We start from the raw sequence: 57,671 nt of genomic DNA, 5'->3' as shown, positions 1-57,671 counted from the left end.
CGGCGAGGTCCGACTCGGCCGCGACGGCGTCGGCGGCCAGGACGGCGAGGTCGACGGGCGAGGCGGCGGGCAGGTCGTCGGGCGAGGCGGCGAGGCGGGCCGAGAGCAGCAGCTCCTCCACGATCTCGCCGAGCCGGCGGGTCGAGGCGACCAGCCGGACGAGGTCGCGCTCGTCGATCCCCGGGTCCGGGTCCTTCTCGGAGGCCCACGAGAAGCCGTCGGCCGAGGCACCGGCGGCGCGGCGCGCCAGGAGCTGGGCGCGGGTGTGCACCTGCGCGATCGGGGTGCGCAGCTCGTGGCTGGCATCGGCGACGAACCGGCGCTGCCGGGCCAGCGCGTCCACCAGCGGGGCCACCGCGTGCCGGCCGACGAGCACGCCGGTGAGGACCGCGGCCAGCAGGCCGGCCAGCGCGGCCAGGGCGAACGCGAACAGCAGGTGGCGGCGGTCGGAGAGCTGGAAGCGGGCGTCGAAGACCACCTGCACGACGCGGTCGCCGCGGCGTTCGGTGTGCACGTAGTACCGGGTGCCGTCGCGGGTGAGGCGGGAGTCGTGCGGCCGGCCGGTGGCGGCGACCAGCTCGGCGTCGACGACCACGGGCAGGCCGGGCGGGGGCGGGGTGTTGGCGCCGCGGAAGGCGCCGCGCTCGTACCAGAACACCCAGCTGCACGCGGGCGGGCCGGGGACGGTGCCGTTGGCGGCGCCCCAGGCGAGCTCGCGCCGGATCTGGGCCTCCTGGCTGCGCACCAGCACCGCGTAGGAGATCCCGCCGGCCAGGGCCAGCAGCGCGGTGATGGCCAGGCCCACCCCGAGGCCGAGACGCAGCCGGGCCCGGCGGACGAGCACCTCTTCGACGGGGATCACAGTGCGCCGAGGCGGTAGCCGAGGCCGTGCACGGTGCGCACGACGGGGCGGCCCAGCTTGCGGCGCAGGTAGTAGACGTACGTGTCGACGATCGACGCGGCCGCCGCCTCGTCGAAGACCCGCCGGCGCAGCTCCGAGCGGGAGTGCACGGCGCTCGGCCGCGCCGCCAGCACCCGCAGCAGCTCGAACTCGCGCGTGGACAGGGCGACCCGCGTGCCGTCGGGCAGCAGGGCGTCGCGGGCCACGAGGTCGAGCCGGCCGCCGCCCAGGCGCAGCGACTCGGCCGGCGCCGGGGTGCGCCGGACCAGGGCGCGGATGCGGGCGCTGAGCTCGTCGAGGTCGAACGGCTTGGCGAGGTAGTCGTCGGCGCCCGCGTCGAGCCCGGCGATACGGTCGCCGACGGTGCCGAGCGCGGTGAGCATGAGCGCGCGGGCCGGCACCGAGCGGGACCGCAGCCGGGCGACCAGGTCCAGCCCGTCGAGGGCAGGCAGCAGCCGGTCGATGACCATGACGTCGTAGGGCCGGGTCAGGCCTAAGTGGAGCCCGCGCTGGCCGTCATGCGCCCGGTCGACGACGTAGCCCTCGTCGACCAGCGTCTCGCTCACCATCTCACTGAGCTCCTCGTCGTCCTCGACGACGAGGAGCCGCGGGGGCTCCGCAGCACGCACACGATGACAATGCACCCTCAACGGGCAACCGGGAAGTGATGGGCGTCTCTTTCCGGAAGGCTTGCGGAAACGGCGGCGCGGCGGTCGAGCCAGGCCAGCACCGGGGTGGTCATGATCGTGGTGACGAGCGCGACGAGCACCAGCACGGTGAACAGCGCCGGGCCGACGATGCCGGCCTCCAGGCCCACGTTGAGCGCGATGAGCTGCATGAGGCCGCGGGCGTTCATGAGCGCGCCGACGCGCAGCGCCACGGCGTTGGGCTCGCCGCGCAGGCGGGCCGCGGCCCAGCACGCGCCGAACTTGCCGGCGACGGACAGCACCACGCAGGCGATCGCGAACAGCAGCACCGCCGGGTTGCTGAGCAGGCCGAACTCGGTGCGCAGGCCGGAGAAGGTGAAGAACAGCGGCAGGAAGACGATCGCGGCGACCGGGGTGAGCGTGTCGACGACCTTGTCGGTCTTCGGCGTGCGGGGCATCACGACGCCGGCGGCGAACGCCCCGAACACCGCGTACAGCCCGATCTTGTCGGTGTACCAGGCCACCGCGAACAGCAGCGCCACGGTGCCGAGCAGCCGGCCCCGGTCGCCGACGCGGTCGCTGGCCATGAGCGCGCCGGCCGCGCGGCGGCCGCCGAACCACAGCACAAGGGCGAAGACGACCGCGCCGCCGGCGGTGACGATCGCCGGCCGGGCCTCGCCGGACGCGACGGCGAGCACGACCGCGAGCATGATCCACGCGGCCATGTCGTCGAGGGCGCCGCTGGCCATCGACAGGGAGCCGTACCGGGTGCCCTCGATCCCGCGCTCGGTGATGATCCGGGCCAGCATCGGGAACGCGGTGATCGCCAGGGCCACGCCGACGAAGGCCGCGGTGACGCCGAGCGGCGTGCCCTCCTTCTGCACCGGGGCGAGCCCGTCGGTGAACACGACGAGCAGCACGCCCAGCGCCAGCGGCACGGCGACGCCGGCGACCGATACCGCGCCGGCCGTCCCGGCGATGCGGGTGGCGCGGTGGCCGGCGAAGGCGTACCCGGCCTGGAACATGAACAGCACGAGGCCGATCTGGCCCACGACGTACAGCACCGGCAGCAGCGGCGCCGGGAAGAGCCAGTGCTCCACGCCCGGCAGCAGCAGGCCCAGCAGCGACGGGCCCAGCAGGACGCCGGCCAGCATCTCGCTGACCACGGCCGGCTGGCCGGCCTTGCCCAGCAGCCAGGACACGCCCTTGCAGAAGAGCAGGATCACGGCGACGGCAACGAAGAACGCGGGGGCGAGCTCGGTGGGCTTCACGGCCGGACCTCCTGGAAGTAGTTGGCGCACAGCCGCTGCCGGCGGGCGTCGAGAACCATGTACGTTCCACAGACCAACTGGGTGAGCGAGCGTCCGGCGCCGGCCCAGCGGTCGCGCGACGCGTGCGCCGCGAGCCGGAGCCGGCCGGGCGCACGGGCCCCGGCGGGCGTGAGGTAGGCGGGGCCGCGGCTCGGCAGCGAGCGGGTGTGGGCGGCGCCCGAGCTCAGGGAGTACCGCCGCAGCACCTCCCGCGTGGCCGCGCGCAGCATGACGGGGGCGGCGCCGCGGGCCGGGCAGGCGCGGTTGGCCACGACGCCGTACGGGATGTAGTGCGCGTCCCGCCTCGGCACGCGCAGCCACCGGTCGGGGTCGAAGGCGTCGTCGGCGGCCGGGCCGGTGCGCTGGTACGCGAGGTAGTTGAACAGCAGGACGGAGCCGGCCGGCAGGGTCACCCGCTCGTCGACGACGATCGGGGCCGAGGTGATGCGGTGCGCGACGCCGAACAGCGGGTGCACGCGCAGGGTCTCGTCGATCGACCGGTCCAGCTCGTCGTCGTCGTCGACGTCGGGGCGGTGCGGGTGCTGGGCGATGCTGAGCAGCACGTGCGCCATCGCCTCGGACATCTGCACGACGGCGGTGTTGAAGAACGCGCCCTGCACGTACCAGGCCGTCTCCCGCGCGCTGAACCCGGCCGGCAGCACCACCGGGCAGGTGCCGTCCTCGATGCGGCCGAGCAGGTAGCGGGTGAGCCGGTCGCGGCGGTCCATGTGCCGCAGCGAGGTGCCCTTGAGCGCGGTCACCACGTCGTCGGCGTTGGCCACGATGAGCTCGCGGGCCGCGGGCGGGCAGGGCTCGGCGAAGACCAGCTCGTAGTACACCTCGGCCCAGATCGGCATCATGAGGTCGCGCAGCCGCACGTGCGCGGTGCGGCCGGGCGGCAGCGCGTCGAGCCGGCGCCGTGTGGCCGCCGTGGCCAGCTCGTCGGAGCGGGCGTGCGGCACGGCGAGGACCTGGCGGGTGGCCCGGGCGACCTGGCGGTACCGCTCCCCCGGCTCGAGGTGCTCCTGGTGCATCTGCGGCCCGGGGGCGAGCCAGTACCAGAACAGGTCGGAGAGCCCGGCGCCGCGGCTGCGCCCGTCGGCCGCCGCGTCGGCGTAGACGCGCTCGAACTGCTCGGCCCCGACCAGCGGGCCCGGCACCGGGATGCCCTCCTCGCCGTTGACCCGCCGGAAGATCCACTCGCGCACGCCGACGACGACGGCGGGCAGCCACCGCGGCGCCGTCCACAGCAGACCGGCGGCGAGCCCGAGCAGCGCCCAGATCATCGGGCGGCCACCAGATCGGGCGTGAGTTCGCCCGGCGTCCGGGCGCCCACGAGCGCGAGGACCCGGTCGACGTCCTCGAACAGATGCGACAGCAGCGTCTGTACCCCCTGGGCCCCGCCGGCCGCGAGCCCCCACAGCACCGGCCGCCCGACGAGCACGGCGTCGGCGCCGAGCGCGAGGGCGGCCACCACGTCGGCCCCGCGCCGGACCCCGCCGTCGACGAGCACCGGCAGCCGGCCCCCGACCGCCTGCACGACCGCGGGCAGCGCCTCGATGCTCGCGATCGCCCCGTCGAGCTGGCGGCCGCCGTGGTTGGACACCACCAGCCCGGCGACGCCGTGCTCGACGGCGAGCCCGGCGTCGGCCGGGTGCAGCACGCCCTTGAGCACTATCGGCAGCCCGGTGATGCCGCGCAGCCAGGCGATGTCGTCCCAGCCGAGCGTGGCGTCCATCGCGATGGTGCGCACCGCGCCGGTCGCGTCGCGCAGGTTCTCGCAGGCCAGGCCGGGCGGCAGGTCGTGGAAGCCGTGCCGGTGGTCGCGCTCGCGGCGGCCGAACACCGGCGAGTCCGCGCTCACCACGAGGGCCCGGCAATCGGCCGCCTCGACCCGGCGCACGAGCGCGGCGGTGAACTCGCGGTCGGGCTGGAGGTACAACTGGAACCACCACGGCCCCCCGGCGGCCGCGATCGCCTCGACGGGCGCGGTGGCGGCCATGCTGACGACCAGCACCGTGCCGGCCTCGGCCGCCCCGCGGGCCGTAGCGAGCTCGCCGTCGGGGTGGGCGAGGCGGTGGAACGCGGTCGGGGCGACGAGGACGGGCGCGGCCAGCCCGGTGCCGAGCAATGTGGTGCGCAGGTCCCGGGGCCCGGTCGCGCGCAGCACCCGCGGGACGAGCCGGATGCGCTCGAACGCGGCCTCGTTGCCGCGCAGGGTCCGCTCGTCGCCGGCGCCGCCCTCGAAGAAGTCCCAGTGCGCGGGCTCGAGCCGGTCCCGCGCCCGGGCCCGCAGCTCAGCGAGCATCGAGCTGCCGGGCGACGAACTCCGCGAGGGGCCGCACGTGTACGTCGGGCCGGTCCCACCGGTTCTCGAGGTTCTCGGCGAGGTGGTGCTCGGCGACGACCTCGCCGGCGCGGTGCACGCGCACGACCGGGTGCAGGTAGGCGGCGTCGTGCGCCCGCCCGACGGTGTCCTGGGCGATGCGGCTGACGGTGATGTCGAACGGGTCGACCTTGTCGTGGTCGGGGCCGTACTCCAGCGTCACCACGAACGCCAGCGGCAGCTCGCCGAGCCCGCCGTCGCTCACGTAGGCGACGGGAACCTCCTCCAGGTAGGAGCCGTCGGGCAGTACCACGTCGCCGAGGAAGCCGAACTGCTGCCACAGCCCGGAGGTGCGGTTGACCCGGGCGACGATCGCGTCGGTGATCGCCTCCGGGGTGGCCTTCAGCGGCGTCGCCGGCCACGGGGTGTCGTGGTGGCGCGACTCGAGGATGCGGTGCAGGGCACGCACGCCGTAGCGGAAGCCGTGGATGAAGCCGTTCGTGGACTTCTTGAAGTCGCGCGGCTGGGTGATCGTGCCGGCGAAGTACAGGCCGGGCACGTTCACCGACTCGAACGCCGAGGTCTGCGCCGGGAACCGGTCCTTGATGACGAGCTCCGGGCGGGCCGAGTCGTCGAAGATGGAGGCGTCGAAGCGGAAGCCCGTGCACGCGAGGACCCGGTCGTAGCGCAGCTCCTTCTCCACCTCGTCGGCCCGGGAGAAGCTGAACGTGACCTTGAAGCCGTCGCCGTCGCGCTCGATGCGGCGAACCTGGCCGTCGAGGACCGCGTTGGAGGACTTCAGCTGGTACGTGTCGAGGAAGTTGTTGTTCACCGCGCGCAGGTGCCCGACGTAGTGGGTGCGCCAGGCCATGTGCACCGAGCTCGGCCCGGCCAGGTGGATGACGGTGGTCGTCTCCATGAGCGCGTCGGCGGTCTCGAACCCCGAGTTGCCCTTGCCGATGACGAGCACCCGCTGGTCCAGGTAGTCGTTCGGGTCGACGGACATGTCCGCGTAGTGCTCGGCGAGCTCGAAGCCCGGGATCGGCGGCTCGTAGGCCCTGGACACGCCGGTGGCGACGACCACCCGGCGGGCGGTGTGACCGTCCACCGTGAACACGCCGTCGGCGAAGGCGATGCGCTCGACCCGGGTGTTGTACCGGACCTTCAGCCGGAGGCGCTCGGCGAAGTCGGCCAGGTAGCGCAGGTAGTCGTCGGCCTGGGGGAAGTACCGCGGCGTGTAGCGCGTGAAGAGCAGCTCCGGGTCGTCGCTCAGCAGCGAGTTCCAGTCGACGCGCAGGTTCAGCTCCGGGTCGTCGGTGCCGGTGCGCGGCTTGTTGATCGAGATCAGCTGCCGGTGCCGGGGGAAGCGGGCGAAGAACGCGCCCGGCCGCTCGGCCCCCTCCAGCACGAGGTAGTCGCGGCGGCCTTCGGCCTGCAGCAGCGCGGCGAGCTGCAGCCCGGCCGGGCCGGCCCCGATGATCAGGTAGTCCAGCGTCACGTCGGTCACCTTTCGAGCTCTTCGACGGCGTCGGCGGCGCGCCGCACGTCGTCCTCCAACGGCCGGTCGGGGTCGATCGGGGGCACCGCGGCCGTGAGGGCGTCGAGCACCTCGCGGCTGCCGGGCGCGGTCGGGGGGCGGGCCCCCACGTACACGGCCTGCCGCAGCCCTACCGCGAGCGACCCGACGATGAGGCGCAGCAGCCGTGCCTGGTCCAGGGCGCGCAGCGCGGCCTGGTTGCCCAGCGGGATGACGTCCTGGTTGTGCAGGTTCGTGGGCAGGCTCTGCATGCTGGCGGGCATGGCGTCGCGGCGGATCTCGGCGATGAGCGCGGTCGCGGCGAGCTGCACGCCCTGCAGGCCGTGCTGCTGCCCGGGCCCGGCCGCGAGCATCGGCGGCAGGCCGTTGTTGCGGTGCGGGTCGACGAGCAGGTCGAGCTGGCGCTCGGCGAGGTTGCCGACCTGGGCGACGACCATCGACAGCACGTCGGCGGCGAACGCGGCCGGCTGGCCGAAGAAGTTCCCGCCGTGCACGACGGCGTCGTCGCCGGGGAAGAACAGCGGGTTGTCGCTGACCCCGCCGAGGTCGGCCGCGACGACCCCGTCGGCGTAGCGCAGGGCGTCCTCGGCCGCGCCGAGCAGCTGCGGCGAGCACCGCAGGCTGTAGGGCTCCTGCAGCGGGCGCTTGCCCGACGGGGTGAGGCCCGCGGTGAACCCGCGCATCGCGGCGCCGACGGCGATCGCGCCCGGGTGGCCGAAGGCCCGCAGCAGCCGCTCGTCGAGGAACTGCGGGTCGCTGCCGAGCAGGTCGGCGAGCAGGCCGGTGAGCCGCTGGACGGCCCGGTGCGCGGCCCGGGTGCACGCCAGCGCGAGGGCCGCGGCGGCCGTGGTGAGCGAGGTGCCGTTGACGAGCGCGAGCGCGTCGCGGCCGTCGAGCGGCAGCGGCTCCAGGCCGGCGCTGCGCAGCGCCTCGGCCGCCGGCATCCGCTCGCCGAGAAGGTAGGCGTGGCCGCGGCCGCGCAGGGCCTGGGCGGCCGCGCCGAGCGGGATCAGGTCGCCGCTGGCCCCGACCGAGCCATAGCGGGGCATCGCCGGGACGAACGTCGTGCCGAGCATGGCCACGAGGGCGTCGATGACGTGGGGCGAGACCCCGGACGCGCCGCGGGCGAGGGACCACGCCCGCATCAGCAGCGTGGCCCGCGCGACGTGCGGGTCGATGTCGGGGCCGTGCCCGGCGCCCAGGTGGGCGAGGGTGTTGTCGGCCTGGTCGCGCAGGTCGGCGCGGCCCGCGTAGCCGACGAGGGCGCCGAAGCCGGTGGTGCTGCCATACACCGCGCGGTCGTCGCCGAGCACCTTGGACAGGAAGGCGCGCGCCGCCCCGACCCGGTCGCGGACCGCCGCCCCGGCCGTGACCCGGATCGGGTCGCGGGCGGCGAGCAGGTCCGCGATCCGCAGCGGCGCCGCGAGGTCAACCTCTGGCGTCATGGGAGGCGACGCTAGAGACCGATTCTCAGAACGTTCTGAAATCGGCTCGTTACGGTGCGCCGCATGACGCTGGACTACCTCATCATCGGAGCCGGCCCGGCCGGGCTGCAGCTGGCCGCTCTGCTGGAGCGCGACGGCCGCGACTACCTGGTGCTCGAGGCCGGCCCGGCGCCGGGCACGTTCTTCGCCACCTATCCGCGGCACCGGACGCTGATCTCGATCAACAAGGTCTGGACCGGGTCGGAGGACCCGGAGTTCAACCTCCGGGCCGACTGGAACTCGCTGCTGAGCGACGACCCGTCGTTGTTGTTCAAACACTACAGCCGGCGGTACTTCCCACCGGCCGACGACTTCGTGCGCTACCTGGCCGACTTCGCCGGGCGCCTGGCCCTGAAGGTGCGCTACGACACCCGGGTTTCACGCATCGCCTTCCACGATGGCGTGTTCGTCGCCGGCGACCTCACCGCCCGCCGGGTCGTCGTCGCCACCGGGGTGTCGCGGCTGTACGTGCCGCCGATCCCGGGGGCGGAGCTGGCGGAGCGCTACGACACCGTCAGCGTGAACCCGGACGACTTCACCAACCAGCGGGTCCTCATCATCGGCAAGGGCAACTCGGCCTTCGAGACCGCCGACGCCCTCGTCGGGACGGCCGCCGTCATCCACGTCGCCGGCCCGCACTCGGTGAAGCTCGCCTGGCAGACCCACTACGTCGGGCACCTGCGGGCGGTGAACAACAACTTCCTCGACACGTACCAGCTCAAGAGCCAGAACGCGGTGCTGGACGGCACCGTCGAGCGCATCGAGCGCCGCGCCGACGGCGGGCTGAGCATCGACTTCCGCTACGCGCGCACCGTGGAGAAGCTGCGCCGGCTGGAGTACGACCGGATCATCCTCGCCACCGGGTTCCGCTTCGACGCCTCGATCTTCGACGACTCGGCCCGGCCCGCGCTCGTCATCGACGACCGCTTCCCGGCGCAGACCTCCGCCTTCGAGTCGGTGAACGTGCCGGGGCTCTACTTCGCCGGCACCCTCACCCAGCAGCGCGACTTCAAGAAGGCGACGAACGGGTTCATCCACGGCTTCCGCTACGGCGTGCGCGCCCTGCACCGCATCCTGGGCGTGCGCCACCACGACACCCCGTGGCCGTCCACAGTGGTCGACGCCGCGCCCGACGCCATCGCCGACGCCATCATCGCCCGCGTCAACCGCACCTCGGCGCTGTGGCAGCAGTTCGGGGTCCTCGCCGACGTGGTCCTCGCCGACGGCACGTACCTGGAGGAGGTGCCCGTCGCCTTCCTGCGCGACGGCGGCCTCGGCGACGTTCCGCTCGCGTTCGTGACGACGCTGGAGTACGGCCCGGACCACGACACCGTCGACCCCTTCGACATCACGGTGCCGCGCATCGCCGAGAACGACGCGGCCGCCGCGCACGACGCCAGCTACCTGCACCCCGTGGTGCGGGTGTACCGCGGCGCCGCCGTCGTCGCCGAACACCACCTCGCCGAGAACCTCGAGAACGACTGGGACCTGCCCGAGGTACACCAGCAGCCTCTGTCGTCGTTCATCAAGGAAGTCCTCGCCGATGCCGGATGAGGGCGTCTGGCCCCAGCCCGTCCTCGATCTGCTGGCCACCGGCGACGACCGGCCCGTCTTCGAGGACGGCCCGCTCGTCGTGACCGCTTCCGCGATGGCGGGGCAGGTCCGGCGGATCACGGCCGGGCTCCGGGCCCTCGGGGCGGGACCGGGCACCCCGGTGGTGCTCTCACTCGGCGTTTCGTCTTTTGCGTTCGCCGCCACCCTGGCCGCGTTCACCGTCGGCGCCACGGTATCGGCCCGGCCGTTCACCGACGGCGAGCTCGTCGTCGACGAGGCCCGGCTCCGGTCCCTGTCGGCCTTCGCGGACGACGGGCGCCCCCTGCGCGCCGCGGGCCGCCCGGCCGACGTCGCCCGGCTGATCTGGACCAGCGGCAGCACGGGCCGGCCCAAGGGCTGCGCGCAGACGTACGCGGCGATGAGCGCCGCCTGGGCGCCGTACCCTTCGCGCTGGCCGCCGGCGATCGCCGAGCTGGCCGCGCGGCTGCAGCGCTACCTCGTGTTCGGCTCCCTGGCCAGCCAGGTGATGCTGGAGTACGGCATCCTGACCCTGGCCGCCGGCGGCACCCTGGTCGCGGCCCGGCCGTCGAGCCTCCCGGACATGATCGAGCGACACGGCGCCACGGGCAGCGTCATCACCGTCGGCAAGCTGCACCAGCTGGTCAGGTCCCGGCCCGCCGGCCTCGGCACCCTGCGGGCGCTGATGGTCTCGGGCTCGCCGCTGGAGCCGGCCCGGCTGGCCGAGGCGCTGTCGGTCCTCGGGCCGGTCGTCTTCCACGGGTACGGCCAGACCGAGACGGGCATGATCGCCATGGCCACCCCGGCCGAGATGCTCGCCGACCCTACGGTGCTCGCCTCCGTGGGCCGCCCCCCGGCCGGGCACTCGCTCGACGTCCGCGACGGGGAGCTTTACGTGCGCACGCCCTCGCAGGCGTCGTTCTACTGGGACGATCCGGCGGAGACCGCGGACGTGTTCCGCGACGGCTGGGTGCGCACCCGGGACCTGGCGTCGGTGGACCCACGCGGCTACCTGCACCTGTCGGGCCGCGCGCGCGACGTGGTGATCGTGAACGCGGAGCTGGTGTACGCGGGCCCGATCGAGCGCGTGCTGGGCGCGGACCCGTCGGTGGCGGAGGCGTACGTGGTGGCGCGCCCGTCGTTCGAGACGGGGGAGGCGGTGCACGCCTTCATCGTCCCGGCGAACGGCCACACCCCGGACATCGCCCGCTTGCGCGCGTCGGTCGCCGCGACGCTGGGCGACGCCGCCGTGCCCGCGGTGATCGAGCTGATCTCGGAGGTCCCGCTGGCCCCGAGCGGCAAGCCGGACAAACGGGGGCTGTTCCTTTAGCTGGCTCGCAGTGGGGGGCGCCCCGCTCAGGATCTGCGCCGGCGCGTGTCGTGCACCTGACAGGTCTTGTGGGTATTACGCCATAGTCGCCCCCGCGCGCGGGGTGGACGCTCCCCGGTAGTGGCCCACGTCCGGTGCCACCGACCGGAAGGCACTCCGATGATCCGCATCACAGGAGCTGCGAGATTCACGCCTGTATTTACATCGATGCGCTGGCGGTCCGATGACCTCGACGCCACGCCGGCTACGGATGCCGCCGGTTGGGCCCGGTGTGGTCGATGAGCGACCTCGGACCGGCGGTCCTGGTCATCGGATCCCGCGGGGATGACCGGTGCGTGGATGGGACTGTCCTGGCGCCTGGGGTCCATCTGCTGTGGAGCATCGAGCCCGGGCTCGGTTTCCCGGTCGGCGGGTACGACGTGGCCCGGCGGGCGCACCAGGCGCCGGAGTGGTTGGCGCTGTCGTTCGAGCAGGCCGGCCGGCCGGAGTCGGGGCTGACCTGGTCCTGGGGGTCGTTCACCCTCGCGGTCTCGGCCGGGCCGATCAGGCTGGATCCGGCCGCCTGCCGCCCGGTGGTCGGCCTCGCGTTGCCCGGTGCCCGTACCCTCACCGTCGGATGCCAGGAGTCCGCGGTGGCGGTACGTGCCTCCGGCACCGGTACGCCGCCGGTGATCGAGGTGACCGGACCGGCTGCCGGACCGGATGCCGTGCTGGCCCGGCGAACCGCCGACGCGACCGCCACCGGCTGGTCGGTTGAGCTGTGGGCCACGGGTATCACCGCCGCCCGGATCAGTGGCGAGGACCTCGTCGTGTGCACGTTGGACTTTGGGCTGGCCGGTCCGTGGGAGGGCTGGCGCCCGTTGACCAGCAGTCCGATCCTGCTGCCGCTGGTACCACCGGGCAGCCGCAACCAGCTCGACCTGGTCGACGACCGGGCGGCGACGGTGACCCGGGCCAGGTCCCGGCTTCCCGGCGGCCTGCCGACCGGGGTCGCTGATCAACTGGCCGCCGACTTCGCCGAGCTGCCCCGGGCCGCCGTGGAGTTGCTGCTGCGCGAGGGTCCCGGCGCCCGGCTGCCGGCTACGGCCGCGTCGACGACCCCGGCCGCGTCGTCGACAGCGGCTGGGGCGGCGCCACGGCTCGGGCTTGCGGTCACGACGGTGCTCGCGCTGGCCGCTCTCGACCCGGACGTGTCCCGGATGCTGGGTCTGACCTTTCGCGACCCCGACGTGATCGGCCGCTGGGACTACCGGGTGGTGGCGCACTACGGCCCGGTACCCGGTCCGGGGGTTGTCACCCGGTTCGACACCGTGCTTCCAGGGACGATCGGTGGTGGGGTGCTGCGGGCCGGTGAGCTGACCGTGGCGGGCAGCGGCGGGCTGGAGGTGCTGGCCGCGCCGGACGGATCGCAGGGTGCCGTGCTGCGCGTACAGCGGCCACTGTCGGGTGCCCCGGCCGGGTTGATCCTGCCGGCGGGGACCAGGTCGGTCCGGCTGCGCCTGGCGGCGCCGGCGGGTGCGGACGGGATCGTCTTCACCGCCGCGCGGGGCAACCTGCCCGTCGCCTCGGTCACCGGCGACGCGGGCCGGCTGGTTGCGATCGAGGATGCCGGCGGATTCGACATCGTGACGTGGACCGAGGGACCGCTGGAGCTGGTCGAGGTGGAGGTGTCCGACACCGCCGGGCCGGTCGGCGATCAGGCGGGGTACGCGTGGAACGTGTCCGCCGCCGACCGCACACCGGCCGGTGCCCTGTCCGTTGTGGACATGGGCGCCGATGCCGACGTGGCCCGGCCGGGCCCGGACGGCCGGTTGCCGGCCTCGGCCGGGGTCATCGGCCTTGACTGGCAGGTGGCCGGCGACATCCGGGACGCTGGGCTGCCGGTGCGGGCGCAGGTGGCCCTCTCGCCGCGTGGTGACTCGGATGCGCCGGCCGCGCACGGCCCGTTCACCGTGGTCGGAGCGGACCGGCCGCCGCTGGCCGTGGCCCGCGACCGCGACGCGACGGGCCCGTGGCCGGGTCCCGCCGTGCCACAGCGGTGGACCCACACGGTCGAGAACCCGGGCTGGTACGCGGTACGGGTCCGGGGCATCGACGCGTTCGGCCGACTCGGACCGTGGACCAGCGAACGTACCGTGCAGGTCGACCACGCGCCGACGCCCGGCGCGCCCGACGCGATGACCGCCCGCTACCTCGACCCGGCCGACCCGACCCTGTCCGAGGCTGATCGGGCCCTGTGCGGCGCCACGGCGGGCGTGCTGGCCGGCTGGACCTGGCCGGCCGGGCGGCGGCTGGCCGCCCCGGCGGTCGAGGCCACCGGCGAGTTCCGCGTCTACCTACGCCGCGATGACCCGAACGTGCTTTCCGGCACCGTCATCGAGGCCACCCGCGACGGTGACCGCAGCCACCTGGGTACCGACCTGGACTGGCCGGGCCCGGCTGACGCCCTCACCGGCCAGCTCCTGCGGCTGGGTCCGGTCTCCTACCCGATCCTCGGCCACGGCAGCGGTACCGGCATCAGCGTCGATGTCGCCCACCTGGCCGCGCCGCTGTCGCGCCCGGGTACCGGCCCGTGCAGCATCACCCTGTCCCCGGCCGTGGGGCGGTATGTGGGCTTCGGCCGGCCGGCCGATTTCGACCTGCGCGCCGCCATCGTCCCCGCCCAGCTGCCGGTACCGGTCACCGCGACGCTCACCGCGGTCGTGGCGTCGGCCGACGGGGCCGAGGTGACCCTGTCCGAACCGGTTGACCTGGCGACCAGCGGGCCCGCGACGCCGGACCTGACCGTGACCCCGGTCGCGGGACTGCTCGTATCGCACGGGGTCGCCTACCCGGTGCTCACCCAGAACCACGGGTCCGCGGTCGTGGGCATCGGCGTGGCCGCGCGGTACGACGGCGGCGTCACACTGCCGGCTGTCGGGGACCGGTGCACGGTGTGGGCCGGCGCCCGGTACCAGCTGCGGCTGCCCGGGGCGACGCTGGTACCCGGAGCCGGCGAGGCATTCGCGGTCGGCTTCGCAGGCGTTGCCGCGTCCGACGGCGACCCGGCGGTGGCCGACGACCCGCGCTGGGCGGCGCCCTGGCGCGGTGGGCTGGGCGGGCGGCCGGGCCGGGAAGGGCCGACCGGGCGGGCCGACCGGCTGGCGGTCCCGCACCGGGTACCCCCACCGGCGTTGCCGGTGACCCGGCCGCCGGACATCGACGGCGACCTGCCCGCGGTGCAGGCCGAGCCGGCGGACTGGTACGGGCGGGCCCGCTGGGCGGTACCGCTGGCCGCGGTCGGTGGCGTGGTCGGGTACCGGGTGCTGCGGACCAGCACCGCCGCGCTGTTCGCCTACGACCTGTCGCTGCGCCGCACCGGCCGCGGGCCGTACGCCGACGGCCCGTTCCCCGACGACGCCGGGTCGCTGCCGTGGCTGGCGCAGGAGCATCCGTCCGTGACCCTCGCCGATCTGACCGCCGATCCGGCCACGCTGCCGGCGGATGTCGCCGCCGAGGTGGCGGCCGCGTGGCGGGACTGGTCGGCCTGGTACTACCCGCGGTTGAGCAACCGGGCCGTGATGGACCTGGCCGACCTGGACACGCACCGGGAGCCGTTCCAGCCGGCGCACCCGGGAACCGTACCCGGCCCGTCCTATGTGGACACGATCGACGGCCGCGGGGCCGGCCGGTTCCTGTACCGGATCCGCACCGTCGACGCCTCCGGCACCGCCGGTCCGTGGAGCGCCACGCTGCCGATCGTCGAGCTGCGCGACGTCACCGCACCCAAGCCGCCGACACTGCTGTCGATACTCGGCGAGCGGGATGCCGTGTCCCTGGCCTGGCGCCGCGGCACCGAGCCGGACCTGGCCGGATACCGGATCTGGCGCGCGGCCCACGCGGCCGAGCTGACCGACGTGCGGCGGCTGCCGCCCTATGTCGAGGTGGCGGCCAATGGCGCCGACGCCCCGGGCGACCAGGAACTGTGGACAGGCTGGACCGACGACGGGTTGGCGCCGCTGAGCCGGTGGTACTACCGGGTCGCCGCCGTGGACCGGGCCGGCAACGTGTCGGCACCGACGGCCGTGGTGTCGGCAAAGCCGATCCACACCGAACCACCGGAGCCGCCGGCCTGGATCCAGGCGGTACGCGACGGAGCCACGGTCCTGCTGGGCTGGACCGTCGAGCAGGACGGCGTGGTCTGCATGGTGGAACGGCAGCGCGGCACGGAGCGGATCTTCACCTCGCGCAGCGGCTGGCTGCCCCCCACCGCGGGGCCGCGCGAATTCGGCTGGACCGACGAGGACCCGGGATCGGGGGCCGCCACCTACCGGATCCGGGCCCGTGACATCACCGGCAACGAGCAGCGGTACCGGTGGAACCCGGTCACCGTACCGACCGTGGAGGAGGGCCCGTGATCAGCTCTGCCGGTATCGTCCCGCCCCTGATCCTTCCGATACCCGGCGAGTACGACTCGCTCCGGACGGAGGTGGTAGTGACCGCAGCCACCGACCCCGACGCCGTTGACGTCGCGGCTCGGCCTGGCGAGGTGTTCCAGACGCCGCCCGAGGGCCCGCCATCCACATTGGACACCATCATCACCCCAGAGGCGGCGACGGTGTCGTACCTACCCGCTATGCAACTCCTGGTCCAGGACGGCTGGCCGCAGGTCGTCGGCCCGTTCGATCAGGACGCCTGGGTGGTGGGCGCGCTCCATGGAAAGTCGCCGTTGGCGGACATGTTGCCGCCGGGCTCGCCGGTGCCGGTCTACTGGGTACTCGAAGGTGTCGACCGCCGCTCGGTCGATGATCCAGACAGTGTCGATCCAGACAACGATGGTGGCCTGCTGAACCGCTGGTACAACAGCGAGGTACCCGGGGTGAAGCCGAGGGCGGACGAGTGCCACCGCCGGACCGATCCCGATCAGCGTGCCGACACCGCGCTGCACACCTGGAAACAACGGATGATGGCTGGCACCTGGGCCGAGTCGGTACCGGCCGAGACCGCGCTCGGGCTGGCCACCGCCGACGGCGACTGGAGCCGGCTTCGGGTCTGGACCTTCGGCGCCGACGGCACACCACTGCCGGCGGCCGCCAGCCTCGCGGCCCTCGCGATCGCCGATCCCGACCTCTTGCCCGCCCATCCGGTCGTCGCGGGGTGCGGCGTTCTCACCGACAACGTTCCAGTTCGGTTCTACCTGCGTTTCGACGTGTGGGATGTGGACCAGTCCTCGGCCTCCGATCCGAAGGGCGCCCCCCGGTCGTTGCCGCCGGACACGGTCCGGCTCATCGACAGCCTGCTCGGCAGTGAGATCACTGGTACGCAGTGGACCTGGCGCGAGGCCGCCGCGGGCGGCGTGCTGGAGGTGCCCCGCCCGAGTGTGCGGACAGCCACGTTCCACATCCGGGCAGAGTTCCCCGCCGGCCAGCAGATCCGGCTGTCGCGTACCGAGAAGCGGGTCTATCCACCGGGTCAACGGCTCGTCTGGAACAGCGCCGGCTGGACTGCCAGGGACAGCATCACGCCAGGCGCGTGGACCGGCTTGGAAGCATTGCAGTTGGGCACGTTGTCGCAACCGGTGGCGTACTGGATCGGGACCAAGGTGCGCCTGGGCGCCGCGTACCAGCAGCCTCGGGTCGACTGGTTCAAACGGACAACCAGCCTCACGTCTGGTGCCACCTACATCATCAGCAGGACAGACACCTATCCGGTCGCCGCCGGCCACAGGTTGGATCTCTATCAGACTGCCGCGAACCCGGTCGCCTATTTCGTCACCGACGACGACGGCGAGGTCAGCGGGGTCGTCTTCGATGACGTGGTGCCGGGCACCACGGTCCGGGTGGGACTGGCGCTCATCGTCGGTCTGCCCTCGGTGGGCGGCGGCAACACCGGGACACTGTTCGCCCTCAGCGATGGGAGCAACGTACCAAGTCCGGTGTTCGCGGCCGGGGACTTCCTGGCGACCAATGCCAGGGTTCCGTTGAGTTTCGTCGGATTCAACAGTGGAGTTGTCGGCGCCGCCGAAGGGCCGGCGACGTTCGTGGTGGATGCCGACAGGAGCAACTTCGCCACGGGGAACACCGCCTACGCCGCGGCGTTGCACGCGTTGAAGTGCGGAAAACTGACCCACGACGCGGTCGTCCTGCTCAAAGGCGACTCGGTCAATCTCCCGCAGCGCCACGATTTCCAGCTGGCGCTTACGAGTTCGACGGCCGTGACGGTGGCCCTGGCGGCTGATGCCAGGAGACCGGACCGCACCGAGACGACACTTCCGTCGAACAGCTCATGGTTCTGCTCCAACGTGGTTCCCCACGAGTACGGGCACGCGATCGTCAACTGGCTGGGATCCGCCCTGCCCAGCCCCGGGACACTGAACGCCACCTACGCTGCGATTGCCGTCACGAATACCATTCAGGGATCGCCACCGACGTGGCCCGGGCACACGGCCGGCGCTGTCATCAACTCCGGCGTCGCCCTGGACGAGGGTCTCGCGGAATTCGTCGAGTGCCTGATGGGATACGTCAAGACCTACCGTCGCGGCCATACATCGCTGAAGAAGCATGGTTCGGTAGGTCACCCGGCCGCGATCTACCTCGCACTGGCGTCGCCAACGTCAAGTCCGCAAAGCCTCAGCAGATTCACACCAGCTCAGGTCCGTGCCGTGGAGGGTGCGGTCGCGCTGGCGCTGGCGACGTACCTGCTCGATACCACGAAATTCCCGGGGTTTGCTATCGATACCGGCCCGGCCTCCGGTCGGTTCCGTCCAGCCCAGGCGTACCTGGACGACTGGCTGAGGAACAAGCACCATGACCTGGGGCAGTTGCAGCGGATGTTCCGCTGGTTGTTCACCGATGCGGTAAGCGCCTACTACGGCAATCCCGGTAACTGGCTACTCAGTGGGCCAACCGGCTGGCCCGCACCCCAACTCCAAACGGCCACCTATCCATCGGTGGAAGGTCATCTGACTCAACTGAAGACAAGCGATCCGGCCGCCGGTGGCGGTCCACCCACGCCGGAGGAGTCGTACCGGCACTTCAACGACAGGTACCTGGTCCCGTGGAACCTCGAACCATAGGGAGACTGCGATGACCGTCGGCATGTGGATCCCGGTCACCGACTACCTGACCGGGTGGGCGGAGAACCTGTTCCCGAAGCCGGACCTGTCCGAGCTGGCCGTGGTCGGCCACAGCACCCGGATCACCGGCGGCGTGAGCACCGTGGTGATCCAGGTCGAACTCGCCACCGAGCTGACCCTGGCGCTGCCCGGCATCGACATCGTCACCGCGCGGCTGCTCCCGGCCGCGGACGGCTCGGACCTGACCGTCGAGTTCGACTGGACCGGCCCGTTCCGGGCACGGCTGCTCGACCTGGGCGCCGACCTGGTGATCGACTCCACCTTCCTGGTACCGGTGGACAACAGCTCCGGCCGCTGGGAGCCGACCGGGGCGCAGGCGACGATCGGGTTCACCGCTGGCGTGGCCGAGCTGGACGGGTCCGGTGGGATCACGTTCTCCGAGGATGTCGCGCTGTCGATCCCGCCGCTGCGGCTGGGCGACACCGGGTTCGTCATCGAGGCGACCGGGGCGCGGTTGTCGTTCAGCGGCGAGCAGCCGCCGCCGGACACCGCGGTGGAGGGTTTCCGCGGCCTGCTGTTCGACAGCGCGACCGTCTACTTCCCGGACGGGCTGGACGTGGCGGGCATCACCCCGGACAGTATCGAGGTTGCCGACGGGGCGATCGGTACCGGTGGCTTCTCCGGCGCCTTCACCGGCAGCTGGGATCCGGTCTGGGACGGGCTGACCCCCTCCGGAGAGGGTGCCGGTACGTTGCTGGGCTTCGCGTTCGGCCTGGACTCGCTGGAGCTGCAGATCCAGCAGGACGTGGTCACGGGCGCGGCGGTCATGGGGACGCTGGCCGTACCGTTCTTCGACCAGCTGCTCACGGCCTCCCTGACCGTCGGCACCGACGGCGGCTTCGCCGCGACGGTCACCGGTACCCCGGACTCCCCGCGGGCGGTCGACGCGAACGGCACGCCTCTGCCGGTCAACACCCCGGCGATCGCGGAGCTGTCCATCCCTGGTGTGGCGAACCTCCGGCTGGACGGCCTCGGCCTGGTCCGCGACGGCGACGGTACCGGGCTGCTGGTCACCGGGGAGCTGGACCTCGTGGTCGGCGCGCCGGCGCTGGACTGGCCGACGATCGCGATACAGGACCTGCGGATCGCCCCGGACGGGCACGTGCACGTCGCCGGCGGGTGGATCGACCTCCCCCAGCCGATCGCCCTGGACCTGTACGGCTTCGGTATGGAGATCACCCGCATCGGATTCGGTACCGAGGACGACGGCCGCCGCTGGGTGGGCGTGGACGGCTCGCTACGCCTGACCGAGCTGCTCCCGGCCGGGGCGAGTGCGCGCGGGCTGCGGGTGCTCTGGGACCCCGCCGACCCGGCCCAGGCGCCGCAGCTCACCCTGGACGGCCTGGCAGTCGGGTTCACTGTGGCCGGTGTGGCCGAGTTCGCCGGCGAGGTCGCACTGGTCACCGACGACTCCGGGGCGAAGGCGTTCACCGGCGCCCTACGGCTGGGCCTGGACCCGCTGGACATCGGTATCGACGCCGGTCTGACCATCGGGCGCAAAGACACTGGTGTGTACGCCTTCCTGCACCTGGGCGTGGACCTGCCGCTGCCGCTGGGTGCCACCGGTACCGCCCTGTACGGCCTGGAGGGGCTGCTGGCGGTCAACATGGCCCCGACGGCCACCGGCGGCGACTGGTACGGCTGGTACAAGCAGGGCCCCGTGGAATTCAGCGCCACCGAACCGAGCAAGTGGGCGCCCGAGACCACCACGTGGGCGATCGGTGCCGGCGCCAGCATCGGTACCCTGCCGGACGCCGGGTTCTCGGTGAACACCCGCGCGCTGCTGGTCGCCGTACTGCCCGGCCCGGTGCTGCTGCTGCAGGGCACCGCGGACCTGCTCAAGATCCCCCCGGCGCTGTCGGGCTCCGCGGCGCAGGAGGGCACGTTGGGGCTGCTGGCCGCACTGGACGGCCGGGCGGCCACCCTGCAGCTGGGCATCGACGCATCCTGGAGCGTGCCGGTGGTGCTCTCGATCGCCGCCGCCACCGAGGCGTTCTTCGACTTCGACCGCTCCGACGCGTGGCACGTCTGGATCGGCAAGGACACCCCGGCCTCGGCCCGGATCCGCGCCGAGGTCCTGTCCCTGTTCCACGCCGACGCGTGGCTGATGCTCGGCGCCGACGGCATCGCCACCGGGCTGGGCGTGTCCTGGGGGGACCGGTGGCGCTACGGCCCGGCCAGCATCGAGGTACGCAGCTGGATCAGCGCCGCCGCGACGCTGTCGAAACACCCCGCCCAGCTGACCGGGACCCTGCACCTGGGCGGCACAGCCGAGGTCGCCCTCGGCCCGTTCGGGGTCGGGCTGGCCGTGCGGTCCCGGCTGACCGGCAAGGCGCCCAGCCCGTACGAGGTCGCCGGCCGGCTGGCCGTGACGGTCGAACTTCCACCCCCGCTGAAGGATCTGGACGTCGACCTGGAGCTGAGCTGGCGCCAGCCGGCCGTACCGCTGGTCGAGGACCCGTGGTCGGGCGCGCTGGCCCAGCATCCACTGTGTACCGAAACCTGGCCGCCTGTGATCGACGGCACGCAGCCGGACCCCGACGCCGACGCGCCGCTGGTGCCACTCGACGCCGGGGTCCTGCTCACCTTCGGCCAGCCGATGGGCGACCCGACCGCGATCGCCGACAACCCGCCGGCGTCGGCACCCACCACCGTGATCGGCGACTACACCGCCGACTACTCCATCACCGGGCTCACCCTGTCCCGGCGCCGGCGCAGCCGACCCGACACCGGCTGGCAGGACGTCACCGGCACCGTCTTCGGGACATGGACCCCGGACGCCGCCTCGGCCTCGGGTGTGGCCGGATCGCGGCTGCAACTGATGGCCCGCAGCCCGTTCGCCTTCACCCGCTTCAGCTCACGGCGCTGGACCGACGACTTCCTCGCCGGCCAGCCCGACTGGCCGTGCGACTCGGCGCCACCGGAGCCGATCTGCCTGACCTGGACCGACCAGAGCGCCGGTACCGTCATGCCCAGGCTGTGGCTCCAGGACGGGGCGGTGCTGTCCGCCGCCGCCGCACCCACCGTGGTCAACCTCCCAGTCGTCGGGCACGTACTGAAGCTGGGCCAGCGGCTACCCCTGTCGCGGCTATGGGTCACCCTTCCCGAACCGGCGGCCGAGGTCACCGCACAGGTCGCGGCCATCGCCGGCCCGGTGGTGCTCAGCGGTTGGAATGCCGGCACCGTCGTCGCCACGCGCGAGATGCCGGCGGGTCAGGGCGGCGACCTGACCGTGACCGGCGAGGCGTTGCAGGCGGTCACCGTCGACGCGATCGGGGCCAGTCCGGCGATCGGGATCGAGGCCGGACTGGCGGCGCTGTGCTGGCTCCCGGCGGCGGCCGCGCGGACCCCGGCCGCCGAGCAGACCGCCCGGCTGACCACCGCCCGGCAACGCTGGGCCGACACCCAGCCGATCTTCGAGCCCGACTGCCACTACCTGCTCGAGGTCACCACCCGGGCCCGGCTGGCCAGCGCCGACGGAACCCCGGTCCATGACACGACGTACACCCACACCGTGCGGTTCCAGACCGGTGGGCCACCGGCCATCCCGCCGGACCGCCTGCGCCCGCCCCCGGTACCGGCTACGGGCTTCCCCTTCGGCGGAGTACTGGCGGACCTGACGCCATACCTGCAACGAACCGTGCCCGATCCCGGCGCGGCGCCGGTGTTCCGGGCCTACGACCTCAGCGCCACCTTCCGCACCGACGCGGTACCCCAGCTGTACGGCGGGGACCTGACACTGCGACTGTACGGCGAGGACGGGCAGCCGGTACGCGACGGTACCGGCGCCGACATCGTGCTCGACTGTGCCTGGCAACAGGCGCCCACAACCACCGTCACCGACGCGGACGCCGCCTGGCTGACCCGATTGACCCGCTGCCTGGGCACGCCGGGCGCCGGTACGGTGCGCGGCGACGACCTGCTGCACGCCGCGCTGCCGGCCGGGACGCTGCTGCCGGCGCGACGCGCGCTGACCGCCCGGTTGAGCGCCACCCGGCCGCTGTTCACCGACCCGTTCACCGACCTGGCCGCGTTCGAGCAGCAGGTACTGAGCACCGGATCCGGGGCGAACAGCTGTACCGCCGCCGGTGGTATCGCCACCATCGCCCGCCCAGCCATCGAACTGGGGGCCGTGGTGGCGCTGGCCGGTGACCCCGACGTGGCCGCCTGTACCGTCGCGTGCACCGCCCGCCCCGCCGGGCCGGGCAGCTTCGGGCTCGTCGCCGGGCACAGCGGGCCGGACCGGTGGGTGGCACTCGAGCTGACCGTCGGCGGCGGCCGGCAGCTGGTGTCGGCCACATCCACCGGCTCGCACGCGGTGCTGTGGCACGACGACGGCGCCGTCACCGCCGGGGTCGACTACGCCCTGGCCCTGACCTGCACCAGCGACACCGTCACGGCACGCATCGGCGACCTGGAGGTCACCGTACCGGCCGCGGCCGGCCCGGGCCGGTTCGGTCTCCTGTCCGGGATCCGCGCACCACTGGGCTGCCAGATGCGCGACCTCGTGGTCCGCTCCGCACCAGCCACGACCGTGTACTCCTGGCGGTTCACCACCTCGGCCCACCCCGGCCTTCCCGAGATGCTGGCCACCTTCACCGGGACGACCTGGCCGGCACCGGCCACTGTGGACACCAGTACACTGGCGAGCCGCACCTGTGACGCTGCCAACGGATTGGCGGGCGCCGCCGCAGATCTCACCAGTGCCCGGCAGGAGCTGGCCGCGGCGGTCTCGGCCAACAACCCCGTGGACCTGCAGGCGCTGATCGCCGCCGCCGGCGCTGCGGTGCAGCGGCAACACGCCGAAGCCGCCGACAGCTACGACAGCCTGGCCGCCGCCCTCGCTCTGGCGTACCGGCCGGCACCCCCCGTGGTCGAGGTACTCACCGTCGCCGACCACGGCCGTACCGTCGCGCTCGTGCTGGACCTGCCCGAGCCGCTGCCGTGGGAACGGTTGACCTGGTCACTGACCCCAATGGGCCCGCATCCCACCTCTGCCCTGAACGACGCCGTGCTCGCCTGGAGCGCCGACGGCTCACACGCCGTACTGGCGCGTACCGGCGGCAAGGCGTTCCCACCAGGACCCTGGTCCCTGACACTGCACTTGGCCCTTGATGTGGGCGCCGAAGCAGCCGTCTGGACACGTAACGGAAGGGCAACCCCGGAAGGCGGGACGCTCCAATTCACCGTACCGTGACCGACCTGGGGCGTTGGGGTCGATGCTTTGATCATCCGCAACCTGCAGCCGGACGCGACACGAGGACCGCGGCTGGAACGCGCTGGAACGCCGAAGGGGCATGAAGCTACGACGTACCTTCGCGTCGCTGCTGGCGGCCCTGGTGGCCACGATGCTCATCGTGGCGCCGGCCCCGTCCCCGGCGAACGCTGACGATCCGCCGCTGCCGCTGATCAACGTCGGCAGCAACAAGTGCTTCGAGCCGACCGAGCCCACCGGGCACGTCGAGTGGGCCGGCGACCCGGTCAAGCAGAGCACGTGCCGGGGCGCCGCCCTGCAGAACTGGAGGTTCGAGTCGGTCGGTTACGTCACGTACAACGGCGGCGAGCCCCCGTGGTGGTGCTTCTGGTGCATCACCATCGGGAACACGGGCTACCACATCGTGAACCAGCAGACCGGCCAGTGCCTCGACGCCCGGGACGGCGCCACCGCGGACTGGTCGGTGGTCCAGCAGTGGACGTGCAAGGACAACAACGCGCGCAGCATGATCTGGTTCATCGGCGACGGCGACTTCCCGGACGCCAAGACGCTCTTCAACGTCAACAGCGAGCTGTGCCTGGACGTCGCGTGGGGCTCGTCGGATGACGGGGCCCAGATCCAGCAGTTCCACTGCACGAGCGACAACACGGCGCAGAACTTCCGGCAGTAGCGCAACGGCGGGGCCCGGCACGCACCGGGCCCCGCTCACGGCCCCGCGTGGTAGAGCCGCAGCAGGACCGCGCCCCCGAACAGCAGCGCGCACACGCTCACCAGCCAGAAGAAGCCGGAGAACAGCGAGGCCGGCAGGAACGTCATCCGACGCAGCAGGAGGGCGTCGGAGCCGGGGTCGCCCTCGGCGCGGATGCGCTGCAGCACCAGGACGTGCCCGAAGCCGCCCAAAAGCAGGAACCAGATCCAGGTGTACGTGAAGAAGACCTGCTGCCCCGCCGAGCCCTTGCGTATCAGGAGCACGGCGAGCGCCCCGACCACGACGACGGTGAACCGGGCGACGTATGTGCCCGACGCGAACAGCGCCGCCAGCAGGAACAGCACGCTCAGCCACAGCACCAGCCGCACCTGGTCGTGCGCGAGCAGCAGCGCCCCTCCGACCCCGAACCCGGACGGCCCGGTGTACCCCGCGATGCCCATCAGGAACCCGCCCACCGGCCCGAGCCCGCTGGCCTTGGTCTCGCCGCCGCGGCCCCGGTCCATGTTCAGGTAGTCGACGGTGCCGCCCATCATCGAGGCCGCCAGTGCATGGCCGCCCTCGTGCGCGAGCGTGATCGCGTACCCCACGACCGGCCACAGGATCACCGAGACCGCGAGCGCGAGCAGGCCGGAGCCGACCACGACGAGCTGCGAGGCGTGCACGCCCCGGACGCTAACCAAGCGGGTGCCGGAATCCCCTCGGATGATTCGACTGATTTACACGTATAGATCAATTGCACGCAGCACCCGGGCGGCGCCGTCCTCCGGCGCCAGCCGCGCGGCGAGGGCCTCGGCCCGGTGGCGGTACACGGGATCGCCGACCGCCGCGCTCAGCACCGCGGCCAGCCGGTCCACGGTCAACCGGCGCCGCGGCACGGGCCCGGGCGTCACGCCGAGGGCGGTCAGGCGCTGCGCCCAGAACGGCTGGTCGGCGCGGAAGGGCACCGGCACCGCGGGCACACCGGCGCGCAGCCCGGCCGCCGTCGTCCCCGCGCCGCCGTGGTGCACGACGGCGGCCGTCTGCGGGAACAGCCACTCGTGCGGCACGTCCCCGATGGCGAGCACGTCGTCGCCGCCGGCCCCTTCGTGCACGAGCGCGCGCACCTTCGCCTTGCGCACGGCCTTGACGACGAGGTCGGACCGGTCGCCGAGGCCGACGTACACCGGCGGCGGCCCGGCGGCGAGGAAGTCCAGCAGCGCGGGGTCGGGCGTGAAGCCGGGATCGCCGGGCGGCCACCAGAACCCGACGGCGCGGTACCACGGCGGCCAGTCCTCGGGCGGCGGGACGACGATCGGACTGTAGCCGAAACAGATCGGCCGGCGCCGCGCCTGGAACGCGCGGGCGGTGACGGGCGGCAGCCCGAGCCCGGCGCGCAGCCGGTCGACGGCGGCGCGGTACGGCCGCCCCCTGACCGCCGACGAGGGCGTCACCGGCCGCCGGTACACCCCGAGGCCCGGCCGGCCCAGCCCCTCGGCGATGTGCACGCCGAACGAGGTCAACGACGTCAGGAGCAGCAGATCGGCCGCCCGGGCGGCGTCGAGCATCGCTGCGGCGAGCTGGTCCCAGTCCGGCGCCGGACGCCCCGGGAACAGCGTCGCGGCGAGCGCCTCGAGCGGCAGCCGGTGAAACCCGAGCCCGTGCCCGCGCAGGTACCCTTCGAACCGCCCGTCGGCGGCGACCGTGACCCGATGCCCGGCCTGCTGGAGCCGCACCCCGAGCCCGGCGTACGGCGCAAGGTCCCCCCAGCGGCCGACGGCCATGATCGCGACACGCACCATGGTGCGAGCATCACCGACACGCCTGTGATCAACCTGAGGAGCGCGTGTCGCCCTACCCCTGGGCGAAGGCCCGCGGAACCATCGCCGCGTGGCGGCCGGGCAGGAGGGCCAGGCAGCGCCGCCGCGCCTCCGCAGGACTCAGCGACGCATCCAGCACGACGGCCGTCAGTTCCGGCCCGTCCGCGAGCCGCGCCACCCCCGCGCCCAGCGCGTCGTCCAGCAGGCGCTGCACCTCGGCCACGTCCACCCAGCAGCCGTCGACGAGGTGCCACCCCGCCGGCCGCTCGATCGCGCCCACCGCCAGCGCTTCCACCACGGCGCCGGGCTCCAGGTCGTTCGGGGCCGCCGCAACGAGCAACCGCTCCAGGGCCAGCAGCAGCTCCCGCGCCTCCGCCGGCGAAACGCGCCCGGTGTCGCCCGTCCACACGCGGGCCACCAGCACGTCGTCGGCGCGGCCGAGGTCGAAGCGCAGCAGGATGTTCGTCGGGGGCATGTCGACCCACAGCAGGTCGGTCGGGGCCGGGTCGGAGTCCGCCGCCGGGGCGTCGAACCCGCGCGTGTCGACGATGACGCTGTTGAACAGGGGCTCGAAGCTCGGCGCCAGGCCGCGTTCGGCCATCCGGGACAAGGTTCCCTCGTCCTGGCGGTACACGTGGTAGGCCCCGTTCACGCCCGCCTGCAGGACCGCGCCGAACGTGCGGCGGATCAGCTCGTCGAAGGCGGCGCCCGCGGTGTCCACGGCCACGAACGTCGACTGGGCCAGGGTGCCGACGAACTCGCTCAGCCCGGACTCGAAGCGGTTGGCCGAGAGCATCACGAAACGGCAGATGTCGTACCCGGTCCGGCGCGCCAGCAGCGCGCACCACGCGGCCAGCACGATCGTCGGGCGGCTCGTGCGGGTGCGGGCGGCGATCCGGTCCAGGGCCCGGGCCGCCGCCTCCGACGACATGCCGCACGCGCCCGAGCCGGCGGCCGGGTCGGCCCGCGGGCGGGCGTAGAGGTGCGCGGGCGCGGCCTCCACGTGCCGGAACCAGTGCCGCAGCGCCTGCTCCTGCCGCCGGCGCCGGGCCGGGGCGCGCTCGGCCTCGGCGCGGTCGAGCGGCTGCAGGACGACGTCGGCGAGCTCCTGGCCGCGGATGAGGGCGTCGAACTCCCGCTCCAGCACCATGAGCGCCTGGAAGTCGACGGCGATGTGCGAGTAGACGGCCGTCAGCGCGCCTTGAGCCAATGAAACCGCGAATCGCACCGGCTCGGAGGCCGAGACGGGGCCGAGATCCGCCGGAAGCTCCGCATATACCGCCAAAGGGACGCTGCCCGAGTCCAGGACCTGCTGCGAACCGGGGTCGCCGAGGGTGTACCGGCTGCGCAGCCCCTCGTGCCGGCTCACCAGCGCGCCGAGGGCCGCGACCACGGCCGCCAGGGTCGCGCCCGGCGGGACCGGCAGGTGCTGCTCGAGCCGGGCCGCGGGCGCGTCCGGGGCGTCGGCGAGCCACTTCGCGACGTTGAGCTGACCGAGCGTGAGCGGGCCGGCGGCGGTCCGCGAGCCGTGGAACCCCACCGGGATCACCTGCACCATGGGCAACGATGATCCGGATCACATCGAGAGATCGCCATCGACGAAGAACCCCGGAAGCGGCGAGCTTCGGTCCTGCTAAAGGACGATTCGGCGGTACCGCGGGCTTGCGCATCTCGGGTAGTGTGCGCGAGGCATTCGGCGAGAGGACGAGGGACCATGACGCAGAACGGGATGCGACAGTACGACGACCGCATGGCTGGCCCGGGCGTCATGCAGCAGCCGGGCGAGGTGCCGGGCATGGGTGGCGAACAGGCCAAGGCGCTCGCCGTGCTCACCATGGCCCAGCGCACCGCCGAGGAGCACATCAACACCGCGATCAACGAGGCCGAGCAGATCCGGGGCGAGGCGCACGCCAACGCCAACCAGATCATCTCCGACGCGCAGGCCCAGGCGGGCGCGCTGCGCGACGAGGCCGAGAAGATCCTGGGCCGGGCCCGCAGTGCCGCCGAGAAGATCGCCCGCGAGGCCGAGGCCTACGCGGCGGACACGGAGCGCAACGCCGGCGAGGTGCTCGCCGACGCCCAGGCCCGGGCCGAGGACATCGTGCGCGAGGCGCAGGACAACGCGTACGACATCAAGCAGCGCGCCGAGCAGATCTACGAGGACGTCGTCGGCGGCCTGACCTCGAAGCGGCAGGCGCTGCAGGGGCAGATCGAGGCGCTGGAGCGCTTCGACCAGGAGTACCGCTCCCGCCTCACCGGCTTCATGCAGCAGCAGATGCGCGCCCTGTGGGTCGGGCAGCCGCAGGTGGCCACGCCGCAGGAGATCCAGGACGGGTCGGCCGTCGCGGGCGAGCTGCTGCCGGCCCAGCGCGGCGCGCACGAGGACGAGCACGACGTGCAACTCGCCGAGTAAAGCGTTCTCTCAGCTTCGGCCGCTAGCGTCCCCCGCGTGGAGCGGATCGAATGCCAGTGGTGCCGGGTGCAGAACGCGCCCGGCTCCACCTCCTGCCTGACGTGCGGTGCGCCGCTCGACGTCGCCAACGTGGTGAGCGACTCGGGCTGGCGCGAGGCGCCCCGGCTGCGGGACATGACCGAGTTCCGGTTCTCGAACTCGGTGGCCCAGGTCGAGGGTGAGCTCGTCCCCGTCATCGACATGGCGCTCGCCCCCGGCGACGCGGTGTACTTCGAGCATCACGTCCTGCTGTGGAAGGACGAGCAGACCCCGGTCACCGCCATGCCGACCGGCGGCGGGATGCGCCGCGTGTTCGGCGGCATGCCGTTCGTGCTGACCCTCGCCCACGGTCCCGGCCGGGTCGCCTTCTCCCGCGACTCCCCCGGCGAGCTCGTGGTGCTGCCGCTGCACCCGGGCATGGAGCTCGACGTGCGCGGCCACGCGTTCCTGCTCGCCACGCACACGATCGGCTACGACTTCATCCGCATCCAGGGCCTGGCCAACGTGCTGCACGGCGGCAACGGGATGTACCTCGACCGCTTCGTCACCACCGCCGCCCCCGGACTGCTGGTGCTGCACGGCTACGGCAACGTGTTCGAGCGCTACCTGCGCCCGGGCGAGAAGATCCTGGTCGAGCCGGGCGGGTTCCTCTACAAGGACGCCGCCGTCGGCATGCAGGCGGTGCAGATGCCGGTCAAGACGGGGCTGATGCGCCGCGGGATGTACCTGGCCGAGATGACCGGCCCCGGCCGTGTCGGGATCCAGTCGATGTACGTGCACCACCACTCGGAATGAGGGCGCGATGACCGAGGGGTACGTCGTCTGCCGGTACTGCCGCATGCCGCACCCGCCCGGCGGCCCGTCCTGCCCGAGCTGCGGGGCGGCACTGGACGTGCGGCAGGTCGTGTCCCGCTCGGGCTGGATCGAGCAGCCGCCGATCAAGGACATGGCGCGCATCCAGTTCGGGCAGTCGCGGGTGCAGCTCGAGGGCCGGTACGTCCCGGTCGCCGACTTCACCCTGTCCGGCCAGGAGTGGATCTACTTCGCCCACCACGCGCTGCTGTGGACCGAGCCCGGGGTGCGGCTGGGCAACACCTCGCTCGCCGGCGGCTGGAACCGGATGCTGGCCGGGCTGCCGCTGATCATGATCGAGGCCCGCGGGCCGGGCCGGCTGGCGCTCTCCGGCGACCGCCCGGGCGAGCTCATCGCGCTGCCGCTGGCCCCGGGCCGGCACGTGTGGACCCGCGAGCACCGGTTCCTCACCGCCACCGGGAACGTCACGTACACCTGGCAGCCGACCGGCGTCTGGTACGACACCGGCACCGGCGACGACCGCGAGACCCACTACCCGCTGGGGCAGTACGGCGACCTGTTCTCCGCCCAGCAGGGCCCGGGACTGCTCCTGCTGCACTCGCCGGGCAACACGTTCCTGCGCGACCTGGCCGCGGGCGAGACGATCCTGGTGCAGCCGGGGGCGCTGCTGTACCGCGACGTCTCGGTTCAGGCCCACCTGCACCTGGAGTACCCGCGCGGCACCCAGCGCATCTCGTGGCGCTCGTCGTTCAGCCAGCGCAACGTCTGGCTGCGGCTCATCGGCCCCGGCCGGGTCGCGGTGTCCTCGGTGTTCCACCACACCAGCTCGGAGAGCATCACACGCAACTCCGCCGCCACCGTGCAGCGCTGGTAAGTTTCAGGACAACTTGACAACCTTCGATGTTAGGGCTCGAATATGTGAGCGCTAACATTCGAGGAGATACCGCCATGTCCCTGCTGAAGTCCAGGCGCCTGTGGCTCGCGACTGCCATCGCGGCCACCCTGATCGCGAGCGCCGCCGGCGCCGCCGACGTCGACGCCGCCACCGCCCCGCTCGCCGCCGCCGCACCCACCAGTCCCCCGGCGTCGTATCCGAACCCGGGCACCGTCACCGGCAACACCGGCACGCACGACCCCTCGGCGGTGAAGACGCCCGCGGGCGGCTACATCGTGGCGTACACCGGAGCCAACATCCAGCTCAAGACCTCGTCGGACCGCACCGCCTGGCGCAACGCCGGGGCCGCGTTCCCCAGCGGGGCGTCGTGGACCCTGCCGTACACCGGCGGCAGCAACCAGCTGTGGGCGCCCGACATCTCGTACCACAACGGCACCTACTACATGTACTACGCCGCCTCCACCTTCGGCTCGAGCCACTCGGCGATCTTCCTGGCCACCAGCAGCACCGGCGCGTCGGGCTCGTGGAGCAACAAGGGCCTGGTCATCGAGACGACCACGTCGAGTAACTACAACGCGATCGACCCGAACCTGGTCGTGGACGCATCCGGCGGCTGGTGGCTGTCGCTCGGCTCGTTCTGGACCGGCATCAAGCTGGTCAAGATCAACCCGTCGACCGGGCTGCGGGCGGATTCGACGGTACGGTCGATCGCCCAGCGGACCGGCTCGTCGACGGCGATCGAGGCGCCGTACATCTTCCGCCACGGCAGCTACTACTACCTGTGGGTGTCGTTCGACCTGTGCTGCCGCGGCGCGTCGAGCACCTACCGGATCATGGTCGGCCGATCCACCAGCATCACCGGGCCGTACACCGACCGCAACGGCACCGCGATGACCTCCGGCGGCGGCACCCAGGTGCTGGCGACCCACGGCAGCATCCACGGCCCGGGCCACCAGGCGGTGCTCGCCGACAGCGACGGCGAGGTGCTGTTCTACCACTACTACGCCAACAGCGGCGCGTCCTACCTGGGCATCAACCTCGTCGGCTACGACTCCGCGGGGTGGCCGTTCGTGTACTGACCCTTGCGAAGGGCTCGGGCCGGACCCTACGGTCGCGGCATGTCGCTCCTGAACGATCTGGTGCAGGCCGTCACGTCCGGTTCGATCGAGGTCGTCGACCTGACCGCGCCGCTGAGCGGGGACACGCCGATCCTGCAGCTGCCCGAGCCCTTCGGCAACACCTGGCGCTTCGAGTCCGAGGAGATCAGCCGGTACGACGAGCGCGGGCCGGCCTGGTACTGGAACAACTTCCGCTCCGGCGAGCACACCGGCACCCACTTCGACGCGCCGATCCACTGGGTGACGGGCCGCGACGGCGAGGACGTCGCCCAGGTGCCGGCGCAGAAGCTGTTCGCGCCGGCCGTGGTCATCGACAAGGCCGGCCGGGCCGCCGCCGACCCCGGCTACCTGCTCGAGATCGAGGACGTCCAGGCCTGGACGGCCGAGCACGGGCCGCTGCCCGACGGCGGCTGGCTGCTGTACCGCACCGGCTGGGACGCTCGCGGCGACGACGACGCCGCGTACCTCAACGCCGGCAACACCCCCGGCGTCTCCCCGGCCTGCGCGCGGTGGCTGGCGGAGCAGACGCCGATCATCGGCATGGGCGTGGAGACCGTCGGCACCGACGCGGGCGCCGCGCACTCGTTCGACCCGCCGTTCCCCTGCCACTCGTTCCTGCTCGGCGCCGGCAAGTACGGGCTGACCCAGCTGCGCAACCTGGACCGGCTGCCGGCACGGGGCGCGGTCGTGGTCGCCGGCCCGCTGCCGATCGTGCGCGGCTCCGGCAGCCCGGCGCGCGTGCTCGCCCTGGTCGAGCGCTGACGTGCTCGTCGCCGAGGCCATCGGCCGGGCCCTGGCCCCGGAGTTCGTCTTCGGGGTGGTCGGCAGCGGCAACTTCCACCTGACCAACGCCCTCGTGGCGGCCGGCGCGAGGTTCGTGGCGGCCCGGCACGAGGGCGGGGCGGCGGTGATGGCCGACGCGTACGCCCGCACCTCCGGCCGGCTCGGCGTGCTGACCCTGCACCAGGGTCCGGGCGTGACGAACGCGCTCACCGGCATCGCCGAGGCGGCCAAGAGCCGCACGCCGATGGTGGTGCTCGCGGCCGACACCGGCGCGGCCGGGGCCCGCTCGAACTTCCGGCTCGACCAGGCGGCGCTGGCGGCCGGCATCGGCGCCGCCTTCGAGCGCGCGGCGACCCCGGCCTCGGCCGTGGCCGACGTGCTGCGGGCCGCCCGGCGGGCCCGCACGGAGCGGCGCACCGTGCTCGTGAGCCTGCCGCTGGACGTGCAGGCCGCGGATGCCCCGGATGTCGTACCGCACACAGAGCCCCTGCCGCCGGTACACCTGCCGGATCCCGCGTCGGTGCGGGCCCTGGCGGAGCTGATCGCCGGCGCGCGCCGGCCCGTGTTCATCGCCGGGCGCGGCGCCCGCTCGCCCGGGGCCGCGGCGGCGATCGCGGCCCTGGCGCAGCGGTGCGGGGCGCTGCTCGCCACGTCGGCGGTGGCCCGGGGGCTGTTCAACGGCGATCCGTGGTACCTCGACGTGGCCGGCGGGTTCGCCTCCCCGGCCGCGGCCGAGCGGATCGCCGGGGCCGACGCGGTCGTGGCGTGGGGCTGCTCGCTGAACATGTGGACCACCCGGCACGGAAGGCTCATCGGCCCGGGCGCGGCGGTGGCCCAGGTCGACGTCGACCCGGACGCGCTGCACACCGGCCTGGGCGTGCTCGGCGACGCGGCGGCCACGGCCACGGCGGCGCTCGCGCTGGTCCCCGCCGCGGCCGGCTGCCGGACGGCGCCGCTGCCGAGCGTGCACTGGCGGGACGTGCCGTTCGAGGACGCCTCGGGCGACGGGCGCATCGACCCGCGGACGCTGTCGATCGCGCTGGACGACCTGCTCCCGGCCGAGCGCACGGTCGGCGTGGACTCCGGCAACTTCATGGGCTACCCGTCGATGTACCTGTCCGTGCCCGACGCCCCCGGGTTCTGCTTCACGCAGGCGTTCCAGTCGATCGGCCTGGGCCTGGCCACCGCGATCGGCGCCGCCGTGGCCCGGCCGGACCGGCTGCCGGTGGCGGCGCTGGGCGACGGCGGCTTCCTGATGGGCATCTCGGAGCTGGAGACCGTCGTGCGGCTCGGGCTGCCGATGGTGATCGTGGTGTACGACGACGCCGCGTACGGCGCCGAGGTGCACCACTTCGGCCCGCACGGGCACCCGCTCGGCACCGTGACCTTCCCGGACACCGACCTGGCCGCGATCGCGCGCGGCTACGGCTGCGCCGGGGTCGTGGTCCGCTCGCCGGCGGACCTGGGCGCGGTGCGCGACTGGCTCGCCGGCCCCCGCGACCGGCCGATCCTGATCGACGCCAAGGTCACCGCCGCGCGCGGCTCCTGGTGGCTGGAGGAGGCCTTCCGGGGGCACTGAGCCGTTACGGTACTTGCATGCGCTTCACCACCACGCCCGTCGCCGGATCCGGCGGCCGCGTCGTCGTGCCGGTGCCGTTCGACCCCGATGCGCTGTGGGGCACCAAGGCCCGGCACCTGGTCGGCGGCACCATCGGCGGCCACCGCGTCCGGGGCAGCATCGAGCGGGCCGGCGACGGGTTCGCGCTGACGTTCGGCCCGGCCGCCTGCGTCCCGGCCGGGGCCGCGGTCGAGGCCGACCTGGAGCCCGAGGGTCCGCAGCGGGCGGACCTGGCCGAGGACTTCGCCGCCGCGCTGGCCGCGAGCCCGGCGGCCGGGGCGTACTTCGACGCGCTGGCGCAGTTCTACCGCAAGGCGTACGTGCGCTGGATCGAGGCCACGAAGCGCCGCCCCGACGAGCGGGCGCGGCGCATCGCCGAGGTCATCGCACTGCTGGAGGCGGGCCGGAAGGAGCGCCCGAAGCCATAGCCGCCAGCGCCGTCTCGGGCACGGCGACCGGCGGCCGGTCCCGGAACACCCACCAGCGCGAGAGCGTGTAGGTGAACACGGCGACGATCCCGGCGGCGAGCACGCGGGCGACGCGCACGTCCAGGCCCAGCTCGTACAGCCCGGAGGAGACGCCGACGGTGATGCAGTAGTCACCGACGGCCACGACCGCGAAGCGGACCACCTGGCGGCCCACCGGCGCGTGGGACCGGAAGTTCACCGTGCGGTTGAGCACGAAGTTCAGCCCGAACGCGGCCAGGTAGGCGATCGACACCGCGACCGGGATCGGCAGGTGCGTGGTGCGGCGCAGCAGCATGAGCAGGCCGAGGTCGACCGAGAAGGTGAACGCGCCGAGCATGGCGAAGCCGGCCAGCTCGCGCGGCAGCAGCCGGCGCAGCCGGGGCGGCAGGCGGTCGACCCACCCGGTCAGCATGTCGCCGGCGCGCTCCGCTGCGGTCATGCCCCGTATCCTCCCCTACCCGCGTGAAGCCCCGGTGGAGACCCCGCGAAGAATCGCGACCGCTACCGTCGGCTACGTGACTGTCGCGACAAGAATCCTGGTGACCGGCGGGACGAGCGGCCTGGGCCGCGCGATGGCCGCGGCGCTCGCGGCGAACGGCGCCACGGTCGCGCTCACCGGCCGCTCCGGCGAACACGCCGCCGCCGTCGCCGAGACCCTGCCGGGCGCGGCGTTCGGCCTCGCCCTCGACGTGCGCGACGAGGCCTCGGTGACCGCGGCGGTGGACGCGGCCTGGACCCGCCTCGGCGGCATCGACCTGCTCGTCAACAACGCGGGCCTCGGCATGCGCACCGTCAACCCGGCGTTCCTGACCGAGCCGCAGCCCTTCTGGCTGGTGCCGCCCGACGGCTTCCGCGCCGTCGTCGACACCAACCTGACCGGCTACTTCCTGGTCGCCCGGGCCGTCGTGCCGCGCCTGCTGGCGGCCGGCGGCGGGCGGGTCGTGAACATCTCGGTGAGCGAGTCGACGATGACCCGCGCGGGCTTCGCCCCGTACGGCCCCTCCCGCGCCGGCAGCGAGGCCCTGTCCCGGGTGATGGCGGCCGACCTGCGCGACACCCCCGTGACGGTGAACGTGCTGCTGCCCGGCGGCCCGACGGCGACGGGCATGGTGCCGCCCGGCCCGCGCCCGGCCGGGATGCGGCTGCTCGAACCGGAGATCATGGGCGCGCCGATCGTGTGGCTCGCGTCGGAGGCCGCGACCGGCGTGCACGACCAGCGCATCGTCGCGAGCGAGTTCGGTGCGTGGCTCGCGGCGCGGGGATAGGGTCTCAGCCATGGCGGTGAGCGAGGATTTCGAGCGGGCCCAGGTCGACGTGAAGAAGCTCGGGGCGCGGCCCGGCAACGATGTGTTACTGAAGCTGTACGCGCTGTACAAGCAGGGCACCCAGGGCGACGCGAGCGGGAGCCGGCCCGGGATGTTCGACCTCACCGGCCGGGCCAAGTTCGACGCGTGGAAGTCCGTCGCCGGGACGGCCCCCGAGGAGGCCCAGCAGCAGTACGTCGAGCTCGTCCGGCAGCTCCAGGGCCGCTGAACGGCCGGACCACTGTGACAAACGTGTGACTGTCGCCGGTACGGCTGGCGCGAACCCCGCGGCGCAGCTAACATGATCGATGAGTCCGGCATCTTCCCCCGTGGATGCCGGACTCCTTTATTGCCCGTCGACGGTCCGCAGGTACTCGTCCAGCAGCCCCGCCGCCGCCAGCATCGCCCGGCCCCGCGCCGTGAGCCGCTCCCGCCACGTGCCAAGCGTCTCCGCGAGCGCCTCCGGCCCGCCCGCCGCCCGCACCTGACGGACCACGGCCGCGATGTGCGCCAGCAGGTACCCGCCCCGCCGCAGCAGGTGCGCCAGCTCTGCGTCGCGCACGTCGGCCGGCCCGTACACCCGCTGGCGTGTGGCCCGGTCCCGCTCCGGCGCCAGAATCCCGGCCCGCTCCCACTTGCGCAGCGTCGCCGGCTTCACCCCGAGCCGGTGCGCCAGCGCCCCGATCGGCACCGCCCGGGCCACCGGCGGCGGCAGCGGCGCGGCCAGCACCCGGGCCGCGGCCGCCACGCCGTCGAGGGTCTCCCGGTCCCGCAGCAGCTGTGCGTGGCTCGCGTCCAGGAGGCGCAGCGCCCCGTCCACGTCACCCCCGCCCACGGCCCGCATCACGTCCCCGGCCACCGCGTGCCCGTGCGCCGGCACCAGGGCCAGAAAGGCGCGCAGCGCGGCCGCGTGGACGTGGGTGTACCGGCGGTAGCCGCTCGCCGTCCGCGCGGCCGGCGGCAGCACCCCGTCCCGCTCGTAGTTGCGCACCGACTGCGCCGAGATGCCGTGCTCCCGCGCCAGGTCCACCGGCCTTTGAGACTTCACGCCCTCATCTCCAGCAGCAACGGGCCGAACCTTCACTAGCAGGTTCAGCGATACGGTAGAGGTCATGCTAGTGCGACTCCACGACGGCACGACCGTCGACGCCGAAGTCCGCGGCACCGGCCCCACGCTGCTGCTGCCGGTCGACCCGACGCCCGTCGAGGGCCCCCGCGCCGACGAGCTGCGGCAGTGGGGCAACGACCCGGCGCTCGGGCGCAACCTGATCGACGGGCTCGCCGGCGCCTTCCGGGTGGTCGCGTTCGACTACGAGGGCCGCGTCCTGGCCGAGCCGAAGCCGGACACGCTGACCGCCGACGCCGTCACCGCCGACATCCTCGCCGTGGCCGACGCGGCCGGGGCGGAGCGGTTCGCCTTCTACGGGTACAGCTGGACGGCGGTGAGCGGGCTGCAGCTGGCGGCGCGGACCGACCGGCTGACGGCCCTGGCGATGGGCGGCTGGCCCCCGCTGGGCGCCCCGTACGCGGGCATGCTGCGCGTCACCACGGCCACCCACGAACTGGCCCGGCACCCGCCCGCGCCCCGGGAGCCCACGGGCAACGCGTGGGCCGACGCCGAGTTCACCCTGTCGGAGCCGCAGACGCGCCAGTTCGTGACGCTGTACCTGTCCTTGCGCGACTTCGACGAACGCGCCGCCCTGACCACCGTGACCTGCCCGCGCCTGTGCCTCGTGGGCGGCGCGGACACCATCACCTACGACGAACGCTGGGGCGACGTCACGATCGACCTGGCCGAGCCGGTCCGCGCGCACCGCGCGGAGCTTGCGACCCTGGGCTGGGAGGTACACGTCCTGGAGGGCCTGGACCACATGGCCGCCATGCAGGCGGAGCGGGTACTGCCGATCCTGCGCCCGTTCCTGGAGGCGGCCCTGCTCTGAGACCTCACCGCGGCCGGGACGAGCCGGCAGATCGCCCGTTTGGACAGAGTCGTGCGCCCCGACAGCCATCGAGGGAGAGCGCTCTCTCGATAAACCCGATAGTCTCGCGCGATGCTGCGACTGGTCTTCGGGGCCCTGCGCCGGCGGGGTGCGCAGAGCCTCGCGGTGTTCGCGCTCGCCGCGCTGTTCGTCGCGGTCGCCGCGGCCGGGCCGCTGTTCGACGCCGCCGCCGCGGAGCGGACCACCGCGGCCGACCTCGCCGGGACCAGCGCGGCCGACCGGCTGCTGTCGGTGCGGCGGCCCGTGGCGACCGGCTCCGATCCGGCGGCCGCGCTCGCGGGCTTCCGGCGCGCGGCCGAGGCGGTGCTGCCCCCGCCCGGCGGGCCCGTCGCGCTCGGGCTCACCCAGACGCTCATCGCGCGCGCCGACGGGATCGGGAAGATGGTGCCGCTGGCGTACCGCGACAACGCCTGCGAGCACATGCGCGTCGACGGCGCCTGCCCGGCCGCGGCCGGGCAGGCCGTCGTCAGCCGCGCCGCCGCCAAGGTGCTGAACACCAAGGTCGGCGGCTCGCTCGAACTGCGCACCCAGCAGACCGGCTCCGCGCCCCCGCTGCGGGTCACCGTCACCGGGCTGTACGAGCGCGGCGACGCCGGGGGCGACTGGTGGGCCGACCCCTCGTTCGCGCCCGGGCGCATCGCCGCCGGCGAGGAGACCGTCGACCCGGTGTTCGTGCCGCTCGGCGCGTTCACCGGGATGCTCGCCGCGCCCACCGCCGTCTACACCGCGCGGGCCCCGCGGGCGCTGCTCGAAGACGGCTTCGAGGCGACCGCGTACGCGCTGAAGACGGCCGGGTTCGACTACACCGGGCCGCCCGACACGCTGCTGGCCAAGATCTCCGGCGACCGGGCGGCGACCCGGCGCGGGGTCCTCGCCGGCTGGGTCCAGGCGCTCGTGCTGTGCGCCCTGGCGCTGGGGATCGTCGGGCGGTACACCGCGCAGGACCGCCGCCCCGACTACGCCCTGCTGAAGCTGCGCGGCGCCACCCGCACGCGCACCGCCCGGCTCACGGTCTGGCAGCACCTGCTGCCGATGCTCGTCGCGCTGCCCTTCGGGCTCGTGCTGGGCTGGGCCGCGGCCCGGCTCGCCGCGGGGGCCGCGGCCCCGGTGCGCGCGTTCCCCCCGGCCGGGATCGCCGCCGCCGTCGCGCTCGCCGCCGGGCTCGCCCTGCTCGTGCTGGCCGACCTGCCGCTGCTGCGCACGCCGGTGGCCGAGCTGCTGCGCCGGGCCCCGGCGGCCGGGCGGCGCGGGGCGGCCCTGTTCGACCTCCTCCTCGTGGCCGGCGCGGCCGCGGCGCTGTTCCAGGTGCGGACCCAAGAGCCGGCGGCGGTACCGTCAGGCCTCGCCGTGGTCGCGCCGGCGCTGCTGGCCCTGGCCGCCGCGGCGCTCCTGGCGCGGCTGGTCACGGCGCTCGCCGGGCGGGCCGGGCGCGCGGCGCTGCGGGCCGGGCGGGTGCCGTGGGCGCTCGCGGCGCTGCAGTACCACCGCCGGCCCGGCATCGACCGCATCTTCGCGCTCGTCGCCGTAGCGGTCGCGCTGCTCGGGCTGGCCGGCGGGGACCTGCTCGCCGGGCGCGACGCGCGCGCCGACCGCACCGCGGTGGAGCTGGGGGCCGAGCGCGTCCTCACGGTCCGGGCGGCCAACCAGACGACGCTGCTCAATGCGGTACGACAGGCGGATCCCGGAGGCAAGGACGCCATGGCGGTGGCGCTGGACGACACCGCCTCCCCGCCCGTGCTCGCCCTCGACGCGTCCCGCCTCGCGGCCGTCACCGGCGGCGCCGGCGCCCTCGCGCCCGGCACCGCCGCGGCCCTCGCCCCGGGCCGGGCCGGCGAGCTGCCCCCGGTCGAGGGGTCCGGCCTGACCGTGGCCGCGCGCAACGACTCCCCGGGCCCGTTGCGCCTCGTCGTGCAGCTCACCAACGCCGGCACCGGCGGGGTCGTCGCGGTGACGCTCGGGCCGCTCGCGCCCGGCGAGCACGAGGCGAGCGCCCCGCTGCGGGGCTGCGCGGGCGCGCCCGGCTGCCGGATCGTCGGGCTGGCCCTGGCCGGGCCCACCGACGAGGACGGCAAGCCGGCGCCCCCCGCGGCCGCCTCGGCGCTGACGGTACGGTCGCTGCGCCAGGACGACCCCGGCGCGCCCGTGCTCGACGCCGGTGCCCTCGGCGACCCGCGGCGGTGGCGGGCCGCGCTCACCGGGCCCGGCCTCGTGGTCGCCCCGTTCGAGGGCGCCCTGACCCTGCGCGTGCCGCCGCCGCCCGAGGACAGCACCACCCAGGCACGGCCGGACCCGCACGCGTACGTCGTCGACGGCGCACTGCCGATCCCGGCCGTGCTCGCCGGGGACCCGCCGCGGGACTGGGCCTCGGCCGAGCCCTCGGCGTCGCCGTTCGGCTCGGCCGCGCAGCCGCTGCGGATCGTCGCGCGGGTGCCGGTGGTACCCGTCCTCGGCGCGGTCGGGCTGGTGCTCGACCTCGACGCGGTGCACCGCGCGCTGCCCGCCCCGGCGACCACCGGCACGCTGCAGGTGTGGCTGGCCGCGGGCGTCGCGCCGGGCCGGGCCGCCACCATCGCCGACCGCCTCGCCGCGGCCGGGGTCGAGGTCGTCGGCTCCGAGACCGCGGCCCAGCACCGCGAGCGCCTCGCCGAGCAGGGCACCGCGTACGCGGGCCGGTTCCGGCTGCTGTCCGCGGTCGCCGGGCTCCTGCTGGCCGCGGTCGCCGCCGCGGCCGCGGTGTCGGTCGAGCGGCGGGTCCGCGCGGGCGAGGTCCGGGCCATGCGCGTGCAGGGCGTGCCGCACCGGGCCATCACCGTCGCCGGGGCCGGCGGCCAGGCCGGGCTGCTGGTGCTCGGCACGCTCGGCGGGCTGCTCGCGGGCGCGTTCGCGGGCCGGGCGATCGACGCCCCGGTGGCCGCGTTCGTCGACGACTGGCGGCTGACCGCGCCGCCGCCGGCCCTGCGCCCGGGCGCCCTCGGCCTCGCCGCGCTCGCCGCCCTGGTCGCGCTCGCGGTGGTCTCCACGCTGGCCTCGGCAAGGGGTACCGACAAATGATCTCCCTGATTCTGGCCATGCTGCGGACCCGGCGCGGCCAGGCCGTCACCCTGGTGCTGCTCAGCGTCCTCGCGGTCGGCGCGACCGTGGCCGTGCCGGCCTACCTCGCCGCCGTCGACGTGGCCGTGGCCCGGGGCGAGGTCGCCGCGGCCGGCCCCGACGAGCGCGCGATCACCGTCACCTCCGGGGCGGACGTGCGCGGCACCGCGAACAGCATCGACTTCGACAGCGTCGCCGGGGCACTGCTGGACCAGCCCGGGTTCGCGCACGTCTACGCGGTGCAGTTCCCCGTCCTCGGCCTGGAGACGGGCGGCGACCGCAGCTCGCACCTGGTCTTCCGCCAGGACGTGTGCGCGCACCTGGAGATGGTGTCCGGACGCTGCCTCCTGGGCGCGGGCGAGATCCTCCTCGGCGAGGGGACCGCGCGGCGGCTCGAGCTGGAGGCGGGCTCGCGGGTCACCCTCAGCTACGCCCGGATCGTGTCGAACTCGCTCACCGGCATCGCCTTCTTCGTGCCGGACGGCCCCGCGAGCGAGGCCGTCGTCGCCGGCGTCTACCGGGCGGCCGCGCCGGCGGAGCAGTACTGGGGCAGCCACGGGTACTTCACCCCCGGGGCCCGCGAGCCGGTGTTCGCCAACGTGGCGACCGTGGAGCGGCTCCAGCCGAGGCTCGCCGAGGTCTCCCTCGACGCGACCGCGGACCCGGCGGTGTTCGACGCGACCGGGCCGCTGCGGGACCGCCTTGCGCAGCTGCAGCAGCGGGCCAAGTCGGTCGGCGGCGACTACCGCGTCGGCACCGCCATGCCGGGCCTGATCGACCGCGTCGAGCAGAGCCGCGACCTGGCCCGCCGCAGCGTGCCGGCCGGGGCCGTGCCGCTGCTCCTGCTCGCCTATCTGGCGCTGTACCTCGCGGTCGACTACGGCTCCGAGGGCCGCCGCCCGGAGCTGGCCGTCGTCGCGCTGCGCGGCACCCGGTGGTGGCAGCGGCTGCTGCTGGCCATCGGCGAGAGCGTCGCCGCGATCCTCGCCGGCGCCGTCGCCGGGCTCGTCGCCGGGCGCCTCGCCGTGGCCGCGCTCGTCGGCTGGCGCCTGCCCGGCGTCGGGTTCTCGCTCGACCTGACCGACCCGCACAGCGCCGGCCTCGCCGCGCTGACCGCCCTCGGCGCCGTCGCCGTCGCGGTCGCCGCCCAGCGCCGCCACCTCGCCGGCCCGGTCGCCGAGCTGCTGCGCCGGGTGCGGATGCGCACCTCCCTCGGCTGGCGCTCGGCGGTCGTCGTCGCCGTGCTCGCCGGGGCCGCGCTCGCCCAGCTGTTCACCACGAGCGGGCGGCTCGACGGCGTCGGGCTGCTCGCGCCCGCGCTGTGCATGGCCGCGCTCGCGGTCGCCTGCGCGCGGCTGCTCGCCCCGGCCGCCCGGGCGCTGGGCCGCTCGGCGCTGCGCCGCGGCCGGCTCGGGCTCGCGCTCGCCGCGCTGCAGGCCGGCCGGCGCCCCGCGGCCCAGCGGATGCTGCTGCTGCTCATCACCGCGGTGGCGGTGCTCGGGTACGCCGTCAGCGCCACCGACGTCGCCGCACAGGACCGCGACCTGGCCGCCCGCATCGGTACCGGCGCCACCCGGGTCCTCGAGGTGGGTCCGGTCACCCGCCAGCAGCTGCTGCACGCGGTGCGCCAGGCCGACCCGGGCGGGCGCTGGGCGATGGCCGTCGTGCAGCTGCCCCCGGGCGCGCCGGGCGAGCCCGCGAAGCTGGCCGTGGACACCGCGCGGCTGCCGGGGGTGGTGCCGTGGCTGCCGCAGTACGGCGGTGTCGACCCGGCCCGCCTGCCCGCCCTGCTGCACCCGCCGGCCCGCGACCCGGTCGTGCTGGACGGCAAGGCCGTGCGCTTCGACGTCGGCGTGACCAGCCAGGGCAACGAGCCCGTGCGGGTCAAGGCGGTGCTGGAGTCGGTGACCGGCCGCGGCTCCGCCGTGCTCGATCTCGGGACCGTGAGCGCCGGGGAGTACACCCTCGGCCGCACCGACGCGGTGTGCACCGACGGCTGCCGCCTGGCGGCGCTGCGCCTGAGCTCCGACCGCATCGGCGGGGCCGCGATCGACGCGACCCTGACCCTGCACGGGCTGTCGGCGGCCACCGCGGACCTGGCCGACGCCTCGCACTGGCGCGGCACCGGCGGCACGCTCAGCGCCACCCGGGACGGCCTGCGCTTCACGGTCAGCGGCGTGCTGACCGACGGGGCGTGGTTCCAGCCGGCCGACGCGCCCTATCCGCTGCCGGCGGTGGCGACGGTGCCGCTGCCGCCCAGCGTCGCCGGCATCGACGGCCGCCCGACGGACGTGCGCGCCGCGGGCCGCGCCGAGGCCCTCCCCCGCGTCGGCTCCTTCGGCGCCCTGGTCGACCTCGAGTACGCCGACCGCGTCTCCTCCGACGGCGGCGCGGCCCGCGAACCGGAGGTGTGGCTGTCGGCCTCGGCCCCGCCCGAGGCGAAGGCCCGCCTGGCCGCGCAGGGCCTCGTCGTCACCGGCGAACGCGACGTGGCCTCGGTCCGCGCCCGCCTCGACGGCGAGGGGCCGGCCCTGGCCCTGTGGTTCCACCTGCTCACCGGCGCGCTCGCGGTGCTGCTGGCCGCGGGCGGCATCACGATGATCGCCGCCGTGGACCGCACGGCCCGGGCCGCCGACCACGACGTCCTGCGCACGCAGGGCCTTTCGCGCGCCGTGCTCCGGCGGGCGTCGCTGTGGACGTACCCGGTGCTGGTCCTGGCCGCGGGCGTGCTCGGCCTGGCCGCGTCGCTGGCCGTGTGGCGGCTGACGGGCTGGTCGCTGCCGGTGTTCGGCGCGGCGACGCAGCTGCCGGAGCTGCCCCTGCCGCACTGGCCGGCGACCCTGGCCCTGCCGCTGACCTGGCTGCTGAGCATGGCGCTGCTGTCATTGGTGGCCGCGCGCCGCGCGTGACAGTTCTTGTACGGTGGGCGGCGTGACGTACTTCGCCTCGACCGCGCCGCACTGAGTGCGGCTCATGCCGGACTGGAACGAAGCCGCCGACTGGTACGCCTCGATGCTCGACGACCCCGCGCGCCCGTTCAACGACCTCGCGGCCACGGTGGCCCTGGACCTGCTCGGCCCGGTCGCGGGCCGGACGGTCCTGGACCTGGGCTGCGGCGAGGGCCACGTGAGCCGCCGCCTGGCCCGCGCGGGCGCGACGGTGATCGGCGTGGACCCGACGGCCCGCCTGCTGGAGCTGGCCGCGGAGCACACAACGCCACCCGGGATCCGGTACCTGCACGCCGCCGCCGAGGACCTGTCGGGCCTGACGACGGCGTCGGTGGACGCGGTGTGCGCCGTCCTCGTCCTGCACCACACCGACCCGCTGCCCACCGCCCTGCGCGAGGCGCACCGGGTCCTACGCCCGGGCGGGACACTGGCCGCGGTCATCCCGCACCCCGCCTTCGACCACGCGGGCGCCGCCTGGGCGGAGGGCCGCCGCGTCGTGGGCGCGTACGCGGACGAGCGCCACTGGTCGACGCCGACGCGGATGCCGGGGCGGGTGGAGGCGGTCCACAACATCGGCTGGCACCACCGGACGGTGTCGACGTGGCTGAACGCGCTGGCGGAGGCGGGCTTCACCCTGGAGCGGGCCGTGGAACCCCTGGGGCAGGGCGCGTGGGAGCGCCTGCCGAGATTCCTCGCCTTCCGCGCCACGGCGGGCCGATCGCCGGCCCGCGCGCTCACGTGATCGAGAACTGCACGACGCGGTCTTCCACGGTCAGGTCGTAGTCGCCGTGGAAGGCGGTTACCGTCAGCTCGCCGCGGGCGTTTGTCGTCATCCGCGTCGGGGGTAGCCACCACTCGCCGCGGACCAGGGAATGCAGGGCTTCGTACGCGGGTTTTGGTGAGCCGTCCGCCCGCAGCAGGCCGCTCGGGGCGTTCAGCCAGCCGCCGTCCGGCAGGCCCCAGTACGTCACCGCCTGCACCGACGGGTGTCCGAACAGGGTGCGGTAGTGGCGCTCGAGCTCGTCCGCCTGGCGGGACTCGCCCTCCGGTGTCGAGGGCCACGCCGGGACCTTGTAGTCGTTCAGGTCCTCGATGTGCGCCGGCATCAGGGCGCCGGACACGAGGGTCGTCTCGGTGAAGTGCAGCGGCAGGCCGTACCGCGCGAAACGCTCGATGGTCGCCAGCGTCCGCTCCTCGCCCCAGTAGCCCTGGTGCATGTGGCTCTGCAGGCCGAGGGCGTCGATCCGCACGCCCGCCTCCAGCAGGCCCTCGATCAGGCACTCGTACGCGGCCGACAGGTCGAAGTCGTTCAGCAGCAGCGTCGCCGTCGGGTCGGCCGCCCGCGCGGCCTCGAAGACGTGGCGTACCAGCGGGATGCGGCCCAGGGCGCGGCAGGCCCGGGTCAGGCCGTTCGGGTACCGGTCGAAAATGGGCATGATGACGACCTCGTTGATGACGTCCCAGGCGCCGATCAGCCCCGCGAACTCCCGCACCTCGCGGTCGATCCGGGCCAGCTGCGCCGGCAGCACCTCGGCGGTCGTCAGCTCGTCGAGCCAGGGGGCGGTCTCGGTGTGCCACGCCAGCGGGTGGCCCTTCACCTGCACGCCCCGGCCGGCGAACCACTCCGCGGCGGCGCGCAGCCGGGCCGTCTCCGGCAGGCCGCGCACGGGCTCGAACTGGCCCCAGTAGAACGGCAGCGTCGCGGTGTTGAACAGGCCGAGCCACTGCGCCGCGAACGTGCGGTCGGCGTCGAAGCCGGTGCAGCCGAAGCGGAACGCATGGTCGCGCTGGGCGACCACGACGTCACGGTGCGGCAGCGGGGTGCCGTCGGGGCCGGCGACCGTCAGCGTGGTCGTGCCGCGGCGGTGGGCGAGGCTCGTGTGGGAAACCACGATCGTGGAGTCTATGCGTTACCGTGCGCTGCGTGCAGAACTCGATCGACGCCGCCATCGTCGCGGTGACCGTGTACCCCACGCAGGCCCGGGTCACGCGCCGCGGCCGGACCGCCCTCGAGGCCGGCGAGCAGGTCGTCGAGGTCGGTCCGCTGCCGCTGGGACTCGACGGCGACTCGATCCGGGTCAGCGGCCGCGGGCCCGCCACCGTGCTCGGCGTCGACCTCGTCCTGCGCCGGCGCGACAAGCCGTCCGACACGACGGTCACGGCGGTGACCGAGGAGCGGCGCCGCCTGGCCGCGGAGGCCGACGGGATCGAGGACGCGGAGACGGTACTGCGGCAGCGTCAGGCCTTCCTGATCGCCCTCGGCGAGCGGGCCACCGGCGCGTATGCCCGGGCCCTGGCCGGCGGTGACACGGCGGCCGAGTCGGTGACCGCGTTCTCGGCGACAATGGGCGACGAGCTGACGTCGGTGCTGGCCGGCCTGCGCGAGCTGCAGCGCCGGCGCGCCGGGGTGACCGACCGGATCGCGGCGCTCGACCGGCAGCTGCGCGACCTGTCCGGGAAGCGGGAGCCCGACGCGCGGTACGCCGTGGTCGCCCTCGCCGTGTCCCAGCCCGGCGAGGTCGAGCTCGACGTGTCCTACCAGGTGTTCGAGGCGGGCTGGCGCTCGACGTACGACGTGCGGCTCACCGGCGAGACCCTCCAGCTCAGCTGGTTCGGGCTGGTCGAGCAGCGCACCGGCGAGGACTGGCCGGAGTGCGAGCTGGCCCTGTCGACCGCCCGGAGCACCGGAACGGCCGAAATTCCCGAGCTTCTGCCCTGGTACCTCGACCCGCTCCTGCCCCCGCCGCCCCCGGTCTACGCGTCCCGGGCGTTCGGCGGGGCGCCCGGTGGCCCGCCGCCGGCCCCGATGGCGGCCGCCGCGCCCGTCACCGGCCCGCCGATGATGGAGGCGTCCCTCGACCTGTCCGCGCCGATGGAGCTGGGCCAGGCGCGGGTCGAGGAGGGCGCGACCGCGGCCACCTACCGCCCCGCGCGGGCCGTCGCCGTGCCCGCCGACGGCACGACCGCCCGCGCCACGATCTCCGTGCTCGACCTGGCCGCGCGGCTCGACTACGTGACGGCGCCGGCGCGCTCCACCGACGTACACCTGCGGGCCGTTGTGACTAACACGTCCGGCCACACTTTCCCGCCCGGCCCCGCGGCGGTCTTCCACGAGGCCGACTTCGTCAGCCGCACCGCCCTGGCCACGTGGGCGCCCGGCGAGGAGCTCGAGCTGGCGCTGGGCCTCGACGACCGGGTGCGGGTCGAGCGCGAGCTGACCCGCCGCACCGCGACGAAGGCGACGCTGGGCTCGAGCCGCCGGCGCGAGGTCGAGTACCGCACGACGATCGCGAACTTCACCGGCCGCGAGATCCGCCTGACCGTCCTCGACCAGTTGCCGGTGAGCCGCCACGAGGGCATCACCGTGCGCGAGACCGCGGTGGAGCCGGCCCCGGCCGAGCGCACCGACCTGGGCGTGCTCACCTGGCGCGCCGTGATCCCCGAGGGTCAGCAGTACGCGCTGCGCCTGGGCTACCGCGTGGAGACCTCGAAGGGCCTGGAACTGTCCGGCTGGCGCGAGTGATGGTATGAGCCCTTTGGCATGTATCGAATAAAACCAATCAATAGCTAGCGTGGACCGATGACACGCGGACTCGCCGCCGTGCTCCTGGCGCTGGCCGCCCTCACCGGGCCTCGCCGGGCCCGGCGGGCTCGTGGTCCGCGGCTTCGCGGGCCTGCCCGGGCCTGGCCCAGAGGTGGAAGACCACCACGACCGCCACGCCACCTCGGGGAGCCGGCGCCCGAGCCCGGCCAGACCTCGTTGAAGAACATCAGCAGCGGGCTCGCGGCGACGACCCGAGCCGTGATGCCAACCAGATCCGACTTCACACCACGACGATAAGGTCACCGCAGGCGGTACTCCATCCGCGCCCGCGCCTCCCAGCACCACCGGACGCGCCCCAGGGCCGCGCCCTCCACCGGTGCCGCTCCCGGCGGCGCCGCCGCCCCCGAGGCCAGCTCCACGGTGAGCGGCCCGGTCGCGCCCGCGATCACCACCGCCTCGACCAGCCGCCCGCCCGCCCAGGTCACCGACGCCGTGTGGCCCCCGCGGCAGCGAATCCCCCGCACCGACCCGGCCGGCCAGGCCGGCGGCAGGGCGGGCAGGAAGGACACGGCGCCGTCGTGGCTCTGGACCAGCAGCTCCGTCAGGCCGGCGACCACCCCCAGGTTGCCGTCGATCTGGAAAATCTGGCCGCTCGGGCGGCCCTGGTCGGGATGGAGGGTCAGCAGCGACGCCGAGCACAGGTCGTCCAGCAGCGCCGCGATCGTCGCGGCGGCCAGGGGTGCGTCGCGTAGGCGTGCGGCCAGGCACAGGATCCACGCGCGGCTCCAGCCGGTGTGGCCCGAGCCGTACGCCAGGCGGGTTTGCAGGGCCCTGCGCGCCGCGGCGAAGTCGGACGGTGTGCCCGTCTCCGTGATGCGGGTGCCGGGGTAGAGGCCGTACAGGTGGGACAGGTGGCGGTGGCCGGGCTCGCGCGGCGGGCGGTCGTCGTACCACTCCAGCAGCGCCCCGTCGGCGCCGGTGCCGACCGCGCGCAGGTTGCGCAGGGCCGTGGCCGCCTCGCCGGCGAGGGCGGCGTCGGCCGGGGCGGGCCAGCGGGCCGAGAGCGCGGCGAACCGGGTCAGCACCTCCCGGGCGAGCTCCTGGTCCAGGGTCGCGCCCCACGAGGTGGCGGCATGGCCGGCGGTACCGACGAGAAAATGGTGCTCCGGAGACGTCGACGGGCTGATGACCAGTGCGCCCCGGCCGTCGTCGACAAGCATGTCGAGCGTGAAGCGGGCCGCGGCGCGCAGGACCGGGAGGGCCACCGCGCGGCCGAAGTCGCGGCCGGCGCCGAAGGCGAGGTGGTCCCAGGCGTGGGCGGACAGCCAGGCCAGGGCCGAGGGCCAGTTCGCCCACTGCGGGTCGCCCGGCACCGGGGCGGTGAAGCGCCACAGGTCGGTGTTGTGGTGCGCGGCCGCGCCGCGGGCCGCGTAGTGGCGGGAGGCGGTGCGCTCGCCGGCCACGGCCAGGTCGCGGGTCAGGGCCAGCAGCGGCTCGTGCAGCTCGGGCAGGCCGGTGGTCTCGGCCGCCCAGTAGTTCATCTCGGCGTTGATGTTCGTGGTCCAGTTGCTGCTCCAGCCGGGGCGCACGTCGGCGTTCCAGATGCCCTGGAGGTTCGCGGGCTGGGTGCCGGGGCGGGAGCTCGCGATGAGCAGGTACCGGCCGAGGTGGAACAGCAGCTCCGCGCGGGCCGCGCCCGGCGAGCCCGACAGGTCCAGGTCGGCCCGGGTGAACAGGCGGGTGTGGTCCTCGGTGTGGCGGGCGCGCAGCTCGTCGGGCTGGCGGGCCAAAGCCCGGGCCAGGCGGGCCACGGCCGCGGCGGCCAGGGCGTCCAGGTCGGCGCCCGGGCGGCGGTCCGGGCCGTTGAAGCCGGTCACCGCGGCCACGAGCAGGCGGGCGCCGTCGCCGTGGCGGCGGACCGCGGCGGCCACGGCGAAGCCCATGCCGGCCGCGACCGTGCCGGCGGCGTCGGGGCCGTCGGTGGCGTAGACGACCGGGTCCCGCCGGCCGCCGACGTAGTTGGGCACCACGTGGGCGGGGGCGCGGCCGGTCCACACCAGGCAGTCGGGGTCGGCGACGCGGGCCGCGGCGACGCCGGGGTGCGGGCTGTGCAGGCGCGGCGCGATCGCGCGCGGGCCGGCGCCGGGGCCGGTCGCGGTCAGCACGAGCACGCCGTCGGGGGCGGAGGCGAAGGCGGTGAGCCGGACCGGGCCGGAGGCGCTCACGTACTCGGTCACCGCCTCGCCCGCGGCGAGGTCCAGCCGGCGGTGGTACCCGCCGATCGCGCGATGGTCGCCGTAGCGCCACTCGAGGCCACCGAGCGGCTGGTACGACTCGGAGTAGTCGGCGCCCTGCAGCTCGCGGGCCAGGTCCTCGGCGCGGAGGTGCTCGCCCGCGGCGATCGCGCGGCGCAGCTCGGGCAGGACCGCCGCCGGGGCCGGCTCCGGGCCGGCGGTCCGCGGGCCGCCGGACCAGAGCGTGTCGGCGTTGAGGTCGGCCAGCTCGACCCCCGGCCGGCCGTGCAGCATCGCGCCCAGGCTGCCGTTGCCGATCGGGAAGCCGTCCTCGAACTCGGCCGCGGGGGCGTCGGCCTCGATGCGGTAGCGCGCGGTCATGCGGCCTCCGCTTCGCTCCGGAACGGTCATGCGGCCCGCCGAATCTCGCACGCGCCCGAGTCGTGGTCGAGCAGGAAGACGACGCCGCCCCGGCGGACGGCCTCGACGCCCGGCGGCAGGTCCGGCAGCACCGGGCGCACCCCCGCCTCGGCGCAGGCGCGGGCGAGCAGCCGCGCGAGGGCGTCCGGCACCGGAACGGTGCCGACGTACCACGCGACGCCCGCACCGTACTCGTGCCGGAACACCATCGGCCGCCCGTCGAGCGGGCCGCCCTGCGCCGACTCGACGACGGCGGCGCCGCGGGGCTCGGCCCACTCCTGCCAGATCGTGCCGGGCGAGGCCTGCGGCCAGTGCTCCTCGACCCGCACGCCGACGACGTCCATGAGCAGACCCGGCCACCCTCCGATGTGGACCCGCTCGTCCTGGTCGGCGACGCCGCTGAACGGGCCGAGCACGAGCGTCCCGCCACCGGCCACATAGGACCGGAGACGGTCGGCCACCGCCGGCGTCACCCGGTACAGATTCGGGGCCAGCACGAGCTTGTAGCGGGAGAGGTCGGCCGCGGGGCGGGCGAAGTCGCACGTGATGTTGGCGCGCCACAGCGGCTCGTAGTACTCGGTGAGGCGGTCGACGTAGCCGAACCCGGCGTGCGGCTGGTGCGGCAGCTCGGCCGCGCGCCAGGACTCCCAGTCGAGCAGGACGGCCACGTCGGCCGCCACGGGAGCGCCGAGCAGGCCGTCCACTTCGGACAGTTCGGCCAGGGTGCGGCCGAGGGCGCAGGCCTCGCGGAAGACCCGCGAGTCCGGGCCGGCGTGCGGCAGCAGCGCGCCGTGGGCCCGCTCCGGCCCCTGGCGGGAGGCGCGCCACTGGAAGTGCAGCACCCCGTCGGCCCCGCGGGCCAGCGCCTGCAGCGACCACAGCCGGTTGAGCCCGGGCCGCTTCGGCGTCGACACCGGCCGCCAGCTGGCCGCGCCCGGCGACTGCTCCATGAGCAGCCAGGGGCCGCCGCCGAGGGAGCGCATGACGTCCTTGGACATCGCGCCGCGCAGGGCCGCGCCGGGGTCGCCCGGATCCGGGTACGTGTCGAGGGACACGAAGTCCTCCTCCTCCGCCCAGCGCCAGCCGTCGACGGGCCGGTGGAAGTCCATGAAGTTCGTCGTCACCGGCACCGCGGGGTTGTGGGCCCGGACCGCGTCACGCTCGGCCGTGTAGCACTCCAGCAGCAGATCCGAGCCGAACCGCTGGTAGTCCAGATCCTGGGTGGGGTTGCCGATGTACTGCACCGTCAGCGGCGCCGTCACCTCGTCCCAGGTGGAGTACCGCTGCGACCACACGGCGGTGCCCCAGGCCGCGTTGAGCGCGTCGAGGGTTTCGTAGCGGGCGCGCAGCCAGCCGCGGAACCGCTCCGCGCAGTGCCCGCAGTGGCAGGTGCTGCCGTACTCGTTGCCGATGTGCCACAGCCGCAGGGCCGGATGGTGCGCGTAGCGGGCCGCGAGCGCCTCGGTGACGGCGAGCGCGGCACGGCGGTACCGCGGCGCGCTCGCGCAGTAGTGGTTGCGCGAGCCGTAGTGACGGCGCACCCCGTCCGGCCCCTGCGGCAGGGTGTCCGGGTGGCGGTGGCCCAGCCACGGCGGCGGCGACGCGGTCGGGGTCGCCAGCGCCACCCCGATCCCGCCGTCGTGCAGCAGCCCGAGCACGTTGTCGAGCCAGCCGAAGTCGAACCGTCCCGGCTCGGGCTCCAGCGCGGCCCACGCGAACACCCCGACGGTCGCCAGGTTCACCCCGGCCTCCCGCATGAGCCGCACGTCCTCCTCCCACACGTCCGGCGGCCACTGCTCGGGGCTGTAGTCGCCGCCGAACAGCAGCCGCCCGCGGGTGGCGTCCTGCAGTCCCGGCACGCCTCAGCCCTTGATCGCGCCGACCAGCATGCCCTTGGTGAAGTGCCGCTGGACGAACGGGTAGACGAGCAGGATCGGGATGAGGGTCAGCGTGACCACCGCCATCTGCAGCGAGAGGGTGGCGATCTGCTGGTGCCCGGCGTACTGCCCGGTGCCGGTGGTGCCCGACCCGGGCATGTTCGAGCCCTGCAGCGTGTACATGTACATGATCATCTGCAACGGCCACTTGCCGTTGTCGGGCAGGTAGAGCAGGGCGTTGAAGAACGAGTTCCAGTAGCCGACGGCGTAGAAGAGGGTGATGACGGCGATGACCGCGCGCGAGGTCGGCAGGACCACCGACCACAGGATGCGCCACTCCCCCGCGCCGTCCATGCGGGCGGCGTCGAGCAGCTCCGGTGCGGTACTGCTGAAGAAGCCGCGCATCACGAGGATGTTGAAGACCGACACGGCCGCCGGCAGGATCATCGTCCAGTACTGCCCGTAGCCGCCCAGCGCCGTGACCACGAGGAACGACGGGATGAGCCCGCCGCTGAAGAACATGGTGACGACCAGGAACAGCAGGATGAACCGGTGGCCGAACGAGCCGTGCCGCGACAGCCCGTAGGCGCACAGGACCGTCACCACCATCGAGACGACCGTGCCGATGACGGTGATCCCGAGGCTCACCAGCAGCGAGTGCGTGACGAGCTGGTTGGTGAAGATCTGGTGGTACGCCTCCAGAGTCAGCTGCCCGGGCACGGTCACCAGGCCGCCGGCCTCGTTTATCGCGGCCTGCGTGGAGAAGCTGGTCAGCACGATCGTCCACAGCGGCAGCAGGACGACGATGACCACGACGAACAGGGTGAGGCCCTTGACGCCCTGGCCGACGGGGCCGGTGCGCTCCTCCCAGGCCGGGCCGGCGTGCTTGCGGCGGGGGCGGACGGGCTCGATCTGCGGCGCCGTGACGGGCGCGGTGTCAGCGGTCATCTCTGCGGTACAACCCGTCCTCGCCGAAGGCGTGCGCAAGCTTGTTCGCGGCCAGCACCAGGATGAGGGACAGGACGCCCTTGAACAGGCCGGCGGCCGCGCCGTAACTGAAGTTGTTGTTCACGACGCCGTAGTAGTACGCGAAGGTGTCGAGCACCTCGGAGGCGTCCCGGCCCACGGCCTGGCGCTGGATCAGCATCTGCTCGAAGCCGACGGTGAGCGCGTTGCCCAGCCGCAGCACCAGCATGAGCACGATGACGCCGCGCATGCCCGGCAGCGTGATGTGCCACATCCGCCGCCACCGGCCGGCCCCGTCGGCGGCCGCCGCCTCGTACAGGCTCTGGTCGATGGCGGCCAGCGCGGCGAGGAACACGATGATCCCCCAGCCGGCCTCCTTCCACACCGCCTGGGCGGTGACCAGGTACTTGAAGGCGTCCGCGTTGGTCATGACGTCGATCGTGGCCCAGCCGTGCCGGCGCAGGAGGGTGTTGAGCGCGCCGGCGCCGCCGAGCATCTCCTGGAACACGGTGACGACGAGCACCCAGGAGAAGAAGTGTGGCAGGTAGACGACCGACTGCACGAACGAGCGGACGCGGGCGTTGGCGACCTCGTTGAACAGCAGGGCCAGCGCGATGGGGATCGGGAAGTACAGCGCCAGCTGCACGGCGCTGATGACCAGGGTGTTCTCGACCGCGGACCAGAAGATCGAGTCGTTGAGGAGCCGCTCGAAGTTGGCCGTGCCGACGAACTCGCTGTACCGGAACCCGCTGTAGATGTCGTAGTCCTGGAACGCCGTGATCAGGCCGAACATCGGTGCGTAGGCGAAGACGGCGAGCAGCACGATCGCCGGGACCGTCATGAGCAGCAGCGAACGGTCGCGGCGCAGGCGGATCCGCCAGCGCCCGGGGCGGGGCGCGGCGGCGCCGCCGGCCTGCTCGGCCGGCGGCGCCGTCTTCGCGGGAGTTGTCGCGGTCACCGTGGGTCCGTGCTCACTTGCCGGTGCCGTACTTCTGCCGGATGCCGTCGTAGAACGTGCGGAGCTCGTCGCCGCCGGTCTTGCGCCAGTTCGTGACCGCGTCGGTCCACGCCGAGATCGGCTTGCGGCCGAGCTTGACGTCGGTGATCGTGTCCGTCATCGGCTTGCTGAGCGTGTTGTACTGCTTGGGCTCGCTGACGTTCATGCCGTAGAACAGCGGCTTGTACACGTGCTTGACCAGGTCGGCCTGCCAGGCCGCGTAGTCCTTGACGACCTGCGCGGCGCCGGCCTGCACGGTGATGGCCGTGGCCGGGCACGACAGGAACTGGAAGGTGGTCGCGACCTCCTTGCTGCCCTGCTCGGTCAGCAGCGGGTTGCCCTGGGTCAGGTTGAAGTCGGTGCCGGGCGCTCCGAAGTTCACCGTGATCCACTCGGCCGAGCCGTAGGGGGCGGCCAGGTAGTTGGCGACGTTCAGCAGCTCCTTGATCTGGGCGTCGCTGAGCTTCTTGTTGAGGTAGCTGAACATCGACGCGCCGTTGCCCAGCTCGACCGTGGGATCGCCGCCCTTGGCGCTGAACAGCTTGAACGCCTGCCGGTTGTAGCTGGGGTTGGCCGCGGAGCCGGACTTGTTGTCGTCGCCGTTCCAGGCGCCGGTGCCGTCCGCGCAGATCGCGACCTTGCCGCTCCAGAAGCGCTGCTTGCCGTTCTGGCTGTTGTTGGCGACCGCGTCGGGGTGCACGTAGCCGGCCTTGACCATCTTGGCGAACCAGTTCAGCGCCTCGACGATGCCCTCGGTCTCGTAGCGGTGCACCAGCTTCCCGGACGCGTCCGCGCTCCAGGGGTAGGTGCCGCCCTGGAAGCCGTAGAGCTGGCCGATGTAGGCCGCGTCGTTGCCGAAGAGGTCGTCGAACGCCCACACGCCGGCCTGGGCGTTGGTGAGCTGCTTGCCGAGGTTCTCCAGGTCGGCGACGCTCTTGACGTCCGCGGAGGCGCCGGCCTTGTCGAAGAGGTCCTTGCGGTAGTAGTAGGCGCCGGCGACGACGGCGTTGGACGAGTAGATGGGCAGGCCGTAGAGCTTGCCGTTCCACACGCCGGAGATCCACGCGTTGGGCGAGAGGGCGGCGAGGTTCGGGTACTGCTTGATCTTGTCCCCGGCCAGGTAGGGCGTCAGGTCGGCGAACTTGGCGGCGACCGCGTCGCCGAAGCTGAGGTTCGTGGTGTTCCAGGTCGGGATGTTGATCCAGTCCGGCAGCTTGTCCGAGGCGAACAGCGGCGGGAGCAGGTCGCCGTAGGTGTTGCCGTCGGCGGGCTGCAGCTTCAGCGTGGCGCCGATCGCCTTGTTCACGGTGTCGTAGTAGGCGTTGCCGCTCGAGGGCGGGATGGAGCCCCACAGCGGGGTCATCGTCGTGTACGAGCCGCCCGAGCCCACCGTGCCGGTGACCGACTTGGGCGGGCTGGCCGGGTAGCTCAGGAAGGCCGGGTCGGTCGTGGCGCCGTTGGCCCCGCCGACGATGGGGATGTCGGGCTTGACCGAGTTGCTGGGCACGTAGGAGGGCAGCGCCTTGCCGAGCTCGTCCTGGCTGGACGTGCCCTCCTTCTTCTCCTTGGGGCTGCCGCAGGCGTCCAGTAACGGAGCGGCGGCGATGACGGCGACGGAGGCCAGCAGGCCGCGCCGACTCAGGCTTGCCATGGGGGTGGACCACCCTTCAGGGATGGGAACGTTGCACACGGACGGTCGGCGCTGCGGTCGAACGGGGTGTCGAAGCGCTTCGAATCACAGACCCTAGGACATCGATGGGTGCACGACAAGGACATCGAGGACGATCGTCGCTACGCTGCACAATCCCGGGCCGACCGCATGAAAGTTGCGGCCGGAGTTGACACAAATCGGGCCGCCACTCATCATCGAAGCGCTTCGAACCGAGGGGAGAACGTGGTGCTCGCCGACCTCAGCCTGGCCGAGAAGATCGCCCTGCTGCACCAGACGCAGCCGGCGATCCCCAGACTCGGGCTGGAGCCGTTCCACACCGGCACCGAGGCCCTGCACGGCGCCGCCGGGCTGGGCCCGGCCACCGTCTTCCCGCAGGCCGTCGGGCTCGGCGCGACCTGGGACCGGGCGCTGCTGACCGCGGTCGGCGAGGCGGCCTCGACCGAGGTGCGCGCGTACCGCCACGACCCGCCCGAGGGCGCCCCGCCGGCCTCGCTCAACGTGTGGTCGCCGGTGGTCAACCCGCTGCGGGACCCGCGCTGGGGCCGCAACGAGGAGGGCTACAGCGAGGACCCGCTCGCGACGGCCGAGCTGGCGATCGCCTTCTGCACGGGCCTGCGCGGCCGCCACCCCGCCGTGTGGCGCACGGCGCCCGTGCTCAAGCACTTCCTCGCCTACAACGTCGAGACCGAGCGCGACATCGTGGACGTGATCGTGCCGGAGCGGGTGCTGTACGAGTACGAGCTGCCGGTCTTCCTCGAGCCCCTGCGCGCCGGGGTGGTGGCCGGCGTGATGCCCGCCTACAACCTGGTCAACGGCGTGCCCAACCACGTGCACCCGCTGCTGGGCCGGGCGCTGCGCGCGGTCAAGCCCGACGTCGTCGTCTGCTCCGACGCGCAGGCCCCGTCGAACCTCGTGGAGCGCGAGCGGCAGTTCGCCACGCACGCGGAGTCGCACGCGGCCGCCCTGCACGCGGGCGTGGACAGCTACACCGACAACGGCACCGACCCGGCACCGACGATCGAGCGCTTCACCGAGGCGCTGGCCCGGGGCCTGATCACCGAGGCCGACATCGACGCGGCCGTGGGCCGGCTGCTGGCCCTGCGCGCGAGCACCGGCGAGTTCGACCCGGCGCACGACCCGTACGCGGGCACCCGCCGCGACGTGGTCGCCTGCGACGCGCACAACCGGCTCGCCGCCCGGGCCGCGCGCGAGTCGATCGTGCTGCTGCGCAACGACGGCGGCGCGCTGCCGTTCACCGACCGCAGCGTCGCCGTGGTCGGGCCGCTCGGCGGGCGCGTGCTGCGGGACTGGTACAGCGGAACCCTGCCCTATGCGGTGACGATCGAGGCCGCCCTGCGCGACCGGCTCGGCCCGGACCGGGTCATCGCCGCCGAGGGGGTGGACCTCGTCCGCCTCGTCGCGCCGGACGGCCGCCAGGTGCACGCCGGACCGGACGGCGCGCTGCGCCTCGCGGAGGGCCCGGGGGCCGTCTTCGCCCACCAGGACTGGGGCACGAGCGTGCAGTGCCCGGACCCGGTGCACACCCTGCGCTCGCTGGACCACGGCTATCTCACCGCCGACGACGACGGGGTGCTGTCGGCGACCGCGGAGACGCCGGACGGCTGGGTGGTGCGGGAGCTGTGGGAGCTGCACCCGGCCCTGCGCAACAACGGCTCGGGCCTTTACGTCTCCGAGCGTCTCGTCGCGGACTCGGAGACGCCCGACCTCGAACTGCGCCTCGAGCGGGTCGCGGACGGGGTGGCCGAGGCGGTCGCCGCGGCCCGGGCCGCCGAGCGGGCCGTCGTGGTGCTCGGCAACGACCCGCACATCAACGGCCGCGAGACCGTGGACCGCGACGGCCTGGCCCTGCCCGCCCAGCAGGAGGAGCTGCTACGGGCGGTGGTCGCGGCGAATCCGGACACCGTGCTCGTGCTGGTGTCGAGCTACCCGTACGCGATCGACTGGGCCGCGGCCAACGTGCCGGCGATCTTGTGGACCGCGCACGCCGGGCAGGAGCAAGGCAACGCGGTCGCCGACACCCTGCTCGGCGCGAGCAACCCGGGCGGGCGGCTGCCGCAGACCTGGTACGGCGCGGACACCAAGCTGCCCGCGCCGCTGGACTACGACGTCATCGGGGCGGGGTGGACGTACCAGTACCACCGCGGCACTCCCCTGTTCCCGTTCGGCCACGGCCTGTCGTACACCACGTTCGGCTACGGCCCGCTGACGGTGACCCGCGAGGACGACGGGTGGGTCGCCACGGTGAGCGTCACCAACACCGGCCTCGTCCCCGGCGACGAGGTCGTGCAGGTGTACGCCACCCCGCGCGACTGGCCCGTCGAGGCGCCCGTCCGGCGCCTGGTGGCCTTCGAACGCATCACGCTGGAGCCGGGCGAGACGAGCGAGATGCGCCTGCCGATTCCCGAGTGGGTGTTGTCGTACTGGCACGAGGGCCGCCTCAACGGCCCGACCGGCGCCTTCGACTTCACGGCCGGCGGAGCGTGACGCTCCAGCGCCACCGGCCCCGTCAGT

The 57,671-nt window shown here is 73.9% G+C and carries 39 protein-coding genes (1 of these 39 only partly in view); 21 read left to right on the top strand and 18 right to left on the bottom strand.

What is annotated here, in order from left to right:
- The 7 genes in view from AB0B76_RS27725 to AB0B76_RS27695 are tightly spaced (at most 17 nt apart) and all read right to left on the bottom strand, a layout consistent with a single transcriptional unit that may run on beyond the window.
- On the bottom strand, positions 1–862 hold the 5' portion of the coding sequence (locus AB0B76_RS27725; protein WP_360380896.1) for a HAMP domain-containing sensor histidine kinase. It extends 494 nt beyond the left edge of the window; 862 of the gene's 1,356 nt are visible here — the first part of the coding sequence; its start codon is at positions 860–862; the stop codon falls past the left edge of the window.
- Entirely contained in the window at positions 859–1,530 is a 672-nt protein-coding gene (locus AB0B76_RS27720; RefSeq protein WP_360380894.1) for a response regulator transcription factor, read from the bottom strand. The genes AB0B76_RS27725 and AB0B76_RS27720 overlap by 4 nt, the downstream gene beginning before the upstream one ends.
- A gap of 17 nt (positions 1,531–1,547) precedes the next feature.
- Positions 1,548–2,819 (bottom strand): cation:proton antiporter, encoded by a 1,272-nt coding sequence (locus AB0B76_RS27715; RefSeq protein ID WP_360380892.1) that lies wholly within the window; start codon positions 2,817–2,819, stop codon positions 1,548–1,550.
- Positions 2,816–4,144 carry a cytochrome P450 gene (locus AB0B76_RS27710; RefSeq protein ID WP_360380889.1) on the bottom strand — a complete coding sequence of 443 codons (1,329 nt, stop codon included), beginning with the start codon at positions 4,142–4,144 and terminating at the stop codon, positions 2,816–2,818. The genes AB0B76_RS27715 and AB0B76_RS27710 overlap by 4 nt, the downstream gene beginning before the upstream one ends.
- The gene (locus AB0B76_RS27705; RefSeq protein WP_360380886.1) at positions 4,141–5,166 is read right to left on the bottom strand and encodes an alpha-hydroxy acid oxidase; all 1,026 of its coding nucleotides are present in this window, start codon (positions 5,164–5,166) and stop codon (positions 4,141–4,143) included. Before AB0B76_RS27705 ends, AB0B76_RS27710 begins: the two co-directional genes overlap by 4 nt.
- Positions 5,156–6,682 (bottom strand): NAD(P)-binding domain-containing protein, encoded by a 1,527-nt coding sequence (locus tag AB0B76_RS27700; RefSeq protein ID WP_360380884.1) that lies wholly within the window; start codon positions 6,680–6,682, stop codon positions 5,156–5,158. Before AB0B76_RS27700 ends, AB0B76_RS27705 begins: the two co-directional genes overlap by 11 nt.
- Positions 6,683–6,687: 5 nt before the next feature.
- Positions 6,688–8,166: an aromatic amino acid ammonia-lyase gene (locus AB0B76_RS27695; protein ID WP_360380882.1), complete on the bottom strand. Its 1,479-nt coding sequence runs from the start codon at positions 8,164–8,166 to the stop codon at positions 6,688–6,690.
- Between the two features lie 63 nt (positions 8,167–8,229).
- On the opposite strand from AB0B76_RS27695, the gene AB0B76_RS27690 reads away from it, so the two are divergent.
- From AB0B76_RS27690 to AB0B76_RS27665, 6 genes are all read left to right on the top strand, one after another.
- The gene (locus AB0B76_RS27690) at positions 8,230–9,759 is read left to right on the top strand and encodes an NAD(P)-binding domain-containing protein (protein WP_360380879.1); all 1,530 of its coding nucleotides are present in this window, start codon (positions 8,230–8,232) and stop codon (positions 9,757–9,759) included.
- A complete protein-coding gene (locus tag AB0B76_RS27685) occupies positions 9,749–11,107 on the top strand; it encodes a fatty acid--CoA ligase family protein (protein ID WP_360380877.1) in 1,359 nt (452 codons plus the stop codon). The genes AB0B76_RS27690 and AB0B76_RS27685 overlap by 11 nt, the downstream gene beginning before the upstream one ends.
- 335 nt (positions 11,108–11,442) lie before the next feature.
- On the top strand, positions 11,443–15,504 hold the full coding sequence (locus tag AB0B76_RS27680) for a hypothetical protein (RefSeq protein WP_360380874.1): 4,062 nt from the start codon (positions 11,443–11,445) through the stop codon (positions 15,502–15,504).
- Entirely contained in the window at positions 15,501–18,161 is a 2,661-nt protein-coding gene (locus tag AB0B76_RS27675; RefSeq protein ID WP_360380871.1) for a hypothetical protein, read from the top strand. The genes AB0B76_RS27680 and AB0B76_RS27675 overlap by 4 nt, the downstream gene beginning before the upstream one ends.
- Positions 18,162–18,171: 10 nt before the next feature.
- A complete protein-coding gene (locus AB0B76_RS27670) occupies positions 18,172–23,418 on the top strand; it encodes a hypothetical protein (RefSeq protein ID WP_360380868.1) in 5,247 nt (1,748 codons plus the stop codon).
- A gap of 100 nt (positions 23,419–23,518) precedes the next feature.
- On the top strand, positions 23,519–24,106 hold the full coding sequence (locus tag AB0B76_RS27665; RefSeq protein WP_360380865.1) for an RICIN domain-containing protein: 588 nt from the start codon (positions 23,519–23,521) through the stop codon (positions 24,104–24,106).
- A gap of 35 nt (positions 24,107–24,141) precedes the next feature.
- Here the strand turns inward: AB0B76_RS27665 and AB0B76_RS27660 are convergent, their stop codons facing one another.
- Genes AB0B76_RS27660 through AB0B76_RS27650 form a run of 3 tightly spaced genes read right to left on the bottom strand, consistent with a single transcriptional unit; the run spans position 24,142 to position 27,499 of the window.
- Positions 24,142–24,807 carry a M50 family metallopeptidase gene (locus AB0B76_RS27660; RefSeq protein WP_360380862.1) on the bottom strand — a complete coding sequence of 222 codons (666 nt, stop codon included), beginning with the start codon at positions 24,805–24,807 and terminating at the stop codon, positions 24,142–24,144.
- Between the two features lie 54 nt (positions 24,808–24,861).
- On the bottom strand, positions 24,862–25,923 hold the full coding sequence (locus AB0B76_RS27655; RefSeq protein ID WP_360380859.1) for a glycosyltransferase: 1,062 nt from the start codon (positions 25,921–25,923) through the stop codon (positions 24,862–24,864).
- A gap of 52 nt (positions 25,924–25,975) precedes the next feature.
- Entirely contained in the window at positions 25,976–27,499 is a 1,524-nt protein-coding gene (locus AB0B76_RS27650) for a hypothetical protein (protein ID WP_360380856.1), read from the bottom strand.
- 156 nt (positions 27,500–27,655) lie between these two features.
- Here AB0B76_RS27650 and AB0B76_RS27645 point away from each other — a divergent pair, with 156 nt between their 5' ends.
- The 7 genes from AB0B76_RS27645 (at position 27,656) to AB0B76_RS27615 (ending at position 34,048) form a co-directional block, all read left to right on the top strand.
- Entirely contained in the window at positions 27,656–28,354 is a 699-nt protein-coding gene (locus AB0B76_RS27645) for a hypothetical protein (RefSeq protein WP_360380853.1), read from the top strand.
- A 36-nt stretch (positions 28,355–28,390) separates the two neighbouring features.
- Positions 28,391–29,188, top strand: a complete 798-nt coding sequence (locus AB0B76_RS27640) for an AIM24 family protein (protein ID WP_360380850.1) — start codon at positions 28,391–28,393, stop codon at positions 29,186–29,188.
- Positions 29,189–29,195: 7 nt separating this feature from the next.
- Positions 29,196–30,080 carry an AIM24 family protein gene (locus AB0B76_RS27635; protein ID WP_360380847.1) on the top strand — a complete coding sequence of 295 codons (885 nt, stop codon included), beginning with the start codon at positions 29,196–29,198 and terminating at the stop codon, positions 30,078–30,080.
- A 74-nt stretch (positions 30,081–30,154) separates the two neighbouring features.
- Complete coding sequence (locus tag AB0B76_RS27630; protein WP_360380844.1) at positions 30,155–31,180, top strand: arabinan endo-1,5-alpha-L-arabinosidase; 1,026 nt, start codon at positions 30,155–30,157, stop codon at positions 31,178–31,180.
- Positions 31,181–31,219: 39 nt separating this feature from the next.
- Positions 31,220–31,981 carry a cyclase family protein gene (locus tag AB0B76_RS27625; protein ID WP_360380841.1) on the top strand — a complete coding sequence of 254 codons (762 nt, stop codon included), beginning with the start codon at positions 31,220–31,222 and terminating at the stop codon, positions 31,979–31,981.
- Between the two features lies 1 nt (position 31,982).
- The gene (locus tag AB0B76_RS27620; RefSeq protein WP_360380839.1) at positions 31,983–33,581 is read left to right on the top strand and encodes a thiamine pyrophosphate-binding protein; all 1,599 of its coding nucleotides are present in this window, start codon (positions 31,983–31,985) and stop codon (positions 33,579–33,581) included.
- A gap of 17 nt (positions 33,582–33,598) precedes the next feature.
- On the top strand, positions 33,599–34,048 hold the full coding sequence (locus AB0B76_RS27615; protein ID WP_360380837.1) for a YdeI/OmpD-associated family protein: 450 nt from the start codon (positions 33,599–33,601) through the stop codon (positions 34,046–34,048).
- Here AB0B76_RS27615 and AB0B76_RS27610 read toward each other — a convergent pair.
- Positions 34,002–34,526, bottom strand: a complete 525-nt coding sequence (locus tag AB0B76_RS27610) for a GtrA family protein (RefSeq protein WP_360380834.1) — start codon at positions 34,524–34,526, stop codon at positions 34,002–34,004. The genes AB0B76_RS27615 and AB0B76_RS27610 overlap by 47 nt on opposite strands.
- A gap of 76 nt (positions 34,527–34,602) precedes the next feature.
- Here AB0B76_RS27610 and AB0B76_RS27605 point away from each other — a divergent pair, with 76 nt between their 5' ends.
- Both AB0B76_RS27605 and AB0B76_RS27600 read left to right on the top strand, forming a co-directional pair.
- Positions 34,603–35,352 (top strand): SDR family oxidoreductase, encoded by a 750-nt coding sequence (locus AB0B76_RS27605; RefSeq protein ID WP_360380832.1) that lies wholly within the window; start codon positions 34,603–34,605, stop codon positions 35,350–35,352.
- A 10-nt stretch (positions 35,353–35,362) separates the two neighbouring features.
- The gene (locus tag AB0B76_RS27600; protein ID WP_360380829.1) at positions 35,363–35,620 is read left to right on the top strand and encodes an acyl-CoA-binding protein; all 258 of its coding nucleotides are present in this window, start codon (positions 35,363–35,365) and stop codon (positions 35,618–35,620) included.
- A 117-nt stretch (positions 35,621–35,737) separates the two neighbouring features.
- On the opposite strand, the gene AB0B76_RS27595 is transcribed toward AB0B76_RS27600, so the two are convergent.
- The gene (locus AB0B76_RS27595; protein ID WP_360380827.1) at positions 35,738–36,439 is read right to left on the bottom strand and encodes a TioE family transcriptional regulator; all 702 of its coding nucleotides are present in this window, start codon (positions 36,437–36,439) and stop codon (positions 35,738–35,740) included.
- A 64-nt stretch (positions 36,440–36,503) separates the two neighbouring features.
- Between AB0B76_RS27595 and AB0B76_RS27590 the strand changes: the two genes are divergently transcribed.
- The 4 genes from AB0B76_RS27590 (at position 36,504) to AB0B76_RS27575 (ending at position 44,171) form a co-directional block, all read left to right on the top strand.
- A complete protein-coding gene (locus AB0B76_RS27590; protein ID WP_360380824.1) occupies positions 36,504–37,331 on the top strand; it encodes an alpha/beta hydrolase in 828 nt (275 codons plus the stop codon).
- A gap of 111 nt (positions 37,332–37,442) precedes the next feature.
- The gene (locus tag AB0B76_RS27585; RefSeq protein WP_360380821.1) at positions 37,443–40,442 is read left to right on the top strand and encodes an FtsX-like permease family protein; all 3,000 of its coding nucleotides are present in this window, start codon (positions 37,443–37,445) and stop codon (positions 40,440–40,442) included.
- Positions 40,439–43,390 carry a hypothetical protein gene (locus AB0B76_RS27580; RefSeq protein WP_360380818.1) on the top strand — a complete coding sequence of 984 codons (2,952 nt, stop codon included), beginning with the start codon at positions 40,439–40,441 and terminating at the stop codon, positions 43,388–43,390. The genes AB0B76_RS27585 and AB0B76_RS27580 overlap by 4 nt, the downstream gene beginning before the upstream one ends.
- Positions 43,391–43,454: 64 nt before the next feature.
- Positions 43,455–44,171 carry a class I SAM-dependent methyltransferase gene (locus AB0B76_RS27575; protein ID WP_360380816.1) on the top strand — a complete coding sequence of 239 codons (717 nt, stop codon included), beginning with the start codon at positions 43,455–43,457 and terminating at the stop codon, positions 44,169–44,171.
- Here AB0B76_RS27575 and AB0B76_RS27570 read toward each other — a convergent pair.
- Positions 44,164–45,321, bottom strand: a complete 1,158-nt coding sequence (locus tag AB0B76_RS27570; RefSeq protein WP_360380813.1) for an endo-1,4-beta-xylanase — start codon at positions 45,319–45,321, stop codon at positions 44,164–44,166. The genes AB0B76_RS27575 and AB0B76_RS27570 overlap by 8 nt on opposite strands.
- Before the next feature lie 32 nt (positions 45,322–45,353).
- On the opposite strand from AB0B76_RS27570, the gene AB0B76_RS27565 reads away from it, so the two are divergent.
- Complete coding sequence (locus AB0B76_RS27565; RefSeq protein WP_360380810.1) at positions 45,354–46,952, top strand: mucoidy inhibitor MuiA family protein; 1,599 nt, start codon at positions 45,354–45,356, stop codon at positions 46,950–46,952.
- A 320-nt stretch (positions 46,953–47,272) separates the two neighbouring features.
- Here AB0B76_RS27565 and AB0B76_RS27560 read toward each other — a convergent pair whose 3' ends face one another.
- From AB0B76_RS27560 to AB0B76_RS27540, 5 genes are read right to left on the bottom strand one after another with little or no spacing between them, the layout of a single operon-like run.
- Positions 47,273–49,588 (bottom strand): glycoside hydrolase family 95 protein, encoded by a 2,316-nt coding sequence (locus AB0B76_RS27560; RefSeq protein WP_360380808.1) that lies wholly within the window; start codon positions 49,586–49,588, stop codon positions 47,273–47,275.
- A gap of 26 nt (positions 49,589–49,614) precedes the next feature.
- Entirely contained in the window at positions 49,615–51,486 is a 1,872-nt protein-coding gene (locus tag AB0B76_RS27555) for a beta-galactosidase (protein ID WP_360380805.1), read from the bottom strand.
- Between the two features lie 3 nt (positions 51,487–51,489).
- On the bottom strand, positions 51,490–52,452 hold the full coding sequence (locus AB0B76_RS27550; protein ID WP_360380802.1) for a carbohydrate ABC transporter permease: 963 nt from the start codon (positions 52,450–52,452) through the stop codon (positions 51,490–51,492).
- Complete coding sequence (locus tag AB0B76_RS27545) at positions 52,442–53,428, bottom strand: ABC transporter permease subunit (RefSeq protein ID WP_360380799.1); 987 nt, start codon at positions 53,426–53,428, stop codon at positions 52,442–52,444. Before AB0B76_RS27545 ends, AB0B76_RS27550 begins: the two co-directional genes overlap by 11 nt.
- 13 nt (positions 53,429–53,441) lie before the next feature.
- Positions 53,442–55,118, bottom strand: coding sequence for a hypothetical protein (locus AB0B76_RS27540; protein WP_360380797.1), 1,677 nt, complete (start codon positions 55,116–55,118; stop codon positions 53,442–53,444).
- 246 nt (positions 55,119–55,364) lie between these two features.
- On the opposite strand from AB0B76_RS27540, the gene AB0B76_RS27535 reads away from it, so the two are divergent.
- Positions 55,365–57,644 (top strand): glycoside hydrolase family 3 C-terminal domain-containing protein, encoded by a 2,280-nt coding sequence (locus AB0B76_RS27535; RefSeq protein ID WP_360380795.1) that lies wholly within the window; start codon positions 55,365–55,367, stop codon positions 57,642–57,644.
- Positions 57,645–57,671 lie beyond the last annotated feature (27 nt).

The organism is Dactylosporangium sp. NPDC049140, from assembly GCF_040648435.1.
Note: the sequence above shows the minus strand (reverse complement) of the source record. Positions and strands in the feature narration are given on the sequence as shown.

Excerpts from the sequence above, each read along its gene's own strand:
- AB0B76_RS27710 (WP_360380889.1), bottom strand. The coding sequence starts at position 4,144 with ATGATCTGGGCGCTGCTCGGGCTCGCCGCCGGTCTGCTGTGGACGGCG.
- AB0B76_RS27705 (WP_360380886.1), bottom strand. The coding sequence starts at position 5,166 with ATGCTCGCTGAGCTGCGGGCCCGGGCGCGGGACCGGCTCGAGCCCGCG.
- AB0B76_RS27695 (WP_360380882.1), bottom strand. The coding sequence starts at position 8,166 with ATGACGCCAGAGGTTGACCTCGCGGCGCCGCTGCGGATCGCGGACCTG.
- AB0B76_RS27690 (WP_360380879.1), top strand. The coding sequence starts at position 8,230 with ATGACGCTGGACTACCTCATCATCGGAGCCGGCCCGGCCGGGCTGCAG.
- AB0B76_RS27685 (WP_360380877.1), top strand. The coding sequence starts at position 9,749 with ATGCCGGATGAGGGCGTCTGGCCCCAGCCCGTCCTCGATCTGCTGGCC.
- AB0B76_RS27670 (WP_360380868.1), top strand. The coding sequence starts at position 18,172 with ATGACCGTCGGCATGTGGATCCCGGTCACCGACTACCTGACCGGGTGG.
- AB0B76_RS27665 (WP_360380865.1), top strand. The coding sequence starts at position 23,519 with ATGAAGCTACGACGTACCTTCGCGTCGCTGCTGGCGGCCCTGGTGGCC.
- AB0B76_RS27655 (WP_360380859.1), bottom strand. The coding sequence starts at position 25,923 with ATGGTGCGTGTCGCGATCATGGCCGTCGGCCGCTGGGGGGACCTTGCG.
- AB0B76_RS27650 (WP_360380856.1), bottom strand. The coding sequence starts at position 27,499 with ATGGTGCAGGTGATCCCGGTGGGGTTCCACGGCTCGCGGACCGCCGCC.
- AB0B76_RS27645 (WP_360380853.1), top strand. The coding sequence starts at position 27,656 with ATGACGCAGAACGGGATGCGACAGTACGACGACCGCATGGCTGGCCCG.
- AB0B76_RS27635 (WP_360380847.1), top strand. The coding sequence starts at position 29,196 with ATGACCGAGGGGTACGTCGTCTGCCGGTACTGCCGCATGCCGCACCCG.
- AB0B76_RS27630 (WP_360380844.1), top strand. The coding sequence starts at position 30,155 with ATGTCCCTGCTGAAGTCCAGGCGCCTGTGGCTCGCGACTGCCATCGCG.
- AB0B76_RS27625 (WP_360380841.1), top strand. The coding sequence starts at position 31,220 with ATGTCGCTCCTGAACGATCTGGTGCAGGCCGTCACGTCCGGTTCGATC.
- AB0B76_RS27615 (WP_360380837.1), top strand. The coding sequence starts at position 33,599 with ATGCGCTTCACCACCACGCCCGTCGCCGGATCCGGCGGCCGCGTCGTC.
- AB0B76_RS27610 (WP_360380834.1), bottom strand. The coding sequence starts at position 34,526 with ATGACCGCAGCGGAGCGCGCCGGCGACATGCTGACCGGGTGGGTCGAC.
- AB0B76_RS27600 (WP_360380829.1), top strand. The coding sequence starts at position 35,363 with ATGGCGGTGAGCGAGGATTTCGAGCGGGCCCAGGTCGACGTGAAGAAG.
- AB0B76_RS27590 (WP_360380824.1), top strand. The coding sequence starts at position 36,504 with ATGCTAGTGCGACTCCACGACGGCACGACCGTCGACGCCGAAGTCCGC.
- AB0B76_RS27585 (WP_360380821.1), top strand. The coding sequence starts at position 37,443 with ATGCTGCGACTGGTCTTCGGGGCCCTGCGCCGGCGGGGTGCGCAGAGC.
- AB0B76_RS27580 (WP_360380818.1), top strand. The coding sequence starts at position 40,439 with ATGATCTCCCTGATTCTGGCCATGCTGCGGACCCGGCGCGGCCAGGCC.
- AB0B76_RS27575 (WP_360380816.1), top strand. The coding sequence starts at position 43,455 with ATGCCGGACTGGAACGAAGCCGCCGACTGGTACGCCTCGATGCTCGAC.
- AB0B76_RS27560 (WP_360380808.1), bottom strand. The coding sequence starts at position 49,588 with ATGACCGCGCGCTACCGCATCGAGGCCGACGCCCCCGCGGCCGAGTTC.
- AB0B76_RS27550 (WP_360380802.1), bottom strand. The coding sequence starts at position 52,452 with ATGACCGCTGACACCGCGCCCGTCACGGCGCCGCAGATCGAGCCCGTC.
- AB0B76_RS27540 (WP_360380797.1), bottom strand. The coding sequence starts at position 55,118 with ATGGCAAGCCTGAGTCGGCGCGGCCTGCTGGCCTCCGTCGCCGTCATC.